The 57,671-nt window shown below is 37.3% G+C and carries 52 protein-coding genes (1 of these 52 only partly in view); 32 read left to right on the top strand and 20 right to left on the bottom strand.

Features of this window, described 5'->3' with window-relative positions; genetic code table 11:
• On the bottom strand, positions 1 to 998 hold the 5' portion of the coding sequence (locus L6W14_RS10800; RefSeq protein WP_016992684.1) for an aminotransferase class I/II-fold pyridoxal phosphate-dependent enzyme. It extends 178 nt beyond the left edge of the window; 998 of the gene's 1,176 nt are visible here — the first part of the coding sequence; it begins with the start codon at positions 996 to 998; the stop codon falls past the left edge of the window.
• Between the two features lie 232 nt (positions 999 to 1,230).
• Between L6W14_RS10800 and L6W14_RS10805 the strand changes: the two genes are divergently transcribed.
• Together L6W14_RS10805 and L6W14_RS10810 are read left to right on the top strand one after the other, a co-directional pair.
• The gene (locus L6W14_RS10805; protein ID WP_237900796.1) at positions 1,231 to 2,112 is read left to right on the top strand and encodes an aminoglycoside 6-adenylyltransferase; all 882 of its coding nucleotides are present in this window, start codon (positions 1,231 to 1,233) and stop codon (positions 2,110 to 2,112) included.
• A gap of 14 nt (positions 2,113 to 2,126) precedes the next feature.
• Positions 2,127 to 2,942, top strand: a complete 816-nt coding sequence (locus L6W14_RS10810; protein ID WP_131520241.1) for a hypothetical protein — start codon at positions 2,127 to 2,129, stop codon at positions 2,940 to 2,942.
• Positions 2,943 to 2,988: 46 nt separating this feature from the next.
• On the opposite strand, the gene L6W14_RS10815 is transcribed toward L6W14_RS10810, so the two are convergent.
• On the bottom strand, positions 2,989 to 3,783 hold the full coding sequence (locus L6W14_RS10815; protein ID WP_048392847.1) for an enoyl-CoA hydratase/isomerase family protein: 795 nt from the start codon (positions 3,781 to 3,783) through the stop codon (positions 2,989 to 2,991).
• 367 nt (positions 3,784 to 4,150) lie between these two features.
• On the opposite strand from L6W14_RS10815, the gene L6W14_RS10820 reads away from it, so the two are divergent.
• Positions 4,151 to 5,026: a tyrosine-type recombinase/integrase gene (locus tag L6W14_RS10820; protein WP_237900798.1), complete on the top strand. Its 876-nt coding sequence runs from the start codon at positions 4,151 to 4,153 to the stop codon at positions 5,024 to 5,026.
• A 43-nt stretch (positions 5,027 to 5,069) separates the two neighbouring features.
• Here L6W14_RS10820 and L6W14_RS10825 read toward each other — a convergent pair whose 3' ends face one another.
• The 3 genes from L6W14_RS10825 to L6W14_RS10835 form a co-directional block, all read right to left on the bottom strand.
• Positions 5,070 to 5,924 carry a transglutaminase family protein gene (locus tag L6W14_RS10825; RefSeq protein WP_048392841.1) on the bottom strand — a complete coding sequence of 285 codons (855 nt, stop codon included), beginning with the start codon at positions 5,922 to 5,924 and terminating at the stop codon, positions 5,070 to 5,072.
• Positions 5,925 to 5,985: 61 nt separating this feature from the next.
• A complete protein-coding gene (locus L6W14_RS10830; RefSeq protein ID WP_131520239.1) occupies positions 5,986 to 6,951 on the bottom strand; it encodes an alpha-E domain-containing protein in 966 nt (321 codons plus the stop codon).
• A complete protein-coding gene (locus tag L6W14_RS10835; protein WP_131520238.1) occupies positions 6,905 to 8,395 on the bottom strand; it encodes a circularly permuted type 2 ATP-grasp protein in 1,491 nt (496 codons plus the stop codon). Before L6W14_RS10835 ends, L6W14_RS10830 begins: the two co-directional genes overlap by 47 nt.
• Before the next feature lie 76 nt (positions 8,396 to 8,471).
• On the opposite strand from L6W14_RS10835, the gene L6W14_RS10840 reads away from it, so the two are divergent.
• The 14 genes from L6W14_RS10840 (at position 8,472) to L6W14_RS10905 (ending at position 23,503) form a co-directional block, all read left to right on the top strand.
• Positions 8,472 to 8,885, top strand: coding sequence for a hypothetical protein (locus L6W14_RS10840; RefSeq protein WP_103118120.1), 414 nt, complete (start codon positions 8,472 to 8,474; stop codon positions 8,883 to 8,885).
• A gap of 312 nt (positions 8,886 to 9,197) precedes the next feature.
• The gene (locus tag L6W14_RS10845; RefSeq protein WP_237900800.1) at positions 9,198 to 10,160 is read left to right on the top strand and encodes a tyrosine recombinase XerC; all 963 of its coding nucleotides are present in this window, start codon (positions 9,198 to 9,200) and stop codon (positions 10,158 to 10,160) included.
• 57 nt (positions 10,161 to 10,217) lie between these two features.
• Positions 10,218 to 10,712, top strand: coding sequence for a DinB family protein (locus L6W14_RS10850; RefSeq protein ID WP_131520236.1), 495 nt, complete (start codon positions 10,218 to 10,220; stop codon positions 10,710 to 10,712).
• A gap of 162 nt (positions 10,713 to 10,874) precedes the next feature.
• Positions 10,875 to 11,024, top strand: a complete 150-nt coding sequence (locus L6W14_RS10855) for a hypothetical protein (RefSeq protein WP_004230023.1) — start codon at positions 10,875 to 10,877, stop codon at positions 11,022 to 11,024.
• A 214-nt stretch (positions 11,025 to 11,238) separates the two neighbouring features.
• Complete coding sequence (locus tag L6W14_RS10860) at positions 11,239 to 11,409, top strand: transcriptional regulator (RefSeq protein ID WP_131520235.1); 171 nt, start codon at positions 11,239 to 11,241, stop codon at positions 11,407 to 11,409.
• A 391-nt stretch (positions 11,410 to 11,800) separates the two neighbouring features.
• Entirely contained in the window at positions 11,801 to 13,519 is a 1,719-nt protein-coding gene (locus L6W14_RS10865) for a putative bifunctional diguanylate cyclase/phosphodiesterase (protein WP_131520234.1), read from the top strand.
• Between the two features lie 368 nt (positions 13,520 to 13,887).
• Positions 13,888 to 15,324 carry a proline--tRNA ligase gene (proS, locus tag L6W14_RS10870; protein ID WP_237900802.1) on the top strand — a complete coding sequence of 479 codons (1,437 nt, stop codon included), beginning with the start codon at positions 13,888 to 13,890 and terminating at the stop codon, positions 15,322 to 15,324.
• A 301-nt stretch (positions 15,325 to 15,625) separates the two neighbouring features.
• Positions 15,626 to 16,699 carry a hypothetical protein gene (locus L6W14_RS10875; RefSeq protein ID WP_237900804.1) on the top strand — a complete coding sequence of 358 codons (1,074 nt, stop codon included), beginning with the start codon at positions 15,626 to 15,628 and terminating at the stop codon, positions 16,697 to 16,699.
• A gap of 14 nt (positions 16,700 to 16,713) precedes the next feature.
• On the top strand, positions 16,714 to 17,400 hold the full coding sequence (locus tag L6W14_RS10880; protein WP_131520231.1) for a Dph6-related ATP pyrophosphatase: 687 nt from the start codon (positions 16,714 to 16,716) through the stop codon (positions 17,398 to 17,400).
• 469 nt (positions 17,401 to 17,869) lie between these two features.
• Complete coding sequence (locus L6W14_RS10885) at positions 17,870 to 18,097, top strand: hypothetical protein (RefSeq protein ID WP_237900806.1); 228 nt, start codon at positions 17,870 to 17,872, stop codon at positions 18,095 to 18,097.
• A 303-nt stretch (positions 18,098 to 18,400) separates the two neighbouring features.
• A complete protein-coding gene (locus L6W14_RS10890; RefSeq protein WP_237900808.1) occupies positions 18,401 to 18,727 on the top strand; it encodes an ArsR/SmtB family transcription factor in 327 nt (108 codons plus the stop codon).
• Positions 18,724 to 19,134, top strand: coding sequence for an SRPBCC family protein (locus L6W14_RS10895; RefSeq protein ID WP_237900810.1), 411 nt, complete (start codon positions 18,724 to 18,726; stop codon positions 19,132 to 19,134). Before L6W14_RS10890 ends, L6W14_RS10895 begins: the two co-directional genes overlap by 4 nt.
• A 103-nt stretch (positions 19,135 to 19,237) precedes the next feature.
• The gene (locus L6W14_RS10900) at positions 19,238 to 22,408 is read left to right on the top strand and encodes an ATP-binding cassette domain-containing protein (RefSeq protein WP_237900812.1); all 3,171 of its coding nucleotides are present in this window, start codon (positions 19,238 to 19,240) and stop codon (positions 22,406 to 22,408) included.
• A 144-nt stretch (positions 22,409 to 22,552) separates the two neighbouring features.
• Positions 22,553 to 23,503: a nucleoside hydrolase gene (locus tag L6W14_RS10905; RefSeq protein WP_237900814.1), complete on the top strand. Its 951-nt coding sequence runs from the start codon at positions 22,553 to 22,555 to the stop codon at positions 23,501 to 23,503.
• Here the strand turns inward: L6W14_RS10905 and L6W14_RS10910 are convergent, their stop codons facing one another.
• From L6W14_RS10910 to L6W14_RS10920, 3 genes are read right to left on the bottom strand one after another with little or no spacing between them, the layout of a single operon-like run.
• Entirely contained in the window at positions 23,504 to 24,628 is a 1,125-nt protein-coding gene (locus L6W14_RS10910) for a Ger(x)C family spore germination protein (RefSeq protein WP_237900816.1), read from the bottom strand.
• On the bottom strand, positions 24,621 to 25,736 hold the full coding sequence (locus tag L6W14_RS10915) for a GerAB/ArcD/ProY family transporter (RefSeq protein ID WP_237900818.1): 1,116 nt from the start codon (positions 25,734 to 25,736) through the stop codon (positions 24,621 to 24,623). Before L6W14_RS10915 ends, L6W14_RS10910 begins: the two co-directional genes overlap by 8 nt.
• Before the next feature lie 16 nt (positions 25,737 to 25,752).
• Entirely contained in the window at positions 25,753 to 27,267 is a 1,515-nt protein-coding gene (locus tag L6W14_RS10920; protein WP_237900820.1) for a spore germination protein, read from the bottom strand.
• A 418-nt stretch (positions 27,268 to 27,685) separates the two neighbouring features.
• Here L6W14_RS10920 and L6W14_RS10925 point away from each other — a divergent pair, with 418 nt between their 5' ends.
• From L6W14_RS10925 to argH, 4 genes are all read left to right on the top strand, one after another.
• Positions 27,686 to 28,567: a GNAT family N-acetyltransferase gene (locus tag L6W14_RS10925; protein WP_237900822.1), complete on the top strand. Its 882-nt coding sequence runs from the start codon at positions 27,686 to 27,688 to the stop codon at positions 28,565 to 28,567.
• A gap of 184 nt (positions 28,568 to 28,751) precedes the next feature.
• Positions 28,752 to 30,047, top strand: coding sequence for a helix-turn-helix domain-containing protein (locus L6W14_RS10930; RefSeq protein WP_237900824.1), 1,296 nt, complete (start codon positions 28,752 to 28,754; stop codon positions 30,045 to 30,047).
• Positions 30,048 to 30,339: 292 nt separating this feature from the next.
• Positions 30,340 to 31,911 carry an APC family permease gene (locus L6W14_RS10935; RefSeq protein WP_237900825.1) on the top strand — a complete coding sequence of 524 codons (1,572 nt, stop codon included), beginning with the start codon at positions 30,340 to 30,342 and terminating at the stop codon, positions 31,909 to 31,911.
• A 29-nt stretch (positions 31,912 to 31,940) separates the two neighbouring features.
• A complete protein-coding gene (argH, locus tag L6W14_RS10940) occupies positions 31,941 to 33,263 on the top strand; it encodes an argininosuccinate lyase (RefSeq protein ID WP_237900827.1) in 1,323 nt (440 codons plus the stop codon).
• Between the two features lie 252 nt (positions 33,264 to 33,515).
• Here the strand turns inward: argH and L6W14_RS10945 are convergent, their stop codons facing one another.
• Entirely contained in the window at positions 33,516 to 34,379 is an 864-nt protein-coding gene (locus L6W14_RS10945) for a PhzF family phenazine biosynthesis protein (RefSeq protein WP_237900829.1), read from the bottom strand.
• 166 nt (positions 34,380 to 34,545) lie between these two features.
• Positions 34,546 to 35,754 carry an MFS transporter gene (locus L6W14_RS10950; RefSeq protein ID WP_237900831.1) on the bottom strand — a complete coding sequence of 403 codons (1,209 nt, stop codon included), beginning with the start codon at positions 35,752 to 35,754 and terminating at the stop codon, positions 34,546 to 34,548.
• 133 nt (positions 35,755 to 35,887) lie between these two features.
• Between L6W14_RS10950 and L6W14_RS10955 the strand changes: the two genes are divergently transcribed.
• Entirely contained in the window at positions 35,888 to 36,442 is a 555-nt protein-coding gene (locus L6W14_RS10955) for a helix-turn-helix domain-containing protein (protein ID WP_131520223.1), read from the top strand.
• 383 nt (positions 36,443 to 36,825) lie between these two features.
• Here L6W14_RS10955 and qoxD read toward each other — a convergent pair whose 3' ends face one another.
• The 4 genes from qoxD to qoxA are packed head-to-tail and all read right to left on the bottom strand — an operon-like array spanning position 36,826 to position 40,565.
• Positions 36,826 to 37,110, bottom strand: coding sequence for a cytochrome aa3 quinol oxidase subunit IV (qoxD, locus tag L6W14_RS10960; protein ID WP_036079092.1), 285 nt, complete (start codon positions 37,108 to 37,110; stop codon positions 36,826 to 36,828).
• A gap of 1 nt (position 37,111) precedes the next feature.
• Positions 37,112 to 37,708: a cytochrome aa3 quinol oxidase subunit III gene (qoxC, locus tag L6W14_RS10965; protein ID WP_036079094.1), complete on the bottom strand. Its 597-nt coding sequence runs from the start codon at positions 37,706 to 37,708 to the stop codon at positions 37,112 to 37,114.
• Positions 37,705 to 39,654: a cytochrome aa3 quinol oxidase subunit I gene (qoxB, locus tag L6W14_RS10970; RefSeq protein WP_048392790.1), complete on the bottom strand. Its 1,950-nt coding sequence runs from the start codon at positions 39,652 to 39,654 to the stop codon at positions 37,705 to 37,707. Before qoxB ends, qoxC begins: the two co-directional genes overlap by 4 nt.
• Before the next feature lie 20 nt (positions 39,655 to 39,674).
• Complete coding sequence (gene qoxA / locus L6W14_RS10975; protein ID WP_237900833.1) at positions 39,675 to 40,565, bottom strand: cytochrome aa3 quinol oxidase subunit II; 891 nt, start codon at positions 40,563 to 40,565, stop codon at positions 39,675 to 39,677.
• A gap of 352 nt (positions 40,566 to 40,917) precedes the next feature.
• On the opposite strand from qoxA, the gene L6W14_RS10980 reads away from it, so the two are divergent.
• Together L6W14_RS10980 and L6W14_RS10985 are read left to right on the top strand one after the other, a co-directional pair.
• Positions 40,918 to 42,348 carry a MocR-like pyridoxine biosynthesis transcription factor PdxR gene (locus L6W14_RS10980; protein WP_054550146.1) on the top strand — a complete coding sequence of 477 codons (1,431 nt, stop codon included), beginning with the start codon at positions 40,918 to 40,920 and terminating at the stop codon, positions 42,346 to 42,348.
• A gap of 1,028 nt (positions 42,349 to 43,376) precedes the next feature.
• Positions 43,377 to 44,906, top strand: a complete 1,530-nt coding sequence (locus L6W14_RS10985) for a DHA2 family efflux MFS transporter permease subunit (protein ID WP_237900835.1) — start codon at positions 43,377 to 43,379, stop codon at positions 44,904 to 44,906.
• 128 nt (positions 44,907 to 45,034) lie between these two features.
• Here the strand turns inward: L6W14_RS10985 and L6W14_RS10990 are convergent, their stop codons facing one another.
• Positions 45,035 to 45,943 carry a C40 family peptidase gene (locus L6W14_RS10990; protein WP_237900837.1) on the bottom strand — a complete coding sequence of 303 codons (909 nt, stop codon included), beginning with the start codon at positions 45,941 to 45,943 and terminating at the stop codon, positions 45,035 to 45,037.
• A gap of 539 nt (positions 45,944 to 46,482) precedes the next feature.
• Here L6W14_RS10990 and L6W14_RS10995 point away from each other — a divergent pair.
• Positions 46,483 to 47,091 (top strand): DUF4304 domain-containing protein, encoded by a 609-nt coding sequence (locus L6W14_RS10995; RefSeq protein WP_237900839.1) that lies wholly within the window; start codon positions 46,483 to 46,485, stop codon positions 47,089 to 47,091.
• Between the two features lie 47 nt (positions 47,092 to 47,138).
• Here L6W14_RS10995 and L6W14_RS11000 read toward each other — a convergent pair whose 3' ends face one another.
• The gene (locus L6W14_RS11000) at positions 47,139 to 47,741 is read right to left on the bottom strand and encodes a YczE/YyaS/YitT family protein (protein ID WP_237900841.1); all 603 of its coding nucleotides are present in this window, start codon (positions 47,739 to 47,741) and stop codon (positions 47,139 to 47,141) included.
• 127 nt (positions 47,742 to 47,868) lie between these two features.
• Between L6W14_RS11000 and L6W14_RS11005 the strand changes: the two genes are divergently transcribed.
• Positions 47,869 to 48,387: a spermidine/spermine N(1)-acetyltransferase gene (locus tag L6W14_RS11005; protein ID WP_054550151.1), complete on the top strand. Its 519-nt coding sequence runs from the start codon at positions 47,869 to 47,871 to the stop codon at positions 48,385 to 48,387.
• A 45-nt stretch (positions 48,388 to 48,432) separates the two neighbouring features.
• On the opposite strand, the gene L6W14_RS11010 is transcribed toward L6W14_RS11005, so the two are convergent.
• On the bottom strand, positions 48,433 to 49,050 hold the full coding sequence (locus L6W14_RS11010) for an FMN-binding negative transcriptional regulator (protein WP_237900843.1): 618 nt from the start codon (positions 49,048 to 49,050) through the stop codon (positions 48,433 to 48,435).
• 166 nt (positions 49,051 to 49,216) lie between these two features.
• Here L6W14_RS11010 and L6W14_RS11015 point away from each other — a divergent pair, with 166 nt between their 5' ends.
• Complete coding sequence (locus L6W14_RS11015) at positions 49,217 to 50,632, top strand: MocR-like pyridoxine biosynthesis transcription factor PdxR (protein ID WP_237900845.1); 1,416 nt, start codon at positions 49,217 to 49,219, stop codon at positions 50,630 to 50,632.
• A 69-nt stretch (positions 50,633 to 50,701) separates the two neighbouring features.
• Positions 50,702 to 51,133, top strand: coding sequence for a DUF2935 domain-containing protein (locus L6W14_RS11020; RefSeq protein WP_066036753.1), 432 nt, complete (start codon positions 50,702 to 50,704; stop codon positions 51,131 to 51,133).
• A gap of 79 nt (positions 51,134 to 51,212) precedes the next feature.
• Here L6W14_RS11020 and L6W14_RS11025 read toward each other — a convergent pair whose 3' ends face one another.
• On the bottom strand, positions 51,213 to 51,578 hold the full coding sequence (locus L6W14_RS11025; RefSeq protein ID WP_237900847.1) for a hypothetical protein: 366 nt from the start codon (positions 51,576 to 51,578) through the stop codon (positions 51,213 to 51,215).
• A gap of 648 nt (positions 51,579 to 52,226) precedes the next feature.
• Between L6W14_RS11025 and L6W14_RS11030 the strand changes: the two genes are divergently transcribed.
• The 3 genes from L6W14_RS11030 (at position 52,227) to L6W14_RS11040 (ending at position 54,425) form a co-directional block, all read left to right on the top strand.
• Positions 52,227 to 53,333 (top strand): response regulator, encoded by a 1,107-nt coding sequence (locus L6W14_RS11030; RefSeq protein WP_237900849.1) that lies wholly within the window; start codon positions 52,227 to 52,229, stop codon positions 53,331 to 53,333.
• A gap of 90 nt (positions 53,334 to 53,423) precedes the next feature.
• Positions 53,424 to 53,909 carry a GNAT family N-acetyltransferase gene (locus tag L6W14_RS11035; RefSeq protein WP_237900851.1) on the top strand — a complete coding sequence of 162 codons (486 nt, stop codon included), beginning with the start codon at positions 53,424 to 53,426 and terminating at the stop codon, positions 53,907 to 53,909.
• A 48-nt stretch (positions 53,910 to 53,957) separates the two neighbouring features.
• Entirely contained in the window at positions 53,958 to 54,425 is a 468-nt protein-coding gene (locus L6W14_RS11040; RefSeq protein WP_237900852.1) for a DinB family protein, read from the top strand.
• Between the two features lie 27 nt (positions 54,426 to 54,452).
• Here L6W14_RS11040 and L6W14_RS11045 read toward each other — a convergent pair whose 3' ends face one another.
• Positions 54,453 to 55,193 (bottom strand): DUF3888 domain-containing protein, encoded by a 741-nt coding sequence (locus L6W14_RS11045; RefSeq protein WP_237900854.1) that lies wholly within the window; start codon positions 55,191 to 55,193, stop codon positions 54,453 to 54,455.
• A 90-nt stretch (positions 55,194 to 55,283) separates the two neighbouring features.
• On the opposite strand from L6W14_RS11045, the gene L6W14_RS11050 reads away from it, so the two are divergent.
• On the top strand, positions 55,284 to 55,703 hold the full coding sequence (locus L6W14_RS11050; RefSeq protein WP_237900856.1) for a hypothetical protein: 420 nt from the start codon (positions 55,284 to 55,286) through the stop codon (positions 55,701 to 55,703).
• A 31-nt stretch (positions 55,704 to 55,734) separates the two neighbouring features.
• Here the strand turns inward: L6W14_RS11050 and L6W14_RS11055 are convergent, their stop codons facing one another.
• Positions 55,735 to 57,216: an Lsa family ABC-F type ribosomal protection protein gene (locus L6W14_RS11055; protein WP_237900858.1), complete on the bottom strand. Its 1,482-nt coding sequence runs from the start codon at positions 57,214 to 57,216 to the stop codon at positions 55,735 to 55,737.
• Positions 57,217 to 57,671: the final 455 nt, after the last annotated feature.

Consider the following 57,671-nt stretch of genomic DNA (forward strand, 5'->3'; position numbering starts at 1 on the left):
ATAGCATAGGGATATTTAGCCCATACGAACATTCCACCATCAGAGGGTGCTGCTTCCCAGCCTAAAGCTTGTAAGCCATTCATCAGCGTTTTATGGCGCTCTGAGAAAGTGGCACGTAAGCTTTCCGTAATTTCCTCAGCGTTATCCAATGCTACGACAGCCGCATCCTGAATAGGCTCGAAAATACCGAAATCTAAATTTGATTTTAATTGCTTAATAACAGCGATCATTTCTGCATTTCCTGCGATATAGGCAATACGCGTTCCAGCAAGGCTAAAGCTTTTAGAGAGGGAGTTAATCTCCATACCGACCTCTTTTGCTCCTGGTGCAGCTAGGAAGCTAATAGGGCCATCTCCCGTAAAATAGAACTCTGAATAGGCAGCATCATGGAGGACGATGATATTATACTTTTTAGCAAAGGCGATGACTTTTTCAAAGTATGCTAATGACGGCATCGCTGGTACAGGATTTCCTGGTAAGTTTAAAATCAATAACTTTGCTTTCTGTGCAATTTCTTCTGGTACAGCGTCTAAATCAGGTAAATAATCGTTGTCGGCTGTTTGAGGCATGTAATAAGGTGTTGCGCCAGCTAAGTGAATCCCTGCGTCATACGCTACATAAGCTGGGTTTGTGGATAAGACGATGTCTCCTGGATCACAAAAAGCAATTGGTAAATGCACTAAGCCTTCTTGCGAACCAATTGTTTGAATAATTTCTGTCGCGGGATCTAGATCAACATTACTACGACGCTTATAGTAGCGACTCACCGCGTCATAAAAACGCTGTGTGCCAGTCAGTGTATAGCCATAAGACTCGGCTAAACCTGCACGATAGGAAAGATGCTCACGTATTTTGGCATGCGGAGGAAGATCAGGGCTGCCTAAGCTTAAGTCAATTAAGGTCATGCCCTTTGCTTGCTGCTCTCGAGCAAAATTTTTCAAATCTCCGAAAATTGCTGGTGTAAATAATGACATTTTTTTAGATGGTACGATTTTCAAAACTAGTACACTCCTTGTAGTTGTATAACAGAATAGTAGTTCACATTTTATCATACTGAAGCGCAGAAAGGGACAGATATTCTGAAAAAAGAAAATATTTATATAATGGAGAGGATGTGTGCATAGACTAGCGAAAAAAGATTTTCTGCCATTGGGAGAAGCTACTATAAATTCCTTCAAAGAGGAAAGTGTATTATACTGAGTATAAAGCTTTTCAGGTGGGGTGAGTCTTATGAGAACAGAGCAAGAAATGTATGATTTAATCCTAGCCACTGCACAACAGGACACTAGAATTCGTGCTGTTTACCTAAATGGCTCAAGAGCAAATCCGAATGTACCAAGGGATATGTTTCAGGATTTTGATGTGGTGTATGTCGTAACAGATATAGCCTCTTTCTTACAAGATGATAAATGGATTCAAGTATTTGGTGAGCAGCTGATGGTGCAGGAGCCTGATCGATTGGATAAGGGGCTTGGCTTGGACAAAGACTTTTCTTATAGCTATACATATTTAATGTTATTAAAGGATGGGCATCGCATTGACCTTCGCTTATTATCGACACAAGCTATGCTGGATGAATATGGACAAGACAAGCTGACAGTCCCTTTACTCGATAAGGATCAGCTTTTGCCATCTATCTCTCCATCTTCAGATTGTGGCTATCATATTAGTCCACCGACTGTGGGGCAATTTGCCAGCTGTACCAATGATTTTTGGTGGTGCTTACAAAATATAGCCAAGGGCATTTGGCGAGACGAACTCCCATATGCCAAGCAAATGTTTGAGGAAACGACAAGGCAGTCCTTACATCAAATGCTTAATTGGTGGATTGGTCAGCATCATCATTTTCAGCTATCTACAGGCAAAATGGGAAAGTATTTAAAAAACTATGTGCCAGCTAATTATTGGGCATTGTACGTAAAAACCTATGCCGACGCTGATTATGCTAACATGTGGAATGCCCTATTTGCGGCATGTACACTCTTTCGAAGCATCGCAAAGGAGGTTGCCCATCACTTCCAGTTCTCGTACCCTCACGAGGATGATGCTCGTATGTCAGCCTATTTGAAGCATGTACGTACATTACCACCAGATGCGAAAACGATTTTGTAAGGGGGAAGAGGGCAGTGAAGGTTTATTCATTAAGTGGACCAAGCGGCACAGGCAAAAGTACAAGTGCGCTGGCCTTTGCCCATAAATTAGGGGTGGAGGCCATTGTTGATGATGGATTACTCATTGTGAATGGCATCAGAGTGGCAGGTCTTTCTGCTAAATTCGAAAAAAATACAATTACTGCTGTACGACGTGCCATTTTTACAGATCCAGTTCATCGTGAGGCTGTCCAAAAGGCGCTAGCTCATCATCAGGTACAATCTATTTTACTGATAGGTACATCGACTAAAATGACGAATAGTATTGCCAAGCAGCTAGAGCTGGGTCCGATTGAACACTATTATAATGTAGAAGATGTCCGTTCATTGAAAGAAATTCAAAAAGCACGCTTTATCCGTCAAACACAGGGCAAGCATGTTATGCCGATTCCGTATAGACAAGTGGAGCAAAATTTCTTTAAACGATTGGTGCAAAAGGGCATGGAGATTTTTTCTTCGAAACGAGAAAAAATCGGGGAAACGACGATTGTACGTCCTGATTTTCAACGGGAATATATAGAAATCAGCAAGCATGTTTATGTACAGCTACTGACATACTGCTGTAGCCAACAGGCAATTGTGCAAAAGGTCGAGCAAGCACAATTTGTGCTAGGGGATCAGGTTCAAGCTATCCTCACTATTCAAGTAAAGCTGCCGATCGATTATCCATTAGCAGAGCGTTTAGTGGAATTACAACAAGCTGTGCAACAAGATTTTTATCTACATTTTGGCTATGAATTAGATGCTATTCATGTACATGTAAAAACGGCTTTGCAAAAGAAAAAAGCGTAAAAAACAGGTACTCCGCTCGCACGTTGGCGTTAAGAGTACCTGTTTTTTATTTAGGCTGGCGAGTGAACTGTGGCTGGCGTTTTTCCACAAAGGCACGACAACCCTCTGCGAAATCACTGCCTACAAATGGTGAAGAGCCTTGCCATAAGGTCGGCGCACTATCGAGACATTCTTGAACAGATTGCTTCACGGCAAGTAAGGATTCAGGCGACATTCCTGCAACCAGCTTACCCATTCGAATCATGTATTTATTTAAATCTTTTTCAGCTACTAGGTAGTTAAGCATTCCAAGCTTGAAGGCTTCCTCTGCTTTAAACATTCGTCCTGTAAAGACTAAATCCTTGGTTGTGGCAGGGCCGACAAGCTGGACTAAACGCTGTGCAAATTTGTTATTTAAGGTGATTCCTAATTTACCGACAGGAATGCCGAGCTTGGCCTTTTCAGAGCCAATGCGGATATCGCAGGCTAAGGCTAATTCCAAGCCAGCACCCATCGCAGGCCCATTGATGACGCCAATCGTTGGAATCGGGAGGCGCTCAATGGTAGAAATGGTTTTTTCCATATGTACAAAGGCTTCTTCAGCTTGTTCAAGAGAAATGGCATTGAACTCTTTAATATCGGAGCCCGCTGTAAAGTTTTGGCCAGAGCCTCGTAAAATTAGTACTTTATTTTTCGGATTATCTAATACTTGTAGGGCAATTTTGGCTAATTGATCCCACATGTTTGCGGTTAATGCATTTTTTGCTTGTGGTCGATGAATCGTAATAATCGCTAGTCCAGCTGTTTCTTGATAAATAATTTTCGCATCTTCTGCTTCCAGTCGAGTCGTTTTTACTTGCATATCGGAAAGCCTCCTACATGTTAGTGTCTATCTTTATTATATAACACAATTAACCATAAACACGAAATGATACGAATTTTCACATAAAATTGCATTGTTATACAAGAATGTAGGGAATAGTAAGTAATTATTGTACTACAACAGGGGAGCGGAATTTACTATTGTAAGAAAGCAAAAATTATGAGAAACTACTTTAGGAACATACGTTTCTTTGTTACGTAAAGGGCATTTGAATGGTAGAAGCGGGTTCCTGTTATAGAAATACAGATTATCCGACATTATAATATGATAAAATGCAGTTGAACCTACGCACCCAAAATATAGTAAAATATAAATAACTCACGCAAAGTAGACAAGGAGGGACGATTTGATTACACTCAGGGACGCATGGAATAGCTACTATTTATTGCTACAATCTTTGAAAAAAAGTGCTGCTACAAAAAAACAATACAATATGGATGGGCAGCAATTTTTAACTTTCGCCCATAAGCAAAACTACTTGTATGCAGATCATCAATTGAAAAATTTATTACAGCTCTACTGCGACTATTTAAAGGAAACCTACAGTAATATCAATACTTTTAATCATAAAATAGCGACATTACGAGGCTTTGTAGACTTTATTTTTTTACGAGAATGGGTGGAGCCTTTTGATTATCAGCATCTTTTACAGCCGAAAAAAAGACAAAAAGAGGCACTGCAAGCACTGACAAATAAGCAGATCATGCAAATTGCAAACGTATGGCCCACCTATTTTCAATATGCTAAGACAAAGGAGCATGCATGGCTGGCAAGACGCAATGGCTGTATCGTTCAAGTGTTGATGGAAACAGGTTGTAAGCCTGCCGAGCTCGTTCGCATGAAATGGACACACTTTAATGAAGAAAAAGCGACTCTTTTTATAGCCAACCGAAATGGACGTCGAGAAATAAAGTGTTCACCGATCCTCATGGACATGCTCGCACAGTATAAAAAAGAGACGACCAATTTACATGAGCAAGAGGTAGGGGAATGGGTTTGGGTAAGCGAGGCAAGTTTAGCGAAGCCGATTACTACGAAAACAGTTGAACGCATTTTTCAAACGATGTCACAAGATATAGGGAAGAATGTAAGAGCCACTGACTTGCGTTATACTGTGATGCAACGGGCGTTTCAACAGGAAAAAACGCTGGAGCACATTCAACAAGAAATGGGCTATGTACGGAAATGGGTGCTAACAGAAAGACAGCAGCGCCTAGAATAAAAGCGTGCAGTAATCGCGATTTATCACCATTACTGCACGCCTTTTATAAATGATTCAATGCTTTGACATTTACTTTGACTGTTAAATCATGCTTGCCTCCTGTATATACCCCTTCCACAGGGCTAATGTCACTATAATCGCGTCCAATACATAAAATAATATGGTTTTCTAATACTTCCACATTATTTGTGGGATCAAGACCGATCCAGCCAATACCTGGAATCATGACTTCTACCCAGGCATGTGTAGCGATATCTCCGATGAGGGCTGAGTTTTCATCGACATATAGATAGCCACTGACATAGCGAGCTGGTATTCCTTTCGCCCGTAAAACAGCAAGCATGACATGGGTGAAATCCTGACAAACACCCCGTTTTAATGCAAATGCCTCACTTGCTATTGTAGTTACATTGGTCGCTGTCGGGTCATACTCAAAGCTAGAATATAAATACTGCATTAAATTAAGCGAAAAGAGCACAGGATTTTCAGCATGACCGATCGCATGATAAACTTCCTCTAGCTGCTGCTCTGTCATAAATGTAAAATGTGTTGCTTTTAAATACGGTAAATAATGCTCATAGAATAGCTGTGAGTGAAAGATGGTCTGCATTTCGGGCGAATATTGAATACGATGAATAAATGGTGCACGCTGAATACTTACAATTGAAGATGTATGAATTTCTAGTATTTGATGTTGCTCTGGTATATAAAAGGAACCAACAGTATTGCCCCAAATATCCGTATGCTCACGGGTTAGGGAGGATGGCGTTATGGCAATTCGATAAGATAATAATCGCTGACGCTCATCGCTACGCGGCTTTAAACGAATAGTATTCAAGCTTTGATCGACTTCAGACTCATATTGAAAAATATTTGTATGCTGAATTTCAAATTTCATCGTGTCCGCTTCCTTCTGCTTACTGACTTGCCTGTTGAAAGGGAGCTGTGGTGAATTCCTTTCAAGGTTGTACGCTGGGTTCATATAAATGATAGATTGTCGAAAAGGCATCACTAAAAGCCATACATTGAGACAATCTTTCCTCCATCATTTTTAGGGTTTCCTCAATAGTCATTTGCCAAAAATCGATATGATCGATTGCAAGAACAAGGCTACTAATATCCGACTGAAGCGTTAAAAATCGTGGGGATAAAGAATCATGTTCAATAGCCGCTATGGCTTCTTCTATTTTCTTTACACAGAACATCACAGAACATGGGAAATGCGCATCTTGGACTAAATACCGAATGACCGTTAGTAAATTGGTCTGGCGATGCTTCCGCATGAAAGATTCTCTTGCTGCGGAAAGATCCAATAAAAAGGTACCATCATCCTCTAACAGTGACGTACCTGTTCGCTTCTGTTGTTCTACGATTATCACGATCATCCGAATGGTTTTTTCTGCTCGTTCAAGCCATTTGCCGACCTGCATAAAATAGAAGGGAAGATCGCGATCCATCGAGCCCTCAATTAACCCTGTCTCCATCCATAAAGTCTTTCGTACATCCTGTAAAAAATCTTGAAGGGCAATGAGTGGAATCGGTCGTTCTCTTTTTAGTATGGACTGTTGCTTTGTTAAATAAAAGGAATTTTGAATTTCCCAAAGTTCCGTTGGCATACTATCACGTGTAACTCGTGCATTTTCCCGAATAGCACGCAATGTGGCATGAAGGGCATTGCCATTTTTCTCAGAAAACAGAAGATAATCAATCAAAGGATTAACACGAATCGTTGTGTAATTTGCTAAATACTCCTCCTTAGAGGCACAAATATTTAAAACAGCCTCCCAATGATCAATATAATCATGTTCTTGCCCAGATTGCTCCAACATATTCAACAGCTGTACCTGTAATATATGTGCATTTGTTTGTGTACGTTCACTATAACGTGCCATCCAGTACAACGCGTCGGCTACTCGACTTAGCATGCTGCAATTCCTCCTTTAAAATCCACGTATCCTTTGCACCGCCCCCTTGAGAGGAATTTACCACAAGAGACCCTTCTTGTAGTGCCACTCTAGATAAACCACCAGGCAACACATAGCAATCCTCACCCTTCATGACATAGACACGTAAATCAACATGGCAAGGATAAAATCGCCCATTCTGGAAGGCAGGTGCTCTGGACAATTTAATCGTTGGTTGTGCAATGTATTGATAGGGCTGTTCAACAATTTTTTGCTTAAATAAAGCAATCTCTTCCTTACTCGCATGTGGACCAATTAACATGTCATAGCCACCAGAGGCTCCCACGTTTTTAATAACGAGCTCGTGTATATGCTCTAGCACCCATTTACGCTGACTGTCATCTCCTAGATGATAGGTTTTCACATTCGGTAGAATAGGTTCTTCCTGTAAATAATAGCGAATCATCTCAGGCACATAGGCATACATTGCTTTATCATCTGCTACTCCATTCCCAACGGCATTCAAGATGGATACATGACCTGCTTGATAAGCAGCCATTAAATGTGGAACACCTAATAAAGAATCCTCACGAAAGACAGTAGGATCTAGAAAGTCATCATCAATCCGCCGATAAATAATATCGATTTGCTGTAGGCCATAAATGGTTTTCATATAGACCTTCAAATCCTGTACAACTAAATCACGGCCCTCGACGAGCTGGATGTTTAAATGCTGGGCTAAAAAAACATGATCGTAATAAGCAGAATTGTACATGCCTGCTGTCAGAAGTACAGCTTTAGGCTCTCTTTCTGTTTGCATGGAAGATGGACGATGGGCAAGAAGTGCTTTTTTCATGTAAGCCATTTGTTTATCAAGAGGTCGAATCGTATGCTTGGAGAAAAATTCAGGGTATACTTCCTTCATCACATCCCGATTTTCAAAGACATAGGAAATGCCGGAAGGGTTGCGTAAATTATCTTCGAGTACATGATAATCACCTTTTTCATCCCGAATTAAATCAATCCCTGCTAAAAATATATGATTCGCAATTGGTACTTGAATTCCTCTCATGGTTGGTTTGAAATAAGGATTATTTTCAACAAGCTGCCTCGGAATAAGACCGTCCTGAAAGATCTTTTGCTGTCCATAAACATCCTGTAAAAATTTGTTGAGTGCCTCCACGCGCTGCTTGACACCTGCTTCAATCATGGCCCATTTGGTTTGAGGAATAATAATTGGGACACAATCAAAAGGCATGGTACGTTCTGTTCCATCTTGTGCACCATATACCGTAAAAGTAATCCCTTGTCTGAGAAAGCTCGCTTGCGCTTGTCGGTATTTTTCTTCAAGTTGCTCTCGCGAAAAAAAGGTTAGCTTATGATGAAAAGATCGATAATGAGGCTTTGGCTTATTGCCATCAAACATTTCATCGAAAAACAGACTAGAATCATATAAATTCATCATATGGATCGCCTCCGAATTCAAGTAGTAGTGAAAACATGTTACACTGTGAATAAATACATAAAAGGGGCTAACAACCATGACCATCATTAATTTAATGCAAGCGTATGAATTAGATAAACTATCCAAATTAAATTTATCAGACGAGGAAATTTTACGAGCTTTGCGTTCGGGGGATGTATCAGCTTGGCAAGAACAAGTGCCAAACTATGAATTTAGCGAGACAATGGCTCTATATCAGGAAGGGGAACAACAGTTCTTAAATGCATACCATGGCCATTATCGAATCAAGTATGTAACATTACCAGGCATCCAACGTTTATTGCAGCTACGCTTTCAATTAGAAGAAGGGAAGGATTACCAACTATTAGAAACAGGTATCCAGCATTTAACGTGTGATGAGGAAACAGTCACAAGACTTCAGCAAATGTTATCGACAAACTGGTCACTAACAAAACAAGAGGATGGTAATTATTCAGTTTTTGTAAAATAATCCCATGTGTGTTGTGAGACGAATCGACATGGACAGTTACCCATCTATTGTTTTTTCGAAGCGTCTCACACAACAAATAAAGTCTACTAGATTTTAATATTCATTTACCGAGAACTTTATGCCTAAAATCCTATAACTGTCACAAAATAGTTGTAACAAAAATCCTCTTTTTAAAAAGGGGTTTTTTTATTACCTTCGAACAGAACATTTGTTCTAACATGCGAAAAAGGGCATTTTTTTTCAATAAAGTTCCCAAATTTATATTTGGGAACGTTTTTTCATGGTAAAATAGAGCAAATAGAGGTGATGAGCATGCAAAAAACAAAACAACCAAAATTCATGAAGGATTTTCTTGTCTATTTAACAACCATCAAAGGAAAGTCTCAGCGCACAAGAAAAGAATATGAATATGATCTGACCTTATTTTTCCGCTTCCACAAAGCTGTCCAGGAGGATTTGGATATAGAGAATTTATCCGCCATTGATATTGGCACTATTACAATAGAAGACATACGTGAAATGACATTAGAGGATCTTTATTTATTCATGGAATATTGCGAAGTACAGCGAGGCAATTCAGCTGCTGCACGAGCACGAAAAGTGGCCACATTAAAATCCTTTTTTAAATATTTAAAAGGCAAACGTCGACTTATCGAGGAAAATCCTGCAGATGAATTAGAGACACCAAAGATAGGCAGAAAACGACCCATTTATATGAACCTACAAGAAGCTACACAATTTATAGATGGGATTAAAAGCAATCAGGCATCCCCGAGAAATTATTGCATGATGATGTTTTTCTTAAATTTAGGAATACGTGTCACCGAGCTATGTCAGCTTAATAAGACATCCATTCAAGGACGTTATTTAACTGTAATTGGGAAGGGCAATAAGGAGCGTACTGTCTATTTAAATGATAGCTGTATGCAGGCACTTGCTGACTATGAAAACAGTGGGAAGACACCCTATAAAGGCGAAGGCGAGGAGCCCCTATTTGTGTCTCAGAAGGGAACACGCTTTACACGTCAAACGGTTGCCAAAATCGTTAAACGCATTAATCAGCAGTCAGGTCTTCAAAAAGAACGACTTACACCACACAAGCTACGCCATACATCCGCAACGATGATGTATAAAGCAGGGGCAGATATCCGTAGTTTACAGCACATTTTAGGGCATTCTAGCGTCGCAACCACGCAAATTTATACACATATTGAAGATGAGCAGCTACAGCATGTTTTAGAGAATAATCCATTTAATATTGTTCGTGAAAGATGATTTTCCTCTCTCCATATCGAATATATAGTAGAAGACCTAATGAAAGGGGAGCCAAGGATGTCAAACGTCAAAGAACATCTCGATACCACAAGAACACAATTGCTTCAGGAAATTCACTTATTGGACGATACAACCTTTAATAAGAAACCAGATGCACAAAGCTGGAGTGTGGCACAAATCTGTCATCATCTCGTATTAGTAGAGGAAGCAACAAAGAAAGCCATTACATGGGGATTAAAGGCAGAGGAACAGTCAACACCCGCTCGAAAAAATGTTCAGCTCATCTTAGATCGAACAAGAAAGTTCCAAGCACCGCCTATTGTAGAGCCAGCAGATGAACCGTTCACTGTTCAAGCGATGCTTGATTTACTAGCTACAACAAGAAAGAACCTCCTCGCCTTTTTGCAAACAATCGAGGAACCTGAAGCATTAGCTAAGCGCGCTGTGAAGCACCCAGCCTTAGGAGAATTACCACTCGACCAATGGATTGAAATGGTCTATATGCACGAGCAGCGTCATATCAAGCAATTACAAGAAATCGTTAAAGAATAACATGTATGAAAGGAATTTGGCCACAGGAGATGCGCTAAATTCCTTTTATTGTTATTCAATTTTTCTGTTATAATCTCTTGACGTGCTACATAATCTGTTATATATTAAATAAAAATAATAACAACTGTTATAAAACAGATTTCGTTAGAGGAGGAAATGTAAATGTCAAAGTATCGTGATGGTTATGAATTTTATTGTGAAATGTGTGAGCGCTATGGATTGGAGCCAATTTCTTTCCGTTACTATGTATTACAATTATCACAGCAACAACTTTCAGCTTACAATATGCAAGCAAAACAATTAGGAATTTAAAAGGAGTGATTATGACGGAAGCCGCCGTGAATATTTTATGAAAAGCCCAGCCATACTAAATAAAATGGTCTGGGCTTTCGTGATTTCAGCAGGAAATTTTAGATAATTTATTGACAAGTGCAGCAGTCTGTTATATATTTTTAAAAAAATAACATTTCTGTTATATAACAAAAAAATAGACGTATAGTAGCGAATGTGAAAGGAAGTTATGAGGATGACAGATTATCGAGAAGGCTATGAATTTTATCGCCAAGTCTGTGAGGAGCATGGGCTAGAGCCTATTAATTTTCACTATTACATTTTAAATTTATCCCAAGAGCAATTAGATGCCTACAATTTGCAGGCAAAATCAATAGGGGGTTCAATAGAATATGAGGTCTCTTAACATATAAAATGCCTTACTTCCTATGTGGGACAGTAAGGCATTTTACTTTAACAAAAATTTTACAAGACATTCAAACATATTATATAAAACTTTTATATTTTGTATTAAAAAGATAAATAGCCTAAATAAACTATTTAATATAGTTCAAAAGTATTGAATATCTATATATTTAGACAATTACAAGGAGGTTATATCCACTAATTTTTGTCTATTTTATTAAAAACTATCAAATACAGCTTTGAATGTTTTTGAGATTTGGGTTGAATTAACTGCTTTTCTAAGACTATAATATAATTACATAAAAAAGGGCGATATACCACAACTTTATACCTCGCTGTAAGATAAAGCAAAAGTACCAAACCCTTCATATTTTAATGAATGGAGAATGAAAATGATGAATATCACGCCTAGTAGTGTTAATCAAATGAACTACAGTCTAAAAGAATTACAAGATATCTTTTCCGCCATGAATAGTTCCATCATTGTAGCGATTACAGATCGCACTGGAAAAATTACTTTTGTTAATGATCATTTTTGTAAAATTTCGAAGTATACGCGTGAAGAATTAGTTGGTCAAGATCACCGTTTACTAAATTCAGGCTTTCATCCCAAATCTTTCTTTAGAGAGATGTGGAAAACAATCGGTAATGGCGATATGTGGAATGGCGAGGTGTGCAATCGTGCAAAGGATGGCAGTTTATATTGGGTGAAAACAACGATTTTTCCGTTCTTAGATGAACGAGGAAAGCCTTATCAATATATTGCCATTCGCGTAGATATTACAGCGCAAAAGGACATTAAAAAAATTACTCATATTGCCTATCACGATGAACTAACGGGGTTACCAAATCGTCGCAAATTAGAACAGCGTTTAGAAAATGAATTTCATCAATCTCGACGTACAGGAGAGAAGTTTGCGTTATTTTTCATTGATGTAAATCGTTTCAAACACATTAACGACGGACTTGGTCATATTATTGGCGATATGTTTTTAGTGGAAATGTCTAATCGTCTGCGCAATATTGATCATACATCGAATTCTTTCTATCGCCACAATAGCGATGAATTTGTCATGATTTTAAATGATGTCAATCGCATTGATGAAATGGCTAAGGAAATTATTGGCGTCTTCAATGATAGCTTTATTGTCGATACCTATGAATTTTATGCGAGTATTAGTATCGGCATCAGTGTATTCCCAGATCATGCAAACTCTGTGGAAGAATTATTGAAAAATGCGGATATTGCTATGTATGCAGCAAAATCTACACGAGGTAATCAATATCGCCTATATCGTGATAATATGGACGAGGCCAATGATAAATGGCTTTTACTGGAAACGAAATTGCATCAAGCATTAAAGCAAGATCGTCTAGAATTACATTATCAGCCAAAGATCGACTTAACAACGGATTCTGTTATTGGTATGGAGGCATTGCTACGCTGGTATGATCCTGAATTAGGTCATATTCCGCCAGATCGTTTTATTCCATTTGCAGAGGATTGTGGACTGATTAATGATATCGGTGTATGGGTTTTACGTAAAGCCAGTGCTCAAGCTCGTCATTGGAATGAATCACATGATTTATCATTGCGAGTAGCTGTGAATATTTCACCTATTCATATTAGTACTGGTGGCTTTGTAGATATGGTTCGTGGTGTCATTGCAGAAACAGGCATTGACCCTAATTTATTAGAAATTGAAATTACTGAGATGAGTATGCTTGATTATACGGAAGATTTAATTGATACCATCAAGCAATTACGAGAACTAGGTATAACTATTTCATTAGATGATTTCGGGACAGGCTATTCATCGTTAAATTACTTAAAAAAATTCCCGGTGGATGTGCTCAAAATTGATCGTGCCTTTGTCCGTGATATCGTACCTGAGAAGTCTGGAATCGCTATGATTTCAGCCATGATTTCCTTAGCACATGCCTTAAACCTACAAGTAGTAGCTGAAGGTGTAGAGGAAGAAGCTGAATTAAATGTTCTGCGTGAGCATGGATGTGAGTATGTGCAGGGCTATTATTTTAGTAAGCCTTTATCTGTAGAAGATTTTACGAATCTCATTGTTAATACTGTCACAAATAAATCCAGTTATTAATTGCTATTCCTGAATGATTTTGCTAAAGTGGGATAAAGTAAAACTGTTAACCTGATAAACCATTTGATGATGTGGCCAAGTAAGTAAGAATTGTGAAACAGAAAATATAGCACCTGCTGAGAGCTATATCACCGCTTCTTGACTGAACACCTACCACGGAGATGTTATGCAAACATAACCGAGTCGTTTTCGTTACCAAACGTGAGAGGGCTTTATAATCTACGTAAAGCTAAATCAAGGTGGTACCACGTCATTCCAGCACAAAGACGTCCTTATTCAGAGGACAGCTTTGTGCTTTTTTTCTTGCTTCGGCTAAATCTTCAGACAGGTTGAACAAGTATTCATTTAACAAAATAGGAGGATAACAAATGTCAAAACAACTAGAAGATTTTTCGAAATGGTATATCGAGACCATCCAAAAAGCCGATTTAATGGATTATACACCTGTTCGAGGCTGTATCGCTTTTAAGCCAGACGGCTATGAAATTTGGGAGCATATTCAGGAAGAAATGGATCGTCGCTTTAAAGAGACTGGACATCGTAATGCCTATTTCCCAATGCTTATCCCTGAATCCTTCTTTCAAAAGGAAAAGGATCATATCGAAGGTTTCTCACCTGAGCTTCCTTGGGTAACCGAGGCAGCAGGGGAACAATTAGAAGAACGGCTAGCCCTTCGTCCAACATCTGAGACGATGATTGGTCATCTTTACTCTAATTGGATTAAAAGCTACCGTGACCTACCAGTACTAATCAACCAATGGGCAAATGTCTTCCGTTGGGAAAAGAAAACACTGCCATTTATCCGGACATCAGAATTTTTATGGCAAGAAGGGCATACAGCGCACGTGGATGAAGCAGATGCTCGGCAGGAAACAATGCAAATGCTAGACATTTATAAAGAAGTAGTAGAACAGGTGCTAGCAATTCCTGTCTATGATGGACAAAAAACACCTTCTGAACGTTTCGCAGGTGCTGTCGATACGTATTCTATTGAGGCAATGATGAAAAATGGCAAGGCTGTGCAAGCAGGAACATCCCATTATTTAGGAACAAAATTTGCTGAAGCCTTTAATATCAAGTATTTAAATAAAGCGAACCAGCACGAATACGTACACACAACATCTTGGGGTACATCTACACGCTTAATTGGTTCAGTTATTATGGTGCATGGTGATGAGCAGGGACTTGTTTTACCTCCACGCATCGCACCAACGCAAGTCGTTTTAATTCCAGTAGGACCATGGAAAAAGAACCCTCAAATCATGGAGCATTTAGATGAGATTTTTGCAGCCTTAAAAGCGAAGGGTATTCGAGTACGTTTGGATGATTCAGACCAATCGCCAGGCTATAAGTTCAATGAATGGGAGCTAAAGGGCGTGCCTGTGCGTGTTGAATTAGGGCCACGTGACCTAGAAAACAAGCAAGCTTTACTGAAAGCGCGTGATGAAGAAGAAAAACGAACTGTTGATTTAGCTACAATCATCACAGCTATTGAAGAAGAATTAACAACCATGCAAACGCGCTTATTAGAAAAAGCTCGTCAATTCCGTGAAGCAAATGCTCACACAACAATTGACACACTCTCACAATTACAACAGCACATTGACACAGCAAAAGAAAATGGCACAATCCCAGGCTGGGTGCTTGCTGGCTGGTGTGGCGAGGATGCATGTGAGGAAAAAGTGAAGGAAGAAACAAAATACACATCTCGCAATATTCCATTCAATCCACCAACAACGAAAACCACATGTATTGGCTGTGGAAATGAAGCAAAACATACAGTTTGGTTTGCACAAGCATATTAATTAACAAAGCATGAACAGAACGCCCGAACAATTATGAAGCACACTAGGTTGTTTTATAATTTAGTTCGGGCTTTTGATGTTCTGCTAAAAAGACTTTATTTCCATTTAGATAGTCAAAATTCTCACTCTTGTTTCTCCATGGCTCCTCCAGATAACCTCCAAATAGGCATTGATCCAACGAGCTGTCTTAATCACTCATAATGGTGTTCCACCTTAGCATCTATCGCCAAGTTCTCATCATGATTGTGATAAAATAAAGGGACGTTTGCTTCTGAAAAATCCTAAAGAAATGGGGATATGAATGACTGTTTTACAAGAAGTATTTGATCACTACCTAAATATCAAGTTTAATCGGGGTTTACCAGCTGTTCAAATGAAGGACTTTGAATATGTTTTATTAGAAGATACTAGCGCAGAGCTCTTTTTTATTGATCACGAACAGGGGACATTTTTGGAATGGGCAGAGGCATTTCAACCACAAAATCCACATTATGTGCAAAAGCCAGACTGGCAGCCTATGCTTACATCTTGTTTCAAGCAGCTAGATGTTTATGATGAGCAAGTTTGCTATTATTTGCTCTACACAATAAATGCAACGACTAGAATAATTCCACGGAACCCGTATAACAAAATGAATGATTTTATGAAAAACTATTGCTTCTTTCAGCTTGCTCAATTAGAGCATGTCACGATACTCAGCAAAGAGCAGAAACAACAGTTAAAGGACTTTTTATTCTTTTTCTATCTGTATAGCCATCCAGTGAACGAGGAAACACTTTATGCTTTTTCGTTCAAAGAAGGAACTTTAATTCATGCTAAAACGAATATCAATATGGAGCAATATTTTTCTCATTATCATGATTATATTTGTCAGCATAAGCATGACAGAACATTATTAACACCACATGAGATAAATGCTTGCAAGAAGCTGACAATCGAACTTTTGAGAAGCATCGAAGGAAAATCAAAAAGACTCGTTATGCCTTTTGAAGATGGCATAGAGTACCTACATCTAATTAATAATGTAGATGATTTTTTACATATGTTTAATCAAAATAATAAGGCATTCTATCAATTGCTTCATAGCTTTCTATGCGATCATCAATCGAATCCTTATCGTGAGCATTGCTTTAGTATGCTATTACAGAATTATGTCACTTATATTTTGACTTTTCACTTTGATGACCTTATTCAGTTAATAGCGTATTTCCATGACTTACCATCAATAGGTAGAATGATTATCAATAAAATTTTTGTCGATACCATCTTTATGCAAAAGATATTAAAAGAGGCTAATATTAACATTCATCATTATCCAACGATTATAGAGTTTTTTGACGAGGATGCTAGAAGCATATATCTTGATGAACAGTAAAAGGAGACAAGGAAATGACCAACACAACAGGCTGGAAAATGAATGCACAAAATCGCACATTTATTGCTTCATTTAGTGGTGGCAAGGATAGTGTTTTAGCTTTATATAAAGCATCACAGGTGGGCCAAGCAATGGGGCTCATAGTGATGCTAGAGGAAGAAGGGAAACGTTCAAGGTCCCACGGGATGCCACCTGCGCTTATCCAGGCACAAGCTGACTCTATTGGGCTGCCAGTCTATACGGCTGCAGCAAGCTGGGCGGATTATGAAGAAGTATTTGTAGGTTTATTAGTAAATGCAAAGCAGCAGGGAGCTGAAGTATTAGTAACAGGAGACTTAGATATGCCTGCACATGGTTGCTGGCACGATAAAGTCACTAAAAAGGTAGGTTTAAAGCTAGGCATGCCATTGTGGGAGATGAACCATCGTGAGGCTGTCGATGAATTTATTCACTTAGGATTTATTACAATGATTGTCACGGTCAACCTATCCTTGGGCATGACGGAGGACGATTTAGGGCGAGTGCTTACCCCTGAATATGTAAAGGAGCTTGAAGCCCGTAGCATTGACCCATGCGGAGAAGGCGGCGAATTCCATACGACCGTCATTGATGGCCCTCTATTCAAGCAGTCAATTGCGGTGCGTAAAGGTTCCGTTATAAGAGATGGAGACTACGCCTTTTTACCCTTAGAGCTAGCATAAATTCACATCAGAAAACCTTTATTGGGATGCGCAATTCATGTCAATAAGGGTTTTTCTTTTAAGGCGTATTGTTATTTTTTTCATCTGTAATAAAATTATTACAGATGAAAAATACATTAAAAGGTGATTTGATGAATTATTAACGGTTTTTGGATTTTTGTCAAATGCTTATCGATTAAAAATTATTTTGCTATTCTTCATCAAGAAAAACAATATGTTAGCCAACTTGCGAGAGAATAGGGATAAGTAGACTGTTACTTTATCTACATTTAAAGAAGTTAGAGGAAGCCCAATCAATGGCTATCACCAAATTTCTGATAGTGGCAAAGCGATGAAGTACTATACACTAAATCCTTTCAGACTGACGATAAATTCAGATTTCATCACTGAAGTTGCTAACGATATACCCGATAAAAACAGAAAGGAGTAAGCTTTGAAAATCATTAATTTATGAAAGGAGTCTTATCATATGTCATCAACATCACTTTCCATATTTTCAGCGTTCTTTGGTTTACTTCCACTTCTAGTACTTGTTTTTATTTTTGTATTTGTTATCAGTGTCTTTCGACGAGTGGAACGCCGTGCAGAGGAACGCCTAAAAATAGAGAAAGAAACAGCTCAATTGCAACAGCAACAGATTCAAGAAATAAATAAACGTTTAACAACTATTGAAAATATATTGAAACAAGTTGATTAGGAGTAATACATTTCAACTATTTCGAGGTAAAAGGCATATGGTTTCATTCAACAATGGTTCATATCCCTGAACATTGCTATAAAATATTATTTGTCTTTCGCTACGAACTTGGAATATCTGTAATAAATGAATAATTACCCGAAAGTACATAGGCTCCTCCTCTGTACTTTTTTGTATTTCAGCTAGTTTTCCTTGTAGGTATAGAACTCCTACCACTTTGACCAAAATAGTATTTGACTGGACACTATTTGGTGTCATATAATTAAGACACCAATCAGTGTCCTATTAGAAAGGGTGGTGGTTTTGAATAACAATCATCAAGAGCGTGACGTTTATGTAGCCATTGCTGACCCAACAAGACGAAAGTTGATCCGTTTATTGGCAGAGGTAGATGAGTTACCGCTTCACGAATTAACCGCTCAATTTGATATGGGGCGTACTGCTGTCTCGAAACATTTAGCCATTCTAAAAGATGCAGGCCTTGTTCTTGCACGCAAGGAAGGTAGGGAGACGAGATATCGATTGAATGCAGCTCCATTGAAAGAAATACAAGATTGGGTATCGTTTTATGAAGGTTTTTGGAAAGAAAGAATCGCGCAATTACATCTATTATTGGAGGAAAAAAAATGAAACCAGATGTATCATTAGATTTTAAATTTACAAGTTCCATCGAACAAGTATGGCATGCTTTAACAGACTCAGATACACTAGCAAAATGGATCTGGAACAATGACTTCCAACCAATCGTAGGACATACATTCCAATTCCGTGCTGAACCAAATGAATGGTGGGACGGTATTGTAGACTGTGAGGTACTGGAAGTGGAAGAGCCTCACAAATTATCTTATACTTGGACAAGTGCTGGCGAAACAACAACAGTTACATGGACATTAACACAGGTAGCAGATGGTACGACTCAGCTTCATCTTGATCAAGGTGGCTTCAGCGAAGAAACAAAGGCACGTCAAGGTGCAATCGAGGGAGCAAAATATGCTTGGACAAATATGAGTACACAGCTTGAAAAAGTATTAGCGTAGTATAAATTAAATAACAGCAAGAAGAGCGCAATTCCGTAGCAAGAATTGTGTTCTTTCATGTTCAGTCCCATCTTTTAATTTTCTTAAATGGAAGGATAACTAAATGAAAATTAATGAACTAATTGCCAATAATATTAACCGTCTAGATGTCGTTTTATCCGACGATCGATCTTTAGCAATAGCAGGTTTGTCTGGCTCAGGGAAGACGACATTTTGTCAAACGATTGGAGAAGAATCCAAAAAACGTCTTGTTTCTTTATTGCCAAAGGCTGAATATCAATATTTGTTTCCAAACATTATGGAAACGAACTTCAGTGCCATCAAAATGGAGGACATGCCCCTTGTACTTTTTCTAGGAAAATCCTCAATCTCTAGCAATCCACGTTCCACAATTGGTACACATACAGGTGTTTTTAAAGAAATTCGTAATCGATTGGCAGATGAGTTTCAGCTATCGCCAGAGATGTTTTCCTTTAACAATGCGTTAGGCTGGTGTCCTGCATGTAAGGGGCGAGGCACGACAAAAAATGTAGAATGTAAAAAATGTTTGGGTAAGCGCTATAGTCCAGAAGTGGAGCAGTATAAAATCACTTTATGGAATGAACTCTATAGTATTTCTGATATTCATCATTTAAGTATAGAGGCCATCTATTCCTTATCAAAAGAATTAAATATCAGTGAAGAAAAACAGCATATTCTGCATAATATTATGCAAATGAATATTGGCTACTTAACCTTAAATCGTATTATGGGGACTTTATCAGGTGGAGAATTAACAAGGCTGTACTTAGCAGAATTCATGGCAACAAGCGAAAACACCGTGATTATTGTTGATGAAATTTCTGTGGGTCTGGACCATAACACCTTACTAAAAATTTTAGAGCAAATACAACAGCTAGGCGCTAAAAACCAAATTTGGTTGATTGATCATTCTGATACTGTGTTAGACACGGCAGACGAGCATCTATTCTTTGGACCAGGTAGTGGAAAATACGGAGGAAAAATCGTTGAAGAATCTCCACGACCAAAGCCTATCTTTTGGGAACGAAATCCAGCAGCACCAACATCCTATTATCAATTCCGAGATTTATATTGCCGTAATATCCAAATGGATGCAATAGACATTCCACAAAATCGACTTGTTACCTTTACAGGAGAGTCTGGTTGTGGGAAATCAACGCTTGTTAATGAGTGTATTGCTAAAGATTTTATCAAACGCTATCCAAAGGACAAACTCGTGATGGTTGGGCAAGATCGTAACCAATCCATTACGAGTCGTTCCACTGTCGCGACATTCCTTGATATTAAAAAGAAACTAACAAAATATAGTGAGGACATTGATGATATTTTCCAGCGCTCGATTGAAGATATAATCAACGAACTACCTAATGAGGATATCGCACATAAACGATTAAGCTTATTGATTAAGCTTGGACTAGGCTACTTAACGCTTGAGAGAAAAACGCAATCTCTATCGACTGGTGAATTCCAATGTGTGCATTTAGTCTCAGAGTTATTTGCAAACGCTCGTAATCCCCATACATTATTTATTTTTGATGAGCCTTCTAAAGGACTATCTCAGAACATTTTAAACCAATTCATCGATAGTGTCAGGGACATCCTAGAGGATGAATCTATCTCCATCATCATGATTGAGCATAATGCCTATATGCTGGAAAGCTCTGATTTTGTTGTTGACTTCGGTAAAAGACAGCAGGAGCCTGTAACACATCTAAATGTAGTTAGCCATGAAGATTATTTTAATCAGGATATTCATTCAATGGGTTCAACTCCATTACAAATCACATCTACACTCGCATTAAGGAAGGGCATTCAATACTTAGAAGACAACCATATTAGCTATTTCAAAAATGCGGAAAATATATATAAGGGTGGCATCTTAAAAAGCTTATCTTCCATGGCTCGTCTGATTTACGGTGAATATGAATCGAACAAAATTGCCCCAGTTGTTGCCATTGATTTAGAAAGACATTTATATAGCCAATATAGCTTCCTGTATGAAATAGGTGGCCTAATCAATCATATTGTGGCTGCTCATCCAACAAATAAGGATACGAGAAGCTTTGATTTTTATAGCCAAGAAAATCATTGCCCTAGCTGCTCTGGTCGATTGGAAATTGAAAAATTCGATTTTGATCTTGTGGTACAAGACAAAAACGTGCCATTTTGGGACGGCCTACTACATCCCGATATAATGGAGGTTTTAAAATACTATCAACATTCTAAATTAGAATTTCTCTTTGAGCAGATTAAAATAGAGCTGGGTCAGGACATTAGTAAAAGCTATCATGATATGACTGAGGAAGAAAAGCATACATTTTTATATGGTTATTGGGATAAGTCCTTTTATGATAAGGCAACGAAATCCTCGAAAAAATGGGAGGGCTTTAATTTTATCATTGGTCGTTATATCGTGATTTCAAAATCCATTATTAAAGAGCAAATGAAGGAAACAAGAGAAATGGTACCATGCCCAATTTGTCATGGGACTGTACTCAACCACCAAAAGAAATTACGATTTGGGGACACAGATATACGTGACTTAATTCGCCAACCGCTTGATGAAGTCATCAACATTGTAGGCAACTTACCACAACTAGAAAAAATCAAAGCCATCGTTGGCGGAGACATGTCACTGCTACAGGATGTTTCCTTATTGCCAAGGGAAACACAGGTATCCCTAAAAATGCTGGAATTAGAGCTAGCAAGCTTTGTCGGCTATGAAATCGTACTACAAAATGCTTTTCCTTTTTGGGCCAAAATCAAAGATAATCTAGAGCGCATCAGCCATAAAAATCAAGTGACCATCTGTGATTTTGCCAATATACAGGAGACAAGAGAAACCATCATCGATCAATATTTTACGAATGGTAAATATAAAAAACTAACATATGTATATGAAGCATTTGGCTACAAGAAAATCGTTACCCAAATCAATAAAGTCAAAGCCAGTCATTCCTGTCCATTCTGTAAAGGGAAAAAGGTGCTCTCTGAAGATGGACTGCATGATGGAGTCCATAAATTAACCGTGCCCTGTGTAAGCTGTGGCGCAAGTGGCATTAATGAGGAGGGACGCCAGCAAATCGTTGATGGCATTGATGTGGAAACATGGCTAACTGGTACTGTAAGCGATGTTGTTACAGAGGGCTCCCATCTTGAGGCCGTTGCCAATATTCCTATTTTTAATCGTATACGCGAATTGAATAAGCAGGAAATGATGGCCGTCTATCAGTTCCTCCAATCAAATCACTAAATCATCAAACCCATATGCTTCGGCATATGGGTTTCTTTCGTTGGACTAGAATTACTCACTCATTTTTCCACAAAAATTCATAATTCGTGTCATCTTTGATTACTATAAAGATAACAGTAATGGTAGTAAAAGGGAGGACATGGTTTGGTAAAAAAAGTGCTGTTATTCGGGGATATTGGCATTGATGATACGGTGGCATTGATCTATGCACGGCTTAATCAAGAAATAGAAATTGTGGGACTCGTTGCAGATTATGGCAATGTATCGCGAGAGGATGCGGTATCCAATATTTATTATGTCATGAAATTGTTCGACTTTCCTCAAGGAATTCCTGTGATTTTAGGAGCAGAAGTACCCTTAACAGGAGAGCAGCCGACCTATTACCCAGAAATTCATGGTGAACGAGGTCTTGGACCCATCATCCCAAAAGATGATCACGAATTAAAAATCGAGAACTTTTTTGAAATCGTCAACATTATTGAAAGGTATAAGCATGATGAGCTAATTATTGTCAATATTGGGCGATTAACCTCACTAGCCACGATGTTTATCCTTTATAAAGAGCTTATGAAAAATATCAAGGAATTTTATATTATGGGTGGAGCATTCTGGGTCCCAGGTAATGTAACAACAGTGGCTGAAGCGAATTTCCATGGTGATCCCTTTGCCGTTCAGATTGTGCTTACCTATGCAACGAATGTGACAATCATCCCTTTAAATGCGACCCAAAAGGCTATTGTCACACCTGGGATGGTGGACTATATTGACTCCTTTGGCAAAACAAAAATTCTAAAGCCCTTAATGGAATACTATACACGTTTTTACAAAGAACGGGACCCCTCACTTCTAGGAAGTCCCGTGCATGATGCGTTAACACTAATGGCCGTTATTTATCCTGACATGTTTATTTATGAGTCCTATCCTGTAACCGTTGTCGACAAGTTAGAAGGACCTGCAAGGGGGCAAAGTATTGCCGAGACAAGACCTTATGAAAATAATAATGGCGAAAAAAAGCATCGTATTGCCTTTGATATTCATTATGAACATTTTTTCCAAAACTTTTTATCGGTTATGACAGGGCAACCATTTCACTAGTTATTCAAAAACACCATCCCTTAAAATTGTAAAATCAACATGGACATTTACCTTCATGTCTTTATATAGTTTCTGCCATTTTTCCTTTGTTAGCTTAGAATGTCTTACTTCGCTTCGATATTTCTCACCAAAGCCAAAAATATCAGACTCAACTTCCTGACTATGAGCAATCACTCTACGTATTTCCTTTGATAATTTTTTCTCGATTGCTTTTTCCAGTGTCGCCACACTTTTTGGATCCCCTTGATTGATATCAGGGTACACCTCTAATACTCTTGATTTGATTTTGACGTTCAGGTCAAATGTTGGTGTATCCGCATCAACTAACTTCATTTCTCGATTGGAATGGATTGCATCAAAGGCTACCGTTATTTTATTGGCAGGCTTTTGAAGAATCTCGGAAGGTACATCTTCATTTTCCAGAACGGTTTCATATAAACCTACTTTAAAGGTATCTCTAACAATCTTTACGTAAAAGCTATCTTTAGCTGGAAGGGTACTGACCATTTTGCTACCTTTAAAGAGAGCTACACCACTTAATTCAACCAGCTCGTCATCTCTTTTAATAATAGGCATGGCGAAATCTTTCCCAGATGAATAGAAATCATGGGCAATTTGATGAAGTGTAGAGGAAATCATATATTCCTGCTTGACATTTTGTTCAATTAACCTAAAAATATGCTGCCCAATATCCTCAATATTTTGATATTCGTATTTCAGTAATGTTTCTGTTTCACCTTCCACAATAGCCATAAAGATTCCATTGCTGACACTAGCATTTTCTAGGTTTGTATCAATATAATAGCGAAGGTCTTTTTTTGCCAATTCCTCTCCAAATAGGATGACTCTCATTTGACCAACCATGATTTTTTTCGAAAGCTTACGATTGGCTTCCATCCGATTTCCTTTACTCGTATCGTTTTCTGTAGACAGAACTTCCACATTGCTTTGAAATTCGGGATTTACTTCACGAATAACAGCTGTTGTCTTTATTTTATCCTCTGTTCCTACATCATAGCCGACTAAAGTAGTTAATCCAACTTTATCCAAAATATTGGTTTGTGCACATCCATATAAAAAAACAAAGGATAGAAGAATCATCCATCTTACTCTAAGTTTATTCATTCTTTTTCACCTTCTTTGATGTGAAGTTCTTCTTTAGTCGTGCTATTGGCCAAAGTAAAATAGGGTAGACAAAGATTACGTAAAAGGCAATTTGTCCAAACACCGTGTTAATTGTATTAATCTGTGTACGTGTTTGAACCAATATTGTTCCAATTAAAATGATGAATGAAAAGAGCCAAACAAACTTTTTTTCACTTATCGGGAATAAACGAATTGCTCCGCGGTACGCAGCCCATAAGTATAGACATAGATTCGGTAAAATGATTAGCATCCAAAAACAAACCGCCACAAATTCAAAGCGTTCCATAAAGGGGAAGCTAATAAAACTAAATAATGTCAAGGTTGCCCATATCGTTTTCAATAGCTTGCCCTCACTATAATAAGCAATGGACACCAGCATCACGGCTAAATAAATGATGGTTGTAGCTAATAGTCCTAAATGAACAGGTTTTCTGATTTTTTTCTTGTCTTTTACAAAGGGGTAAATCACGTTTAGAATTTCAAAGCCGATTATGGTAAAGGTCATTGATTGTGCCCCTTTTAAAATGGAGCGAATATCATTTTCTAAAATAGGGAGAAGACTATCTACTGAAGCGTATTCCATCGGAAATACTAACATTGGAAGAATCCATAAGGAGAGAATGATACTAAAAAAAGACACGCCTACAATGACACGAAGCCCTCCTGTAAAGGCATAGATAATAATCATTAATAAAGTTGCTGACAGGAACCAGGTCTCAATGCTAGGAAAAATCCATGCTTGTATCACTTCAATATAATTTCGTAAAACTGAAAAGAACGCTACGGAGCAATAGATGACATAAATTGCATTTAAAAAATTGCCAATCCATTTACCAAAAATATCAATTTGAATTCCGTAAAGATCATCAGAGCTATAAATTTCTAACGTTTTAATCATACAAAATGTAACAAGATGTGTGGCAATCCCAGCCAGTAGAACAGAAATCCATGCATCCTGTCTAGCATCTTGATAGATAATGCGTTGAAATCCCTGTATACCTACCCCAATTTGAGCACCGTGTACCACAAAAAAAAGCAAATAAGCATTAATCATATCTTTAGGGCTAAGTTGTATAGGTTTTGCCATTTATTTCACCTTCAGTTCAACTTTTATCAGGTTTCACTGGCTCTGGGACAAATTTATGTTCATCCTTTGGTCTTGTCAAAGCAGGTCTTTTTGATGTTAATGGGACAGGCATTCTAATAATACTATCCCGCATTTCCTTCAACCTCGGTGGATAGAAGGGAGACATATACGGAGCACCCAAGCTTGACTGACGTAACAAATGAATCAGAATAAAACAAAAAGCCAACATGATACCATAAAAACCCCAAAATCCTGCAAGTATAATAATAGGGAAGCGAATAAGACGAATCACATTGCCCATCATATAACTTGGCGACGTAAAAGAGGCTAGGGCACTTAACGCAATGATAATCAGCAATATATTACTGGTAATCCCTGCCTGTACAGCTGCTGTTCCAATCACGATACCACCAACAATACCGATTGTTTGTCCAATTTTAGTTGGTAATCTGGCTCCTGCTTCTCTCAGTAGTTCAATAATAAATTCCAGCAGCAAAGCCTCAAATATGGGCGGGAAAGGAACTAAAGCCCTTGATTCACTTAATGGTACGAGAAAGGCTTGTGGAATCACTTCATAATGAAAGGTAAGAGCTGCCACATAAAATGGTGTTAAATAAACAGATAAAAAGAAGGCAGCCAGTCGTAATAAACGAAGAAAAGTAGCAATTTGCCATCTTAAATTTTGATCTTCTTGACTTTGAAAAAACTCAGTAAATCCTTGAGGGGAAACGATAGCCATTGAACTACCATCTACGAGAACCCCAATTTTCCCATCTAAAATCCCATCACAAAATCTGTCAGGTCTTTCCGTCAAAAGCATTTGTGGAAAGACAGATAGTGAATTATCATCAATCATTTCAGCTAATACGGCACTATCGATAAGCTCATCGATATAAAGATCTGTGATTCGTTGACGCATTGTTTGAACCATTTGTTCATTAGCAATGCCACGCATATATAAAAGAGAGACAGAGGTGCTTGTCCGTGTCCCAATTTTTACTTTTTCATTACAAAGATTAGGACTCACTATGTAGCGACGAATCAAGGAAATATTGGTAGATAGACTCTCATTAAATCCAACCTGTGTCCCAATTACCTGCGATTCATTTTCAGGCGCTGACAATGCTCTAGACTCTCTGCTAGCGATATTGGCTAAAATAGTCTGTGGGAAACCTTCTATGTGTATCACAACATGACCATTGACCATCAATTCTACGGTTTCCCTTAGTAGACTGGATTGACTGACTTCTGCAATAGAAAGGGCCATCTCAATTGCCTCGGGTGTATCGTGAGGCTTGCTCTGTAAATTAGCAATAATATCATTATTTAAAGTCTGATCATCGATCAAATTATCGATGTAAATAAGGGTGACGTTTGGTGGAAGAGATTTAATGATTAAATCGGCTGGATGATTCGTCGCATTTTTAATCGATTGAATAAAATGATCTGTGGCATGTGCAACTCTCACAAGATTTTCTTTAGGTGCCTCTTGAACTGGTTGTTGTTTGTTGAAAGGTAGTTTAAATTTCATAGTAAATGGTAGGCTCCCTTCATTGCTAACTTCGTTTATAGAATAGGCTTTAAAGGGGCATTCTATACTTATTTTAGTTATTTTCATCATGTAGACATATCTAACAAATAACGGTAATATAATAGTAATCTTAAAAACAGAAGGGAGATTAGCTTTTTTATGCTAAAACTAATTATCGCAAATTAAATTCCATGAATTTAATAAAGGGGTTATTCTATAATTTTTTTAAAAATTATAGGGTCTATTTAGTAATGCCCTTTTGCGATAAAAGAGAAGCATAATGATGTCTAATCCACAGTTATATTTTATATAACAAAGGACTCTATGAGCTTGTTCTCATAGGGTCTTTTTCTGTTTTTAGGAGGTGATGATTCCCACAAAAATTAGCGATTAAAACATAAAATAGGAGGGAATAGACGTGGCAAAATATGAATTAGTTAGTGATTATCGCCACAATGAAAAATTAAAGGCAAGTTTTAATGATTTAGCAATGAAAACTTTTGGTTTGGACTTTCGAGGCTGGTATAACAAAGGCTATTGGAATGACCAATATATTCCTTACTCATTTGTACAAGCAGGAAAAGTAATTGCGAATGCTTCTATTTATAAGATGTCGATTCACATAAATGGCGAGCGATTAAAGGGAATTCAGATCGGTACAGTGATGACGGATGAATATTATCGTCATCAAGGCTTGGCAAAGCAGTTGATGCTGCATATCATGAAAGAGTACGAAGGTGCCTGTGATTTCATGTATCTCTTTGCCAATGAAACAGTACTTGATTTTTATCCGAAGTTTGGCTTTACACGAATTCATGAAAGTGAATACAGCTTAGATCTTTTCACCAGACCTATTCAACCAAAGCAGACTAGCGTCCAACAGCTGACAATTGAGCAGGATCTAGCACTTCTTGAAGAGTATGCAAAAAATCGTTATATCCATTCTAGTATGATTGCTGTTGAGGAAAATGAAAGCTTATTAATGTTTTATTTTACGTTAGTTTTCCCTCATGCTATTTACTATTTAGAAGAATTTGACACAATAGTATTAATGGAGGAGGAGGAAGGGGTATTAAATATTTATGATATCATCTCTTTACAGGCAACCAATGCAGAGACTGTATTAGCAAGCATTATTAAGGATACAACAAAAAAAGTAGTATTCTATTTTACACCTGACTTTACAATCGAAGGTATGACAGCCAGCATCGCCACAAATGATGACGATGCCTTATTCATTCTCTCGAAAAAACCCTTCTTACAAGGGCACTTTATGTTTCCTTTAACATCCCATTGCTAGGTTGGGTTTCAGAAGGCTGTCTCGGAGCGTTGTGAATTAAAGAATGAGCGCGCTTTTGAATAAAATGTGAGCGACTCCTGTCCCCTTGTCCTTTACCAAAACAGACTTTTTTAATTGACACTATAAATATTGGGCAATTCTCTATAGAATGGTATATATAAAGAAATTTTACTAGGAGGAAAAAATGTATACAGTTGGAGTCATTGGCCCTAATTCATCTGTAGAGCGCATCATTCAATTAGGCAAAGAATACGAAATGACTATGAAGTTCGTCGCATTTCCCTATCATGATTTTCATGAAACCGTAAATATCGTAAAGGATAATCATCACGCTGTTGATGCATGGTTTTTTTCTGGCCAAATTTCGTATATGGTTGCGAAAAATACGTTACAATCAGGTGAAAACTTAGTTTATATTCAACATACTGAATCCGGCATTTATAAATGTCTATTGCATATGGGCTTTTATCAGGGAGAATTTTTGAACAAGGTAAGCATTGATGAAATCACGACTTCACACTTGGAGCAAGCCGTCAAACAGCTAGATTTTGCGCCTAAAGAAATCTATGTGAAAACCTTTGATGTAAATACCAGTACAAAAGAATTAATGGATTTTCATATCGACTTATGGAATCAACAAAAAACAGCAGGTGCTTTGACCTGCTTTGAAGCTGTTTATCGCGGGCTGAAAGAGGCAGGTGTCCCTGCTTATCACATTTCCACTACAGACATGGAAATCCGCCAAACATTACGAATACTGGAAGAAAAACTCAGAGCCTTCTATTTTAAGGATACACAGATCGGTGTGCAAATTATCGAAATCGAACATTTTGATAAAATCTCTGAAAAAGCGAAGAGCTCCTATCATTTACAGTATTTAGAATTAAAATTGAAGGAAACGTTATTGCGATTTTGTGAGCAACTAGATGGCTCCTTGTTAGAAAAAGGAAATGGTCGCTATATCATTTTTAGTTCGAGAGGAGCCATTGAACGTAAAATCAAGGATTTACAGGATACCATCTATCAGCTATCACATGAATCCCATACAACAGTCACTGTCGGAATTGGCTATGGGGTAACCGTTCATTCTGCGGAAATCAATGCACAGCGAGCCATCCAGCTCTCAAAGGAAAAATCGGAGCAACCAATCGTGATTGTCCAAGAAAATGGAACGATAACTGAATCGGCTGGTGAAGAAGATGAAGTGAGCTTTTCATACCGTATTAATGATGACATTTTATTAGAGAAATTAAAAAAAGCCAAAATTAGTTTAAAAAATTACAGTAAATTATACACGCTTATTAAAAAAATGAATTGGCAGGAATTCACCATTAAAGATTTAGCAGCACATCTCTATTGGGATGAAAGTAATGCTAGACGCATTTTAGCCAGTTTATGTGAGGTTGATCTCGTCGAATACACAGGGAAAGACGCACAAATATCCAGAGGACGACCAAGTAAAATTTATCGTTTGAAATAACCATCTAAGTGAGATGGTTATTTTTTTTTGTAAAAAAGTGTTGAAAAATTCAAACGATTAAAATAAAATCATTTTAAGGTAAACACCTTTTAATAACCTTTAATTAATGGTGCATGAAAAATGTGTGCAATGTTTCATCATCTAGAAAGGAGCACAATCTATATTAGTCACCTACACTACATTGCACTGCAGAGTAAAATATGTAAATTTTTTCTGTCAAAACGTCATTTTATTGAAGCGTCCAAATTAAAAGGGTCATACCAATATTCTCTTTTCAGAGAGGGGAACATTCATGAGTCAAGAACAATATTTGAAAAAGAAAATGGGGTTTTGGTCACTTACAACATTATCTCTAGGGGGAATAATAGGATCTAGTTGGCTCTTTGGACCATGGGTAGCTGCTAAATTAGCAGGCCCGGCAGCCATACTTTCTTGGATTATTGGTGCGTTTGTTATCACACTCATAGCGCTTGTTTATGCTGAATTAGGAAGAGTAAAACCTGAAACAGGAGGCCTAGCAAGATATCCGCTTTATTCTCACGGAAAAATGCTTGCTACCGTTACTAGTTATTCAATCTGGTTTGGCTATTGTGCTACAGCTCCCGTAGAATCATCAGGTGTTATTCAATATGCCAATCAGTTTTGGCCAGGGTTATATGATGTAGCAAAAGAACAACTAACAACATCAGGTATTCTTGCAGCGATGGTTTTAATGATATTCTTTGTTGTTTTCAATTATTTTGGGGTGAAATTATTCGCAGTCACGAACAATATCATTACAACCATTAAGTTTGTAGTCCCTGTACTAACGATCATTGCATTTTTTATGACAGGCTTTCATCCAGAGAATTTTTCAAGCCAAGGATTTGCACCAAATGGCTATAGCGCTGGTTTAAGTGCCATTTTAACAACCGGAATATTTTTTGCTTATACTGGGTTTGGTAACGTCATCATGATGAGTGGGGAAGTCGTCAACCCTAGAAGAAATATTCCACTTGCCCTCATTACATCATTAGGTGTTGCGGCAGTATTATATGTGTTACTTCAAATTACATTTATCGGCGCAGTTCCAACAGAAATGTTAGCGAATGGTTGGAGTGGCATTAAATTTGATTCACCATTTGCTAATTTAGCCATGATGGCTAATATGGTTTGGCTATCTTGGATTATTACAGCTGATGCGATGGTTTCGCCAACAGGTTCAGCTCTTACTTATACAGCTGGTACGTCAAGACATGTATTTGGTATGGCGAAAAGTGGATTCCTACCATCTTATTTTGGAACAATTAATAAAAAATTCGGTGTTCCAACACGTGCACTGGCACTCAATTTCCTAGTAGGATTATTATTTTTATTCCCACTGAAAAGCTGGACAGCTATCGTTGCGATTGTAGGAGCTATCGGTATTTTTAAATATGCTTCAGCATGTGTAACGGTTATGGTTTTCCGTAGAGTAGGTCTGACAAAAAATAATGGGCTACCTGGTATGCAATTCATTGCGCCAATGGCATTCGTTTTTGCCACACTGCTTATTTATTGGACAAATTGGAGTAAGGTACAGCTAGCCATTACTGGATTAATAATAGGTATTGTTTGTTATTTAGTAATTTTCTTTATTCAAAAACACCAATCAGTTGAATTTTTTGGTGGTATCTACATTATTATTTATATTTTAATGCTTGTATTGATGTCTTTCTTAGGGAATTTCGGTGGGAAAGGTATCATTCCTGACCCTTATATGTCCGTAATTGTCGCTATATTTGGCTTAGCCTTTTACTATTTTGCTGTTTACAATGGTGTCTGGTATATGCGTAAAAGAGGAAATATTGAGGAATTACAGGAAAGCATTTCTGAAATATCATAACGTTTAATAGATTGATTGAAGGAGAATGAATGATGAAGCTTTGGGGCGGTCGCTTTAGAAAAGAAGAAAACAAATTAATGGAAGATTTTAATAGTTCATTAAAGGTGGATCAAAGACTTTACAAAGAAGATATTAAAGGCAGTATTGCCCATGTCCATATGCTAGTACAATGCAATTTATTGACTGAGAGGGAAGGACAAGATATTGAGAATGCACTTCTTTCCATTTTAGAGGATATTGATAATGGCACATTACAAATTGAAGGAAATTATGAAGATATTCATAGTTTCGTAGAGTCGAATTTGACTCAACGGATCGGTGACACAGGGAAAAAACTTCATACAGCGAGAAGTCGTAATGACCAAGTAGCAACAGATATTAGACTTTATGCAAAAAACAAGGCGTTTGAGGTGATTGCCTCAATTGAAGCGTTACAACAGAGCTTAGAACAAAAAGCAAAAGACAATAACGTTATGATGCCAGGATACACACATCTTCAACGTGCGCAGGTTGTAACGTTTCAACATCATTTGATGGCTTATTATCATATGTTAAACCGCGATAAAAAAAGAATTGTGAAAGCGATAGAAATTATGAACGAAAGCCCGCTTGGATGTGGAGCATTAGCAGGAACTACTCATGCGATTAACCGTGAGATGACAGCTAATGAGCTAGGCTTCTCTAAGCCTGTAGATAATTTCTTAGATGGCGTAAGTGATCGCGACTATTTATTAGAGTTAATGTCAGATTTTTCAATCATTATGATGCATTTAAGTAGATTAAGTGAAGAGCTCATTTTGTGGAGTAGTCAAGAGTTTAGATTTATTACGATTGATGATGCCTATTCTACTGGCAGCAGTATTATGCCACAGAAGAAAAACCCTGATGCCGCTGAGCTGATACGAGGCAAAACAGGGCGTGTATATGGTTCACTGACTTCACTCTTAACAACAATGAAGGGCTTACCACTTGCTTACAATAAAGATATGCAAGAAGATAAGGAGCCATTTTTCGATGCATTGGACACCGTATTATCTTGTCTACAAATTATGTCCAACATGATTGCTACGATGAAGGTGAACAGTGAAAACATGAAAAAAGCAGTCAAAGGAGGTTTTCTGAATGCAACAGAGGTCGCTGATTATTTAGTGAGCAAAGGTGTTGCGTTCAGAGATGCACACAGCATCGTGGGTTCCATCGTTATTTATTGTGAAGATCATGACAAAGCCATTGAAGATTTAACAATGGATGAATTGAAAGAATTAAGTTCGTTTATCGATGACGATATCTATGACTATATTGACTATCAAAATATTTTAAATAAGGGGATTAAAGTAGGTTTATTATTATAATGAAGCAGGGAAAACGACTTTGTTGAAATGCATGACGGGTTCTAGGGTGGAAAAAAGACAAGGCATTCATTGAGGATGTGCCACTTGAGCAATGGAAACAATCGGTTATGTCCCTCAAGCTCATAAAAGGTAGCAGAAATTGAAGACAAACACATTGTTCAATTATAAAAATGTGTTTGTCTTTTTATCTATTTTTCTATTTTTAAATTAAAGTTCAAAAAATCTACAGTCTGAGGTTGAGAAATTATTTGTTCACACCATATCTTCTACATTTAAATATTTTGTTTCACAGTAATAGCCTTTGCCGCCAACATAAACTTTTTCTATTTCATTCTTGCTATTGGTTGCTAATTTCACTAATATTTCGGAAGGAGAGTGTAAAGAATAACCTTGTTCAAATACATAGACTTCCTTTTGTAAGTGGTGCTGTTCATAAAGGTAGCAAGCTAATGCACCGTTAGAAGTTCCAGTCGCTGCTTCTTCATTGATGTCGTATAGTGGAGCAAAATTTCTACATATTATTCGATTGTCATTAAACGTATACAGATGCGTCCCGACAACATGATAATACTCGCTGATTTCTTTTATTTTTTCAAAATTAGGTTGCAATGCATGTAATTGTGTTTCGCTTGTTATCGGAATTAAAATATCTTTTAAGCCAGTGGAAACAATTTGTATTGGGTATTTATTGTCTATATCTTTAATGTCAAAACAATCGATAAAGTCGTTTGGAGAAATAATATCATAGAATATCGGTTTGTTTTGTTCCATGAAAATGATGTCATCTTTTATCGTAATAGTAAGAACACCGCTGTTTGTTTCAATTGTATAGCGATCCTTGAAAAGTTTATTTAAATGCATCAGTATCGTGAAAGCGCCAATTGTGGCATGACCACATAAATCAATCTCTTCTTTTGGTGTAAAATACTCTAATTTATAATCAGCCATTTCAGATGCTGATATAAATGCGGTTTCCGCATAGCCCAATTCTTTAGCTATCGCCATTTTTTGAGTAGTAGTCAATGTATGCTCATGCTCATTAAATACCACTCCTGCTTTATTCCCGCCTTGATGATCCTTGCTAAATGCACTTGCAACATAAACGGATATTTTCATAAAACATCTTCCTTCCTCATTTATAGTGAATTGTAGCATAAAAAGAACTACGTAAAAATGTTGTTGGATAAATTTGCTAAAAAGCAAGAGACAAACTATTTTAGCATCTGACATCTTCAAAAATAGAATGTCTACTGTTTGAAAAACGGTTTAAAGACGCCTTACTTCATCTACTAGGAAGAACGCGAATAGTAGCTGATTCCGTCTTTGTTTTAACCTTTAACGTCAGACCCATGATCATGATGATGATCAATAATAAGGTGAAAAGGGCGACGTCAAATGTATTCGTCATATCTTTGATGACACCAACAAGCATAGGAATGATGCCGCTAATGATATAGCCACCGAATTGAATCATCGCTGTCCATTCACTTGCCTCTTTTGGTGTAGTCGTAGCATCTAAAGGTAAAATCATTGCTAATGGGAATAAACCACCAGCACCGATCCCTGTCAACGTCGCACAGAAAATTGGCGAGATGCCGCCCATAATTAACATCAAAATGCCAATAAAGGAGCTTGAAGCACAAAGTAGCATCCAAGGCTTTCTCTTGAAACTATTATTTATTAAGATGGGGATGATAAAGCTACAAATCATTTGCATGACAGAAAAAATAGTGACCGTTGTTGCGGCGTAAGCGTCACTATATCCCATATCCTGTACTTTTGGAGCGAGCCATGTCGCGAGGGAATAATAAACGCCTGATTGTAAACCGAACATGACCATAAGGAGCCAAACATATCGGTTTCCCCAAGGTAGTCGACTTTTTTGACTTGCAGATTTCTCTATGGATTCTTGAGATTTCTTAGATTTTTTAATAATAGGAATCCAAACAATGATCCCCATAAGAGCAAATACCGACCATATCGCTAAAGCTGCATTCCAGGATTGATGAAAAGCATGCATAGCAGGTACAACTAAACCAGCACTTAAAGACGCTCCAATTCCCATACCCGCAGAATATACACCGATCATCGTAGAAGAATATTTAGGAAATTCCTTTTTGATATAGCCTGAAATCAGTGGACCTGTAATAGCAATACCTATCCCACTAAGAATAGCTGTTACTAATAAAAATAAAGGAAAAGTTGCCACTAACCGTAAAGCTGTTGATACACCAATTAATAAAACGGATAGCCCAATCGTCCATTCGATACCCCATCGTTCACTTAGCTTGCCAGCCAATGGTGCAAAAATCCCCATACAAAATACGGGAAGTGCTGTTAATAAACTTACAACAACACTTGTCATCTGCAAATCCATTTGAATATTTTTCAATACCGGCGAGATAGATGTGATCGAAGCTCGTAAATTCATAGATAGTATAAACAAAGAAAAAACGCTCCAAATAATCGGAAAGTTTTTTGATTTCGCCATCACTGAAAACACCTCTTTTAGTTATTATTTGATATACTATAGTTAACTTTTAAATTTAAAAATAAACTATAATTAATCGACTTGTATACTATAATATACTATTTATACAAAGTCAATGGGAGGGGTGCGCAGAATGCAGGAGGAAAATATCGACTTATCTGGACAAGTTGGAGGAAATTTACGGGAAATTCGAAAAAGCAAAAGGATGAGTTTAGAGGAGCTGGCGAATGTCAGCAATGTTAGTAAATTGACGTTAGGGAAAATTGAACGAGGGGAAACGAATCCGACTGTCAATATTCTTTGGAAAATTTGTAGAGGGCTTAATATTCCGCTTGTCGCTTTACTATCTTTTGAAGAAAATATAGAGGTTCATCGTTTTGGCTCAGACTACCAATTCGCAGGTCATAATAACGACTGGTTTGTTGATCCATTATTCAAAACAAATGGGACTGAATGGTTTAGAGGTCGTCTTGAACCGAATAGTGAATACAGCGAGTGTCACCTAGCAGGCTCCGAGGAAATTGTGCTTGTATTAAATGGGCAATTGGAGCTAAAGGTTGGAGAGAAAACCCATCAGCTAAACCAATGGGATGTCATTAAATTCAAGGGTGAAGAACTTCACACGTATATCAATCACTCGGATGAAAAAGTACATTTAATGCTGTCATTAACGTATACAACCCCATGATTGTTCTACAATAATCAAGCAGAAGATGATCCTATTTTGGGGAGGAAAAAAATAATTCTGATTATCGATTTCATCATTGTTTATTATTTTCATGAATATCAATAAAAGCTTGTAAAGGATGTGCTATACGCCAATCATTTAAGAGGAAATCGATAAAATTGGCGTTATAAAAATAAACATTGATAAAGGCAATCCTATATTTATCCCATTCAATCAATCTCAACAATGATTACTTGATATCACAATGAATGAAAGTGTGGACTCTTACTTTGATGGTGAAAATTTCAAAGAATTGTTTACCCTCATTGTCTTTTGACTATATATCATGCGTTTCCATACAAAAATCGTCCTTACTAAGTTAAGTAAGGACGATTTTTTTCTATTTAGATATAACCCCAAATCATACATAATAATGTTCCGAAAATGGTCACGAGCGCAATGATTAAGCCATAATAAATATTGGTATAGATGGCTGGTTTATCATTTGTTTCACCAGCATGCATAAAGACAACTAACTGCAAGCCTGCCTGAATAAATGCTGTGACTAATAAAATAGTCATGGTAATCGGAAAAGATAGATTGAAAAAATATACACATGCCGCAATGATCGTAAGGATTATGGACACACCAAACCCCATGACTTGTTTCATCGGGAATAAATCACTCATGTTACACCATTCCTTTCAAGTAAATGAAGCTGAAAATAAAAATCCAGACCACATCTAAAAAGTGCCAGTATAAAGAGAAGATAAACGATTTATTGGCTGTTTCTGGTGTTAAACCACGTTGGATGAGCTGATAGACGATGAACATTCCCCAAAATACCCCAAAGGTAACGTGTGCACCATGTGTTCCTAATGTTGTTAAAAGGGCAGCCGTAAAGGCACTCGTCTGTAAGCTCGCACCAACATGAATATAGTGCATAAACTCGTAAACTTCAAAACTAATAAATACGACACCGAGTACTAATGTCAAAACATAAAACCATATCATTGCTTTCGTATAGCCCTTACGCATAGCATGTATACCTAAGCCAATGGTAAAGCTACTTGTTAAAAGAATAAACGTTTCAAATAAAACAGGTGTAATTTCAAAAATCTCCGCTCCTGTTGGACCATTCCCAGTACGGTCTACTAAAACAAAATAACCTGCGAATAATGTGCCGAAAAGCATAATTTCAGCACCAATAAACACCCAGAAGCCTAATATATTCAATTGATTTTGCTGAGTACTATATTCTAAAGGAAGTGATTGATCGATTTTCATAATTGACTACCTCGCAATTTCGATTCCGTTGCTTTCACTTTTTCGACAGGTACATAGTGTCCTGGATCTTTTTCCAATGAACGGTGAGCCATGCAGATAAAAATACCAATGGTTGTGAGAATTGTTGGTATCCACATACCAAAAACAAAGGAGAATCCCCATGCAAAGAAAATACAGCCTAATATAAAAGGTACACCGCTATTATTCGGCATATGAATCTTTTCATATGGCTCTGGGAACAGTTCATGCTGATGATATTTTGCATCCCATAACGCTTCTGTTGAAATTACGTGTGGAACCTTGGCAAAATTATAATAAGGCACAGGGCTTGGTGTAGCCCACTCTAATGTGCGAGCGTCCCATGGATCCGACCCAACATTCCTTGGTGAATAACGAATACTGTAAATAACATTGTAAACAATTAAGATAAAACCAATTGTTAAGCCAATTGCACCGATAAATGAAATCATATTCCACAGCCCAAAACCAGTAGAGGCAGAATAAGTGTACATACGGCGTGCTTGTCCATCTAAGCCAGAGACAAACATTGGCATAAAGGCTAGCAGCGTACTGACGGCAATAATCCAAGCCGTCCACTTGCCGATTTTTTCATTCAACATAAAGCCAAACATTTTTGGCCAATAGTAATGTAAGCCAGCTAGCATAGCAAAGACAACACCAGGAATAATCACCATATGGAAGTGGGCAACCAAGAACATTGTGTTATGGTATTGATAGTCAGCGGCTGACATGCCAAGCATTACACCCGTTACGCCACCTATTGTAAAGGTAGGAATAAATAACATGGAGTAAAGCATTGGCGTTGTAAAAACAATTTTTCCTTTCCAAAGGGTGAATAACCAGTTAAAAATTTTAACCCCAGTTGGGACGGCAATGGCCATCGTTGTAATCGAGAAAATACTATTTGTTAAAGCACCTTGTCCCATCGTAAAGAAATGATGTGTCCATACTAAAAACGAAAGGAAGGAAATGATTACCATGGAGCCGACCATTGATTTATAGCCATAGAGATTGCGTCCTGAAAAAGTAGAAATAATCTCACTGTAGATCCCAAACGCAGGTAAAATCAGGATATAAACCTCAGGATGCCCCCAGACCCAGAAAAAGTTTGCCCACAGCATATCCATACCACCATCGGATGTTGTGAAAAAATTAGTAGCAAATAGACGGTCAAAAGTTCCCATCGTTAAAGCTACCGTTAAAACTGGAAAAGCAAAAACGATAATCACGTTTGCTACTAATGAAGACCACGTAAACATCGGCATTTTCATAAGTGTCATGCCTGGTGCTCTCATTTTAAGTATCGTCACAATCATATTAATACCAGTAATTAATGTGCCAAGACCTGAAATCTGTAAGGCAAATAAATAATAGTTTGTTCCTACAGATTGGCTAAATTCATTATTTGCTAGAGGGAAATAATTCGTCCAGCCAGCATCAGGGGAGCCACCTATAACAAAGGATATATTTAGTAGCATGGCCCCCATGAAAAATAGCCAAAAGCTTAGTGCATTCAATCGCGGGAAAGCAACGTCTCTTGCACCGATTTGTAAGGGCACAATATAATTCATAAAGGCCATAATAAAAGGCATGGCCATAAAAATAATCATGACTGTTCCATGTGTTGTGAAGATTTCATTATAATGCTGCGCATCAAGTAATGTATTGTCAGGTACAGCCATTTGGGCGCGCATCATAATCGCATCTGCTCCACCACGGAAAAGCATCAGAAGGGCAGAAATTAGATACATAATACCAATACGTTTATGATCAACGGTTGTTAACCATTCACGCCAAAGGTAGCCCCATTTTTTAAAGTAGGTTAAGCCAACTATAATTGCTATCACCGTCAGTCCAATTGCAACCATCGATGCATAGATAGCTGGACTTGGATGGGGTATAGCAAATCGTTCGAAGTACTCCATATGACTATGTCTCCTTTTAATTAATGATCGTTTTGTTGAGAAGCATGATCTTTAATGTGTGATGTGCCATGCTGATGTCCACCATTCTCACCCTCAGGGGCTGGCAGGAATGTTAAATGTGTACCAGTGTAGGTTGATTGGCCAACGTGTCCTGGTTCTAGCAACGTCTTAAATTTTTCTTCTGTTAATGGTTCAGCTGTTGCTTTTACTTCCTTCACCCAATCATCAAACTCATCCTGAGTCACTGCTGTTACGTTAAACGTATTTTCAGCGAACCCTTTACCATTAAAGTTTGCATTTCTCCCCATATACTCCCCAGGTAGATCCGCAGCTAGATGCAATGTATTCACCATATCGGCCATTGCATATTTTTGACCACCCAGTTGAGGAATCCAGAAACTTGTAATTGGTCCGTAAGAATAAAGTTTAAATTCGATAGGACGCTCTGCAGGAATATACAAATAATTCACCGTTTCAATATCTTCCTCTGGATAGCTAAAATGCCATTTCCAGTTCGATGTTGAAGCATAAATGATTAACGGTTCTTCCTGTTTGTATTTCTCTGGTGTAGATTCCACCTTATAGTTACTTTCAACAGAAATAAAGGATAGGTACGCTACAATTAAAACGGGTATACCTACACAAATGATTTCCACCTTTGTACTCCCTTTAATGTGGGGAGGCTTATAGTCAGGGCTTTGCTTAGATGCACGAAATTTCACTAACATATAAGCTAACAACACAAAAACAATGAGTACGATAAAGGACATAATCCCTATCGAAAGCATAATATCTTTGGCTTGCACTTGAGCTTGAGGTCCTTTTGGATCTAATACTAACAATGGGTCACAGCCTGTTAGCATAGTGACAATAGTGGAAAGACCAATTAATCTGAGCCAACTTTTTTTCATAAACAAACCCCTTTAACTGTTTCATTGAAGTGCTATAGGCTACTACGGGTTTGTATGGAATTCGATTCACAATTGATTTTTATAATAGGGGGACTTCTTTTGAAAGACAAGGCGTTTTCCAAGATAACACAGAATGTTCTCAAACGAGAAAAATAATTTCAGTATAATTTTATAGAGGGAAATGCGCATCAAATAAGGGCTTTTATCAATTAAAATGGATTGAAATTGAAAGTGGATGGTGAAATTAATAAGGAAATGGATGGTTAGTTTCAAATATTGTTATAGTATGATTGTCTTTTTAGCTTATTTACTAGAGCTAAGAAAGGATAAGGCATAACTGAGGTGAGTAAACATGGATTGGAAACCTGATCGAACAGTAAAAAAAGCGATTTATAAGCAGCTCGCAGAATACATTGAAAAGGGGATTGCAGATGGGACATTCCCGCCCGATAAACCCTTACCATCTGAGCGCTATTTAGCAAACGCTTTGAGTGTAAACAGAAGTACGGTAGTTAATGCATACGATGAATTGGAAGCAATGGGGCTGATTGAACGAAATCGTGGAAGTGGCACAACCATTAGCAAAGACATCTGGGGCATTACGAGGAAACGAATTCCTAGCTGGAATCGCTATATTGAGGCAGGTTCCTTTTTACCGAACCTTCCTGTTACCCAAAAAATTAGAAAAGAGGCTATTGAACATAAATTAATTAATCTAGCTACTGGCGAATTATCAGAGGATCTTTTTCCCAAAAGCGCCTTGAGAGAAATTACCGCAACGCGTTCATTTATCGGTAGCCTTGGGTATGACCATCCTTTAGGGAGTGACATATTACGGACAACTCTTTCACGGCATATTAAAAAAAGCAGAGGAATTGAGACAAAGCCTTCCTCCATACTGATTACTTCAGGAGCACAGCAAGCCCTACATTTGATTGTCCAATGCCTGTTAAAGCCTGGAGATGCAGTCGCCATAGAAGATCCTTCTTACAACTTTAATCTGCCTATATTTAAAACAGCAGGCTTACAAATCCATTATCTTCCTGTCAATAAGGATGGCATTAACCCGGATGATTTGCAAGTATTATATAAAAAACATCGAATTAAAATGATTTTTCTAAATCCTGATTTTCATAATCCTACGGGATCTTCCTTAGATTTAAAGAAAAGAGAAGCTATTCTAGACATATCCTCTAAACTAGGTATACCAGTAGTAGAAGATGACCCCTATAGCCTAACAGCTTTTTCGGGGGATAAAATGCCTACGCTTAAATCGCTCGATAAGAACGGGAATGTTTTATATATTAGCTCTTTGTCCAAAATTGTAGCCTCAGGCTTACGAATAGGATGGATTGTTGGTCCTACATCTGTAATCGAACGACTATCCGATGCCAAGCAACAAATTGACTTTGGGCATTCTAGTTTCACGCAATGGATTGCCAATGATTTTTTAGAATCCCCTAATTTTAATTTGCATATTAAGCATTTAGTGAAGGAATTAGAAACACGACGAGATACCATTGTACAGAGCCTCGATATGTATTTAAAGGACGAAGTGACGTTTTCCATTCCTCAAGGTGGGATACATTTATGGTGTCATGTTCTCAAGGAATATAACGAAACGCAATTACTTGAGGAATCCATTAAGCGAGGCGTCATTTATGTTCCTGGATCTACGATGGGCTCCAAAAAGGGTTTTGTACGCTTCACTTATGCGAGGGAGGATGTTCATTCAATCAATGAGGGGATTAAAAGGTTTGCACAAGCTCTAAATAGCTTCTAGTAATTTTGTAAATTATAGCCAAGTGGATGGCTGAGAAAGTGCTTAAGTGGATGGTTTAAATTCGCTAGAAAGTATTTAAGATAGAGTCATGGATAACAACTATCCATCAAGGCTAACTACTATCATGGCAGTGTGGATGGATTCACAATTATTCACACAAGTAATGAAATTTTTTATGATCTGGAAGGTGATAGGACAAACCTATTAGTAGCATGAGAAAGATATCAGTGAAGAGGTAGTTCACTTGATTCGCTATAAAAATAGGCAAACACTTTAATCAAGAGATTTAAAAAATTCACAACAAGTATCGTTGGTTTTCTCAGTTTTACCTGTTCAAACAGTCTCAATCGTTAGCTTTAGGCTGCTGATGAGAAAACATCAAGGCAGTCACACCTTATTATATTTTAATTCCCACAAAGGTATAGGGGGAAATAGGCACCCCTACTATACGGACACTTAAATCTTAGTTAAAAAAACACCATCCAGCCACTTAGTCTCGATATTCTATCGATGCTAGGTGGCTGCTTTTTTTCATTAAAAGTAGTTGAGTAGTGCAAGAAGACAATTTGGTGGAGCTATCATTAGTGTTTTGCATAATCGCCGCTACACTTACAAGAAGCCGCCACTACATTATGAATTAACACAAGGGAAGGATTATTTAAAAAATAACGACAACAAAAAAAGTCGAATTCCTGTAGTTCAGGGCTCGACTTTTTGGGAAAAAATTTATGAGAAATACATTGAAATATGTATAGTCTTGTGATAAATTTATAGAGATAGACACTGTATAATTATTATACCGCGTATTATCCCTATTTTAATTATACAATACAATCTATTGTGTCGTCAACAATTTTAATTTTTATTTTTTTGAGGGGTGGTTGCGATGAAATCAGCAGGGGCAAAACAGCAGATTGTAGATTGGGGGAACAAACACACGAAGAAGCTCCATTGTTTGAGACAATCAAATGGCTTCCTAAACATGTGAATGAAATTGAAAAAGATAAAGAAAGTAGGACTGATACTATATGTCAGAGAAAACCATTTCAGTTGAGACAAAAGCGCCTTATGGCATGATTGCCATTTTATTTATCGGGGCCTTTGTTGCTATTTTAAATGAGACCTTACTCAACATTGCACTACCAGCCATTATGGACGAATTCGACGTGAAAGCCACTGCAGTACAATGGCTTTCAACAGGCTATATGCTAATTAACGGTATTTTAATTCCTGCCAGCGCATTCTTCATTCAACGCTTTACAGATAAAAAATTATTTATTACAGCGATGGCTCTGTTTACATTAGGTACATTTCTAGCTAGTATTGCACCTGCATTTGGTGTGTTATTAGCAGCACGTATGATTCAAGCTGCAGGCTCAGCAATCATGATGCCTTTATTAATGAATGTGATGCTAACTGCATTTCCAGTTGAAAAGCGAGGAGCTGCAATGGGGATGTTCGGTCTTGTCATGATTACAGCTCCAGCGATCGGGCCGACGCTTTCTGGTTGGATAATCGAGCATTATAGCTGGAGAATGTTATTTGATCTTGTGCTACCAATTGCCATTTTAACTTTAATTTTTGCAGCCTTTAAATTAAAGGATGTGACACCACAACGTGCCATTAAGCTCGATGTGATTTCTCTTATTCTATCAAGCATTGGATTTGGCGGCTTGCTTTATGGCTTTAGTTCCGCAGGTGAAAAAGGATGGGATCATATCCTTGTATATGGAACTATTATTATTGGGACAATTGCTTTAATTACGTTTACCCTTCGTCAGCTACGAATGGATGAGCCCATGCTTGAGTTTCGGATTTTCAAATATCCAATGTTTGCCTTATCCTCAGCCATCTCCATCGTTATTTCGGTGGCGATGTTCTCGGCTATGATTTTAATGCCTATTTACGTACAAACCATTCGTGGTATTTCACCAATGGATTCAGGTCTGCTCATGCTGCCTGGCGCCATTGTGATGGGCATTATGTCTCCGATTACAGGGAAGCTCTTTGATAAATACGGAGCAAGAAGCTTGGCTGTATTTGGCTTGATCATTACCATTGTTACGACATATTACTTCAGTAAAATTAGTATGGATACAGCTTATTCTACATTGGTGCTGCTGTATACATTACGTATGTTTGGGATGTCTATGGTAATGATGCCCGTGATGACAAATGGTTTAAATCAGCTACCAGCACACAATAATCCACACGGTACAGCTATGAACAACACATTACAACAGGTTTCTGGTGCGATTGGTTCTGCGGTGCTGATTACGATTATGAACAATAAAACAACTGCCAAGGCAGAGGAACTGGCTGCAGGTGCGATGAACAATATGAGTGCCAATGCAGCACAGGCTACGACACAGTCTGCCAGCGAAGTAAAACAGCAAATCTTAAACGAAGCCATGCTGCATGGCATCAATTATACGTTCTTCCTTTCCACATTGATTGCGGCCATCGCACTCATACTTGCCTTCTTTATAAAGCGAGTTAAGCCTAACTATGATAATCACACAGGTGGGGAAGTTGCTGGAAAACAGGTAGAGGAATAATAGTAGACGGGTGTTGCTTCAGTTTAGCAACGCCCGTTTTTTCTTAAGAAATTTTATATAGAGGTGGGGAAACCTAGTAAGAATAAAAAAAGGCATTCCATCCATAGATGAAATACCTTTTCGAGTAGTTATTGAGCTAATCGTTGGATAAAGGCTTCTAATTGGACCAATGTGACATTGTCGTTTACTCCGAATGTGCCGTCACCTTTACCTACGGTTACTTTATTCGAAGCAAGGATCCCTACATAATTATTTGCCCAATGTGAGCCTGGAACATCAATAAATTGTTCAGCTGTTCCTTGCTGTGTTAAATGAAATGCTTCCACTAAGACTTTAGATAGTTGTCCACGTGTCATTGGAGAACCAGGATTGAACTTTCCATTATCATCACCCGTAAAAACGCCAATTTTTTTAAGGGCCTCTGCAGCACCTGCATATTTAGACGAAGGCAAAATATCTGGGAAACTTGAATTCGTATTACTCGTATCTAAATGTAATTTATTAGCTAATCGAAGAGCTACCTCACCACGCGATGCATATATGCTAAAGTCAATTTCCGCATCTTTTACTTCTCCATAATCAGAGAAGTTGGCAATACGTTTTGCCCCTACATAACGTGAACCCCAATAGTAGGGGTCATTCACTGTATCTACCTTAACCCCAGAACTTGTAGTAGCTGAGATAAAATTATTGTCACCTATGTATATACCAACGTGTGAAACACCGCTTCCAGATGTATTAAAAAATACGAGATCACCCGTTTTTAAATTGTCTTTTGCGATCGAAGTACCTTGTTGGTATTGAGCTTTAGATGTACGCTCTAATGAAACGCCTAGCTTAGAAAAAACTAATTGTGTATATGCTGAGCAATCCACACCTGTCTTAATATCCGTTCCTCCATATTTATAAGGAGCTCCTATATATGCTTTGGCTGTATTTGTTATATCTGCTATTGTTGCCGCTTTCGCATCATGAATACCCATACCTGTAAAGAACATAAACGATGCGAAAATGGGTAGTAACCATTTTTTCTTCAAATCAATCTTACTCCTCTCAAAAAGCTTTCGCCTTTGAACTAAAGTAAGAATAGCATGAAATAGGGCAGAGTTATTTTTCAATAATATTACCAATTACCCCTAATCATCAAAATTGAAACCTTAATTTTAATTGTGTAAAACTTTTGCAATAATAATGGGCAATTTTACTAAAAATATATGAAATTAATGGATTTACAGGGACATAAGTGTTAATTTAAACGTTTTATCCAATTGAAAAATCGTTATTGTACTAGTGGCTTTCCATCATAACGGTTATTTAAACATTATTATTTTTAGGTGATACTACGTTATGACACTAAGGATAGTGGTAGAAAATTCTGCTTTTAGGTAGCTCCCGTAACTGCAAAGTCGTTTACTGTTAGATAGGAAAAGTTAGCCTTACTTTATGTTTTTGAGCAATGGATACGTTAAACTATAATAAAATAAGTAGGTTCAACATGAAGAAATACAGCTGCGAGCTAATGAAATAATAAGGAAACATAAATCGAATGAATACTAAAGGAGAAGGAGGTATTCCATTGCAGCAAATTTTTAATGAATTAATAAAACAGGACATCAAGCCATTTCTACTCAAGCTAGGCTTTAAAAAGAAAGGATTGAATTTCTATCGAACAAACGAAAACCTTATCTATCTGATCAATTTCCAAAAATCCTCTGGTAATACAGCCGACACTATGATGTTTTATGTGAACTGTGGGATATATGCGGCAGAGCTAGCACGGCTACAATCAAGAGAAATGGTGACAGCACCCAAAGAAGCAGAATGTCACTTCCGAGCAAGGATTAACTCCATTGTCGAAGATGCACCTGATCGATTTTCCATCACAGCCACTACAAATTTGGACAAATTTACAAAAATATTGCTGCTGGGGTTAGAGGAGGTTCATAATTTCTATGAAACGATGACTTCTGCAAGATCCATTGTTGATTATTATATAGCAGGGCCATTTTTGCACTTGGGCGAAGAAAGTTTTCATTTTTTATTACAAGCCAATGATGTAACAACAGCAAAGCTCTATTTTAATGCATTGCAGAAGAAGCATGGAACCGAACAGAGGTGGTCCATTTTTCAAAATAAATACCAAGCCATTTTCGATCAATACGGTGTGGAATTTGGGGAAAATTAGTTATCAAAACCAGAGCTCATTCTTGAACGAGAATCTGGTTTTATATTTTAGGAGTTGTTCAGTATATTATCTAGTATTCTTCCCGTTATCGGCATAAAAAAATGGAGGATATAACCACCTAAGCAAACTGTTAATAATGTCCCGACACCGATGGGGCCATTAAAAATGATAGCTAACATTAAAAATAAAATATAAATAAGGGTTCTTGAGAAGAAAACCGTTTTTCTTGTTAATTCTTTGATGATCAAAGTAAGTCGATCTACAGGAATTGGTGCAAAATTTGTATGTAAATAAGTTGCCGTTCCTAACCCAACCACAACTAATCCAATTGTAAAACAGACAACTTGGCTAAACCAAAGATCTGGGGATACTATATCATGTAATAAAAATAACCACATATCAATCCCTATGCCAGTGATCAATGCAGTAACCAACCCTAAAATTTCAGGTCTTTGTCTAGCTAATAGGGAATTGCTACCTATTAATAGGAGTGCTAAGATGATTTCCCAACTACCTACAGTTAGCCCCACATTTTTAGATAATCCTACTAGAAGTGCATCGAAAGGTGATGTGCCGAGTTTAGATTGAATCGTGAGCGGAATACCTAGCGTTAAAATTAAAATGCCCACTACATAAAAGACATATTTCAACTAATAGACCTCCTCCTACTATTTTTATTGCAAATACAACAAAATTGCATTAAATTGACTATATACTCTTTTTATTGCATTTGCAATATAAAATCCAGAAAGAGTTTACAACAAAGGAGTGGAATCAATGTCTGTTAAATTAGAGAAGTGTGAGCACGCAGATTTAAAACAGCTTCAAGCAATAAGTATTGAAACATTTAATGATACATTTAAAGACCAGAACTCCCCTGAAAATATGAAGGCTTATTTAGAGCGTGCCTTTCATAAGCAACAGCTAGAGAAGGAATTGGCCAATTTGGATTCAGCATTCTATTTTATCTATTATGAGGAAGAAATAGCTGGGTATTTAAAAGTAAATGTCAACGAAGCACAATCCGAACTAATGGGGGATGAGTCATTAGAGGTGGAGAGAATTTATGTTCGACATCAATATCAAGGAAAAGGGCTTGGCAAATACCTTATGAATAAAGCAATAGAGGAGGCTGTGGCTCAAAACAAAAAAAGCATTTGGCTAGGGGTTTGGGAGAAAAATGACAGTGCCATCGGTTTTTATCAGAAAATAGGCTTTGTCCAAACAGGCGCCCATTCATTTTATATGGGTGATGAAGAACAAATTGATCTTATCATGACGAAAACACTTGCTTAAATTTTATGGCAGAAACGTTGATTCACAACATTTCTGCCTGCTATTTTAATGGCTTCTATTTTTCTTCATCGCCTCAGCTAACGCATCAGCATGTGGATTTTCCTCTTTATAAAGTTCCTTTATTATGTTGGCGTAATCACTAGCATTTCGATTTTGACTTAATTTATAGGCTGCCTGCACTTCTTCTACCTTTATTTTAAACCCTTTTATTCCTTTCATTTCTTGCTGCAAAAGCTCAGGAGATAGTTTATCCCACAACACAGGATTTTCACGGAATGACTCATATTTTTCAAGTAAGCTAGTCAAATCTTGTTCTAAAGCTATTCCTTCAATCAGACTTGCCTTTCCATATACATGGACAGCTTGATAATTCCAGGTTGGCACATTTTCATGCTCATACCACGAAGAAGAGATATAGGCATGTGGACCGTTAAATATCACGAGAATGTCTTGTACTTCCTCAAAGGTCTTCCATAAAGGGTTACCATAGGCTAAGTGACCTGTCAGATAATAGTCATCCTCGATTTTTTTCAGCAACACGGGTATATGGGCTGCAATAGGCTTACCTTTTCGAATTGAAACGATTGTTGCAAAGGAATTATGTTGAATAAATTCTTTGATTTCTTCTAAATCCGATACTTTGTAATACTTAGGAACATACATGGAAACCTCTCCTTATACATAAAATCATCGTGAGTTTTTTGAATAAACAAATAATTATGTAGGCACGTCTTTACATTTTCTACTCAACAATGTAGATTTTATTATAATCAATCACTGGCACCTCATAAAAGTGCCAACAACGCTATTTCTAAAGGAGCCAAGAATCATGCTCGAAATGACACCAAACCTGAATAATGAGGAACCACTTTACCTTCAATTATATAACTATATAAAAGCAGAAATTCAAAATGGAAAGATAAGGGCTCAAAGCAAATTGCCGTCTCAGCGTAGTCTAGCTAAACATTTACAGATTAGTCGCAACACTGTAGATGCAGCTTATCAGCAGCTCCTTGCAGAGGGCTATGTGATCAGTAAAGAGCGAGATGGACTATATGTGGTTGATCTTGAAAAAAGTTATTTTCAAGGAGGCCCTCATCATTTTGAACCACAATTAGCGACTCAGCAGAAACAAGAACGACCAGCAATTAAGTACGATTTTAATTATGGAGATATTAATTTAAAAGATTTTCCCTTTAAAATATGGCGTAAATTATCAATGCAGAGCCTTGATGAAGAACAGGCTCAACTCCTTTTATATGGAGATCCACAGGGAGAGCTGGAATTAAGAAATTATATGGCAAGCTATCTTTATGAATCAAGAGGGGTGCAATGCAGTGCAGAGCAAATCGTTATAGGAGCAGGCTTGCAGTTTCTTCTTGGTATCGTATGTAACCTAATTGGACGGAATGAGCTTTTTGCTATGGAAGATCCAGGTTATTATCGCGTTCGTTACTTGTTTAAAGATAATGGTATAAAGGTGAAACCAATCCCACTTGACGAGCATGGTATTCATATCGATCCGTTAAGAAACAATAACATCAAGGCTGTTTATGTCACACCCTCCCATCAATTTCCCCTTGGAACAGTTATGCCTATCTCAAGAAGATTAGCATTACTAGAGTGGGCTAAGGAAGAAGATGCTTATATCATCGAGGATGATTATGATGGGGAATTTCGATATGCTGGAAAACCGATTCCTGCACTACAGGGATTAGATTCAAGTGATCGCGTCATCTATATGGGCACCTTTTCAAAATCTTTGATTCCAGCCATTAAGCTAAGCTATATGATATTACCTAGAAAATTAATGGATTTATTTCATCAAAACAATTACTATGTTCAAACTGTGTCTAGACTCCATCAGCATACGTTACAGCTATTTATAGAGAGTGGGCATTGGGAGAGACACTTGAATAAAACACGAAATAGTTATAAGCGAAGATATGAGGCATTACTAAAGTCCATCCAACAAACGTTCGGGGGAAATGGGAAAATTTATGGAGCCAGCAGTGGCTTACATATTTTACTTGAACCAAATAATAAGATGACTGAAGAGGAATTGATTGATACAGCAAAAATGGCTGGTGTTAAGGTCTACCCAACATCTATTTTTTATGCAAATCCCTTGGTTATTCAGCCTGCAAAGGTATTACTTGGATTTGCTAATCTAGCGGAAGATGAGATAGACACAGGCATTAAACTATTAAACAATGCTTGGTTTAACAGTTCTACTATGACGTGAATCTCTTTCAAAGTTCTATTTCCACTTTTCTTGTATATACATAATAGAGATAAGTGGGAGGGGATTTTTATGCAATTTTACTATGGCCATCAAATGCCATTACGTGTATTAGATGAAGCTGAATTTTGGAAACATCAAGAAGAGGAGCATACAGTAGTAATAAGAGAGCTTGTGAAAGATTTGGAGCAGCAATATGTCGATGCGTTAAAGGAATGGGAAAAAGCTTTCGCTCAAACACATCAGCAAGTTGTAAGATATATAGAAACCGTCAATCGTTCCCAGGGACAAGTTTCTCCAGCTCTGTTTCAGGATATTTTACAGCTTACTTCCTTCTGTTTGCAACAGAGTGATCAATTTATCCAGTTTTGCCGAACGCTTATGCAAGAAAGTCAACCGATAAGCGCAAATCCTACAGCTAAAGTTGTATTAAATCATATCATTGTAGAATCCGAATATTTTATCGGAATTGCCCAAACCATTTTATATCAACAGAAATACTAGGTCTAGCGTCTGGAAAATGGAGTTTGGAGAAAAAACACTTGCCACGCTCCATTTTTAGGACGTTTTCACCATCACAATATTAACTATTCGGAATTTTCTCTTTATACTTCGAAGCAAGAAGACTTAAAGAATAATTCTTTAGTGTATCTGTGTGAACAAAGTCATTTAGAATACTTTCAATTGAATGACAATGTTGATTGATTAAATTAATTTCTTCTATATAATTTGAATCAATCAAAACTTCTTTTAATGTTTTAAACACTACTTTCTGCTCGTTAAATAAATAAACCAGCTCAAACCTAGCGTTCAATATTAGAGTGGTAATCTCAGGAAAAATAATTCGATCCTTTAGTACTTCAAGAATGGAATCCACAGATTTTACTCCTTCAATAGCTTGTAAAGATGAAAAAACACCATTTAATAACTCTTCAAAATCAACCTTCATCAAAATCCTCCATCAATCAAAATCCTTTCTGATCATAACATTTTTTTAGAAAAATTTTAATGATTAATATTTTCCTTCAACAATGTGGAAAGTCTAACTACACAATAGTTAGTTATTGAAAAATAGATCACTTTACATGCTTGCAGAGGCTAATAAAAATCTTTAATCGGCTCACAATCATTTTTTTAAAATAACAACAAATAAAACATCATGAAAGGTATTATTATTGTTTGTTTAGATTTTGTCCAAAAACAGTATGCTACTTTCTCAAAAGGGGTTGATTGTAAAAACAATGAGCAATATGATGTAAAGATACATCATAAATAATCGATCTTTAGGGGCACTGAAAAGAGGTATTCCTGTTTTGTCCATTCAACCATTAGTTAAAAATGCAGTGTTCCATGCTATCTCTAAGAAATTAGAGGGATGGGCTATTGAATTAAACCTACAAAAGAGAGGGATAATTTGTAAGAATTTAGATCTATGGTAATGGTGTAGGGAATTTAGAAGAAAAATGACAACAATTACTAATGGCTTTATGAATTTCTTAAAGAATTTTAAACTAATAAAAAACGCTAGTTGACGAATTTACAGCGAAGAAGGAAAGGGAACAACAATTGTCATTTTATTACCAGAGGGTGGTGGCACATGAATATAATGATCGTTGATGATGAAAAACTGGCCATTGATGTTTTAACTATTATGGTTCAACAACTTGCCCAATTTCAGCTTAACATTAAGGGAACATTTACAAATTCAACTGAGGCCCTCCAGTTTCTTGAAAAAGAAATAATTGATGTAGTGTTTTTAGATATTGAAATGAAAGACACACACGGTATGCAACTTGCAAAGCAGCTCCTACACAAGCAACCATCCTTACAAATTATTTTTGTTACAGCTCATACACAATTTGCCGTGGAGGCTTTTGAAGTAGAGGCAACAGATTATTTATTAAAGCCAGTACAGGAAAAACGACTGATTATTGCGCTAACAAAAGCACAGAAAAAAATGGTCGTGACGGTGGCGCAGAGGGATGAGAAGAAAAACTCATTATATGCGCATACATTAGGCAGCTTTTATCTACTGGATGTTCAACATAATGTGATGAAGTGGCGAACAAGAAAAGTACGTGAACTATTTTTATATTTACTATTTCACCAAAAACGGCCTATGTTAAATGCAGTTCTTTTAGAGGAATTGTGGCCAGATTTAAGCGTTGAAAAGGCAGCTAGTAATTTACATACAACTATTTATCATTTAAGAAAGATATTAAAGGACAATGGTATTCAAGATCCTATACTCTTGGTCAATAATCACTATAAATTAAATGCGGAAATTCAAACTGATTATGATGAGCTGAATCAACTATTGGAGCAGGATCAACATGATGAGAAATCCATTCAGCAGTTATTGAATTGCTATGAGGGTGATTTTTTAATAGATGAGGAGTATTTATGGGTTAATCAAATCAGGCTCCGCTTAAAGCAAGCTGTATTACATGTGCTTGAACAGTATATTGCACGTACAGACGCTGCCAATACTTTATTAAAGTATAATTGCCTACAAAAGCTATTAGAGCTAGACGAATACAATGAACAGTATATGTTTCAATTGTTAGAATTCTTAATTCAACAAAATAGGAAACAAGAATGTATAAAATTCTTTGAATCTATAGAGGCAAAATTAGCTGAAATTGATCTCCCTGTGCCAGAAAAATTTTATAGAAAATACAACGAGTTCTTACTCAACGTTTAGAAACGATTTCGGAAAAGTAATTTCTGTTTTAATAGTAGGTAATAATTTTATAAAAAGGAGATGCTTTCGGTATGCAAAAGATTGAAATAATTGAGCTTCACCATATTTGAACAAGATTTGGAGAGGCTTACTGAATTATTGATTAAAGTCGTAGATGAAGGAGCGTCCGTAGGTTTTTTACCTCCACTCACACAAGAACAAGCGATAAAATATTGGCAATCTGTCTTAGCGTCAGATGTCTTACTGTTCATTGTGAAAATAAATAATGAAATTGCAGGTAGTATTCAATTGCATTTTACTAGCAAACCAAATGGCATTCATCGTGCTGAAATTTGCAAGTTAATGACACATCCCAACTTTAGACGCAACGGTATTGGACGAGCGCTGATGCAACAAGCAGAGGAACGAGCAAAACAAGAAAACCGCTCCTTGCTCGTTTTAGATACGAGAGAAGGGGATCCTTCCAATAAATTATATAAATCATTAGACTATCAAGAAGTAGGGAAAATTCCGCAATATACTATTTCACCAGATGGAGAATTAGAAGCAACCGTAATTTACTATAAATTAATTTAATCCATGGTATTGAATATAACTGAAAACGTGTAGAAAGGGAGCTAGTATATGAACGAAGCGCAATTATTTATGCAAATGAAAATGTGGCGTAATTGGACTGTTGAATTTCTACGTACGATCCCTGAGAATATTGCTGATCAGATACCCGCTGGACATCATAACAATATTCGTTGGAATGCAGGTCATCTATTAGTTGGTTGGGATTATACCATTTTTCCAGCTGTTAAAAAAGAAAGGCAATTGCCTATATCCTATCATGTAATGTTTCCTAGTGGCAGTAAACCAGATGACTGGACTGAGCAACCGCCAACAATGGATCAAATAATTATGCTCCTAGAGGAACAACCAATTCTTATTGAACAAGCTTGTGCAGGACATCTACATGAACCGCTTAAAGAACCTTTTTTAGGTATGAAAACATTAGGCGATATGGTTGTCTTTCATATGAACCATGAAAATTTTCACATGGGAATTATAAAAAGTATGATGCAAACGCTCTTAAAGAATGAAGCCTAACTGATGGAATCAGTTGGCTTCATTTTTCTATATATACCACGGTAACAGATCCTCCATTTTCCTACCTGGCTTACTTGTTTTATCTGTTACGATCCATGTGCCGTCTTTCTTTTGCAGCTGATAGCTTACATTTGTACCATCCGCCCTTTTAAAGAGCATATAACCTATATTACCCTTGATAAAAGTGACAGGGTCTATGACATTTTTGTAGGGAATCTTTCGCTCAGGAAATAAAATATGGGTCACTATTTCCTCTGCAATCATAGCAAGGGATTTCATATCATTATTAATTTCAGCTTGATATTGCAATTGATCGTATCGGTAGGAAGTATATGATGCTAAGTCCAGCTTAAAACTCTGCTGTATATCTAACAGTGTTGCCCTATAGAATGCGTTTATTGCCTTTTCTACATCATCTGCCTCATGTATATAGCGAAGTGTGCTGACACCAGTTGGACTGACTTCAAACGTAATGATTTCCTTACTGTAGGGTGGGGAATGTGCATGCTCAAAGGTCGTAACTTCCACGCTAACTTTAAAGCTAAACTGACTTTCTTTGACAATTTTTGAAATTTTCACATCATACAAGCCATACTGCTTAGGATAGCCGTAGTAATGATCAATTTCCTTTTCAATAAATGGATTAAGGATAGTAATGAATGTGTCCCTGATTAGTTGATCATTAGCTTGTTCACTTTGCGCATAAATCTTACATGGCAGAATGAACATAGTGAAGATAGCCATTAAAACATAAGCAAATTTTTTCATGGAATAGTGACCTTTCTGCAGGATGATACTTTATAGAGTGCACCAATCACAGCAAATTATCGAGCATTTTTAAAGAAAGGGAGTTGAACAATGGAAAAAATAATAATGCCCTTTTTATGTATGCTTTTGTTATTTCCAACAGCTACTTCGGGATCAGAACATGAAGGCTTAAAATGTCCAAATCCAGATGTATTGATGAAAACAACGGAGAAAGACAAAGACGAGCTTAGTCAAGCATTAGCTGACATCATTCCAAAAGTATATGGCTCAAGCTCTGATTATCAGGAGTGGCAAATTGAGGTGATAAAGCCCATGCCCATATTAACTGGCATGGAGGAGAATTACTATAAAATGGCGGTGAACTTCTGTGGAGAAAATGTGGCTAATCACTCCTGGTTTGTTCGATTAAGGTTTCCAAGATTACTGCCAGCGCAAAGTGCATCACTAGGTGAGCTATATATCGTAAAAGAGACAAATTCTAAATGGATCCATTGGTTTCAATATCATTAAAAAGGAAGAATCCATAAATGGATTCTTCTCTTTATGACATCGCTATCGTTTTCGTTGCTACAGTTTTTTGAAATGCCTGATCATGCTCAACAATCACCATTGTGAGATGAGAGCTTTTTATGAGCTCTTCAATCTGCATGCGTGAATAGATATCAATAAAATTGAGTGGTTCATCCCAAATATATAAATGAGCCTTCTCACACAAGCTTTTAGCAATCAGCAGCTTTTTCTTTTGCCCACCAGAATAATGTGAGATATCCTTCTCAAATTGAATACGTTCAAAATCCATCTTGCGCAGGATTGATTTAAATAACGTCTCATCAATACCATGCTCTTCAATAAATTCCGATAGCAATCCCTTTAAATGGGATGTATCCTGCTGAACATAGGAAATGACTAGACCTGAAGCTAGCTTTATGGAGCCTGTATGATGGAGGGGCATACCTAGAATAAGTTTTAACATACTACTTTTTCCGCTTCCATTTTTGCCATCTAAAACAACTCGATCCCCTTGTGCCACTTTGAAGCTAATAGGCTTATTCACGATATGGTCATCGTACCGAATCGATACATCCGTGACAACAACCATTTCTTTTGATGGATATGCCAATGGCTCTACTTTCAATGACTCGGTTTTTTCAACATTTTTTAGCAGTTTTGATTTTTCCTCAATAGCTCTTTGTTGTCTGGATTCCAGGTTCTTCGCTCGTTTCATCATCTTGGCTGCTTTATGTCCAACAAAGCCTTTGTCCAGTTTGGAACCTGAATTGGTTGTGCCGTTTTTGGAGGCTTCCACTTGATTAGACCAACCTGACGAACGCTTTGAGGATTGTTTTAATCGGTCGATATCTTTTTGCAGTCGTTGATTGGTTACTTCTTCGTGTTCCTGCTGACGATCAAAATTTAACTTCCAAGAAGAATAATTTCCACTTTGAACGTCAATATTGGCTCTATTAATCGATAGGATATGGTCAACACAGCCATCTAAAAAGCTTCTGTCATGTGAAATTAAAATAAATCCTTTTTTCCTGCGAAGATAATCGGAAACCGTCTTTCTTGCATCCGTGTCTAGGTGATTGGTTGGTTCATCAATTAATAAAAATTGACCCTCTGTCAAAAACAACGCAGCAAGCAGCACCTTTGTTTGTTCGCCATTGGATAATGTTTTAAAAGGACGATACATGACCTCCGCATCTACATGTAGGTAAGCTATTTCACGTAGACATTCCCAATCTTCTGCCTGAGGACAAATTTCTTCAAATATTTCATGGGTATATTTATTTGGATCAGAAACTGGATAGGGGAAATAAGTGAAGTCTACAGAAGAGATGATTTTTCCGCTATACTCATAATTTCCTAATAACAACTGAAAGAATGTTGTTTTACCTCGTCCGTTTCTACCGATAAATCCAAGTTTCCAATCCGTATCGATTTGAAAGTTGACATTCTCAAAAATATTGTCAAAGCTGCTTGGATAAGAAAAAGTTAGGTTTTGTACTTGTATCATGGACATGATAATTCCTCCTTTGTATTGCAACAGTTTACTTTTCATACAAAGTCGGTCTATCCATCTATGGTTGATTTCTCCGTATAAGCAGATGGATATTAACGACTTATACGGAGTGTTACATGCGTTACAATCGTTTCTGAATCGCTCATATTTTTCCTCTCCTTTATGGGTAAATGAAAGGTACAAAATCAACTATGAAAGCAAGAAAAAATCCCTCCAACTGTGCATTGGAAGGATTAGTCTTTCTCTGAATTAATGCGATTTGCCATTTGTGTCATGACAAATAAAATGCAAACTGATAGTTAAAAATGGATAGACTAACCCTATATTTTGTGTTTGAAATCATTCAATTCAAATAAAAATATAGTTTAGTTCTTCATTGTCCATTCATCAGTCCTCTCATAATTGTCTTTTTATAGTAACAAATTTTTTTACAGAATACAATGTAACCTTATTTT

It is taken from the genome of Lysinibacillus sp. ACHW1.5 (assembly GCF_022014815.1).
GTDB classification, from domain to species: Bacteria; Bacillota; Bacilli; order Bacillales_A; family Planococcaceae; genus Lysinibacillus; species Lysinibacillus capsici.

Coding starts and splice junctions, on each gene's coding strand:
- L6W14_RS10835 (WP_131520238.1), bottom strand. CDS start 8,395: ATGATGAATTTATATGATTCTAGTCTGTTTTTCGATGAAATGTTTGAT.
- L6W14_RS11025 (WP_237900847.1), bottom strand. CDS start 51,578: ATGAAGGTTGATTTTGAAGAGTTATTAAATGGTGTTTTTTCATCTTTA.
- L6W14_RS10955 (WP_131520223.1), top strand. CDS start 35,888: ATGCAGGAGGAAAATATCGACTTATCTGGACAAGTTGGAGGAAATTTA.
- L6W14_RS10840 (WP_103118120.1), top strand. CDS start 8,472: ATGACCATCATTAATTTAATGCAAGCGTATGAATTAGATAAACTATCC.
- L6W14_RS10860 (WP_131520235.1), top strand. CDS start 11,239: ATGACAGATTATCGAGAAGGCTATGAATTTTATCGCCAAGTCTGTGAG.
- L6W14_RS10815 (WP_048392847.1), bottom strand. CDS start 3,783: ATGCAAGTAAAAACGACTCGACTGGAAGCAGAAGATGCGAAAATTATT.
- L6W14_RS10850 (WP_131520236.1), top strand. CDS start 10,218: ATGTCAAACGTCAAAGAACATCTCGATACCACAAGAACACAATTGCTT.
- L6W14_RS10845 (WP_237900800.1), top strand. CDS start 9,198: ATGCAAAAAACAAAACAACCAAAATTCATGAAGGATTTTCTTGTCTAT.
- L6W14_RS10900 (WP_237900812.1), top strand. CDS start 19,238: ATGAAAATTAATGAACTAATTGCCAATAATATTAACCGTCTAGATGTC.
- L6W14_RS11055 (WP_237900858.1), bottom strand. CDS start 57,216: ATGTCCATGATACAAGTACAAAACCTAACTTTTTCTTATCCAAGCAGC.
- L6W14_RS11030 (WP_237900849.1), top strand. CDS start 52,227: ATGAATATAATGATCGTTGATGATGAAAAACTGGCCATTGATGTTTTA.
- L6W14_RS10865 (WP_131520234.1), top strand. CDS start 11,801: ATGATGAATATCACGCCTAGTAGTGTTAATCAAATGAACTACAGTCTA.
- L6W14_RS10875 (WP_237900804.1), top strand. CDS start 15,626: ATGACTGTTTTACAAGAAGTATTTGATCACTACCTAAATATCAAGTTT.
- L6W14_RS11045 (WP_237900854.1), bottom strand. CDS start 55,193: ATGAAAAAATTTGCTTATGTTTTAATGGCTATCTTCACTATGTTCATT.
- L6W14_RS10830 (WP_131520239.1), bottom strand. CDS start 6,951: ATGCTAAGTCGAGTAGCCGACGCGTTGTACTGGATGGCACGTTATAGT.
- L6W14_RS10825 (WP_048392841.1), bottom strand. CDS start 5,924: ATGAAATTTGAAATTCAGCATACAAATATTTTTCAATATGAGTCTGAA.
- L6W14_RS10910 (WP_237900816.1), bottom strand. CDS start 24,628: ATGAATAAACTTAGAGTAAGATGGATGATTCTTCTATCCTTTGTTTTT.
- qoxD (WP_036079092.1), bottom strand. CDS start 37,110: ATGAGTGATTTATTCCCGATGAAACAAGTCATGGGGTTTGGTGTGTCC.
- L6W14_RS10945 (WP_237900829.1), bottom strand. CDS start 34,379: ATGAAAATATCCGTTTATGTTGCAAGTGCATTTAGCAAGGATCATCAA.
- L6W14_RS11015 (WP_237900845.1), top strand. CDS start 49,217: ATGCTCGAAATGACACCAAACCTGAATAATGAGGAACCACTTTACCTT.
- L6W14_RS10980 (WP_054550146.1), top strand. CDS start 40,918: ATGGATTGGAAACCTGATCGAACAGTAAAAAAAGCGATTTATAAGCAG.
- L6W14_RS10885 (WP_237900806.1), top strand. CDS start 17,870: ATGTCATCAACATCACTTTCCATATTTTCAGCGTTCTTTGGTTTACTT.
- L6W14_RS10950 (WP_237900831.1), bottom strand. CDS start 35,754: ATGGCGAAATCAAAAAACTTTCCGATTATTTGGAGCGTTTTTTCTTTG.
- L6W14_RS11010 (WP_237900843.1), bottom strand. CDS start 49,050: ATGTATGTTCCTAAGTATTACAAAGTATCGGATTTAGAAGAAATCAAA.
- L6W14_RS10805 (WP_237900796.1), top strand. CDS start 1,231: ATGAGAACAGAGCAAGAAATGTATGATTTAATCCTAGCCACTGCACAA.
- qoxC (WP_036079094.1), bottom strand. CDS start 37,708: ATGAAAATCGATCAATCACTTCCTTTAGAATATAGTACTCAGCAAAAT.
- L6W14_RS11005 (WP_054550151.1), top strand. CDS start 47,869: ATGTCTGTTAAATTAGAGAAGTGTGAGCACGCAGATTTAAAACAGCTT.
- L6W14_RS10915 (WP_237900818.1), bottom strand. CDS start 25,736: ATGGCAAAACCTATACAACTTAGCCCTAAAGATATGATTAATGCTTAT.
- L6W14_RS11040 (WP_237900852.1), top strand. CDS start 53,958: ATGAACGAAGCGCAATTATTTATGCAAATGAAAATGTGGCGTAATTGG.
- L6W14_RS10920 (WP_237900820.1), bottom strand. CDS start 27,267: ATGAAATTTAAACTACCTTTCAACAAACAACAACCAGTTCAAGAGGCA.
- argH (WP_237900827.1), top strand. CDS start 31,941: ATGATGAAGCTTTGGGGCGGTCGCTTTAGAAAAGAAGAAAACAAATTA.
- qoxB (WP_048392790.1), bottom strand. CDS start 39,654: ATGGAGTACTTCGAACGATTTGCTATACCCCATCCAAGTCCAGCTATC.
- L6W14_RS10880 (WP_131520231.1), top strand. CDS start 16,714: ATGACCAACACAACAGGCTGGAAAATGAATGCACAAAATCGCACATTT.
- proS (WP_237900802.1), top strand. CDS start 13,888: ATGTCAAAACAACTAGAAGATTTTTCGAAATGGTATATCGAGACCATC.
- L6W14_RS10930 (WP_237900824.1), top strand. CDS start 28,752: ATGTATACAGTTGGAGTCATTGGCCCTAATTCATCTGTAGAGCGCATC.
- L6W14_RS11020 (WP_066036753.1), top strand. CDS start 50,702: ATGCAATTTTACTATGGCCATCAAATGCCATTACGTGTATTAGATGAA.
- qoxA (WP_237900833.1), bottom strand. CDS start 40,565: ATGAAAAAAAGTTGGCTCAGATTAATTGGTCTTTCCACTATTGTCACT.
- L6W14_RS10935 (WP_237900825.1), top strand. CDS start 30,340: ATGAGTCAAGAACAATATTTGAAAAAGAAAATGGGGTTTTGGTCACTT.
- L6W14_RS10855 (WP_004230023.1), top strand. CDS start 10,875: ATGTCAAAGTATCGTGATGGTTATGAATTTTATTGTGAAATGTGTGAG.
- L6W14_RS10985 (WP_237900835.1), top strand. CDS start 43,377: ATGTCAGAGAAAACCATTTCAGTTGAGACAAAAGCGCCTTATGGCATG.
- L6W14_RS11050 (WP_237900856.1), top strand. CDS start 55,284: ATGGAAAAAATAATAATGCCCTTTTTATGTATGCTTTTGTTATTTCCA.
- L6W14_RS10895 (WP_237900810.1), top strand. CDS start 18,724: ATGAAACCAGATGTATCATTAGATTTTAAATTTACAAGTTCCATCGAA.